We start from the raw sequence: 55,838 nt of genomic DNA, 5'->3' as shown, positions 1-55,838 counted from the left end.
CCTTGGCCAGCAGGGCGCGGGCGTCTTTTTCGGCCTCGGCGCGGTTGCGCCCCAGCACTTTGCGCGGGGCGATCACCAGGTTCTCCAGCACCGACAAATGCGGAAACAGGTTGTACTGCTGGAACACAAACCCCACACGCTTGCGCAATTCGATACGCTGACTTTCCTGGGCTAGGGTGTGAACCTCGGTGGCGCCGACGCGGATGCTCCCGCGCTGGGGCTGCAACAGGCCGGTGATGCAGCGCAGGATCGTCGACTTGCCGGAGCCGGACGGGCCGATGATCGACACGGCCTGGCCGCGATGCACGTCGAGGTCGATGCCCTTGAGCACCGGGTTGCTGCCAAATGACAGGTGCAGGTCGCGCAGGCTGACCAAGGGCTCGGCGACGGTTTCAGTAGAAGGCATAACGTCGCTCCAGGCGTTGGGTGAGTCGGGAAATCGGGTAGCAGTAAGCAAAGAACAGCACCAGCAGGCTCAGGTAAATCACCACGGTGAAGCCAGTGAGGTTCACCGTGTTGCTGGCGATTTGCGCGGTGTCGATCACGTCATGCACGCCCACCAAAGACGCCAGTGCGGTGCCCATGGTGATCACCGCGTAGAGGTTCATCCACGGCGGCAACATGCGCTTGAAGCACTGCGGCAGGATGATCGAGCGGAAAATCTGCCCGCGAGTGAAGGCCAGGGATCGCGCCGCTTCCCACTGGGTACTGGGGATCGAGGCGACGGCGCCACGGAAGATCTCCGCAACATTGGCGCTCGCCGGCAACGCCAGGCCAATCGTGACCTTGACCCAGTCCGGGAACGAGACATAAGTGCTGCCGATGTGGATCTCGAACGGGAACACATAGGTGGTGAAATAGATCAGCACCAGCCACGGCGCGTTGCGAAAAATCTGCACCCAGATCCGCGCCGGCAAGCGCAACAGCCACAACGGCGACAACGTCAGGGCACCGACCAACAACCCCAGCAACGAGCCCAGCCCGATCGCCACCAGACTGATCAGAATGTTCTGGCCAAACCCGACGACCAAGGCCGGCGACCATTGCAGCAAAGCCTTGAGTACGGGGCTGTGCGGCGCGAAATACACCAGCCAGAGCACGGCCCCCACCAACAGCAGCAACTTGCCGCCATGCCGACGCGGCCAGGCCAGCGGCGCGGTGACGGACGATTCAATGGCCATAGCCAGGCATCCTCAGGCGCGCTTCGAGCAGGCGACCCACACAATTGACGGTAAAACTCAGCAGGCCGAAAAACGTCAGGATCAGAATCATCAGCTCCAACACGTTATCGCTCTGGGTCCAGATCATGATCGCCGCGTAGGTGATGTCGCCGACGGCAATGGCCGAGGCGACGGCGGTCATTTTTACCAGGTCGATCAGGTTGTTGATCAGCGACGGCAAGGCGAAGCGCAAGGCCAGTGGCAGTTGCACATTCCACAACAACTGGCGGCTGCTGAACGCCAGCGAACTGGCTGCCTCCATCGTCACCGCCGGCACCGCTTCGATCCCGGCGCGCAAGGCTTCGGCATGAAACGCGCCTTTGTGCAGCGAAATCACGATCACCACCCAGGCGAACGGCGTCAGCGGGTTGGCCGCGCCAACGGCCTGGGTCAGCAGCATGTTCAGCACCAGAAATGCGCAATACAACTGCACCAGCGTCGGCGTGTTGCGGGTGACTTCGACGAACACCCGCGCGGGTTTTGCCAGCCAGGGTTTACCCGAGGTCAACATCGCCGCCAAACCGACGCCTGCCAGCAGGCTGCCGACGATGGTGAACAGGCACAGCAGCACCGTGGTCAGCGCGCCCTGCTCCAGGGTTCCGCGCTGATAAGCGTCCAGCACAAAGCCGTAGTTCAGGCCGAATCCGGCGGCCCAGTGGACGAATAGCTCCAACAAATGACTCATGGTTCGCCCCGCAATTGCCTGCAGGCTTGAGCGATGCGTCGTCCTGCCTCGGCTACGGTTTCAGTTGCAGTAGCGATGGACAAGCGAAACCACGGTGACAAGCCATAAGCGCTGCCCGCCACGCCGGCCACGCCCTCTTCCAGCAAATACGCGACGACGTCGGCATCGCTTTGCAGACGTTGACCGTCCGGGCGATAGCGCCCCAACAACCCGACACAGCGTACAAATACGAAGAAACCACCTTGAGGTTCAAGCACTTCAAGACCATCCACTTCGCGTAAGGCGCTGACCAGTGCATCCCGGCGTTGTTGATAGGCCGCGACTTGCGACCGCAAGAAATCCAGTCCACCTTCGAATGCCGCCAATGCGGCGGCTTGTCCGACCGAGGAAGCGCCCGAGGTGGATTGCGATTGCACCACGGTCATGGCCTGGGTCAGCGCTTGCGGTCCGGCGCCGAAACCGATGCGCCAACCGGTCATGGCGTAGGTCTTGGACACCCCGCCCACCAGCAGGCTGCGCGCCTGCAAATCCGGCGCAACGTTGAGCAGGCTCTGGGCAGGCAAACCGTCGAAACGGATATGTTCGTAGAGCTCATCCAGCAGAATCAGCACGTGGGGATGGCGCCGCAGCACCTCGGCCAGGGCACGCAGCTCGGCCGCGCTGTACACCGCGCCGCTGGGGTTGCCGGGGCCGTTGAGGATCAGCCAGCGAGTCCGTTCGCCAATCCGTTGCTCCAATTGTTCGGCCGTCAGTTTGCAGCCCTGCGCCAGCCCGCATTCGATAAACACCGGCTCGCCGCCATTGAAGCGCACGCTGTCGGGGAACGACGGCCAGTACGGCGTTGGCACCAGCACCTGATCGCCGTCGTCGAGGGTGGCGGCAAAGGCATTGAAGATGATCTGTTTGGCACCGTTGCCAATCACGATCGATTCCAGCGGATAGTCCAGCTGGTTTTCCTGCTGGAGTTTGCGTTGCACCGCGATGCGCAAGGCCTTCACGCCCGGTGTCGGCGTGTACTTGGTGGCACCGGCGGCGATGGCGGCATAAGCGGCCTGCTTGATGTGCTCCGGGGTGTCAAAATCCGGCTCGCCGGTGGTCAGGTCGAGGATGTCGCGACCAGCCTCGCGCAATGCCGTGGCTTGAGATTTCGCGGCGGCATTGGCCGACAGCGAGACGCGCTGTACGCGTTTGGACAGACGAAGCGTCATGACTGACTCCCCTTCAAAACCTTGCCGGGGTTCAGCAGATTGTTCGGGTCCAGCGCTTGCTTGATCCGGCGCATCAGGTCGAGTTCCACCGGGCTTTTGTAGCGCCCTAGCATGTCCCGTTTGCGCTGGCCGACACCGTGCTCGGCGCTAATGGAGCCGCCGTGAGCGTGGGCGCTGTCGTGCACCAGTTGGCTGAGTGCTGCGTAATGGGCCATGTGCGCCTCGACCGTTGAGTTGTGCGGATGGGCGACGTTGTAATGCAGGTTACCGTCGCCCAGATGGCCGAAGGTGTAATGCCGCACACCAGGGAAATGGCGCTGCAACAGCGCATCGGTATGGGCGACAAATGCCACGACCTGGGAAATCGGCACCGAGATGTCGTGCTTCATATTGCGACCGGCACGCTTCTGCGCCTCGCTCATGTTCTCGCGCAACAGCCAAAACGCCTGGCTCTGGGCGAGGCTTTCGGCGATCAGCGCATCGGCCAGCAGGCTCTGCTCGTAGGCCTCGCCCAGTACCTGCTCAAACGCTTCGCGGGCATGGCTTTCGCTGTGGTTATCGGACAATTCCAACAACGCGAACCAAGGCTGACGGGCACCGGAAAAGGGTTGTGGGCCTTCGGGAAATTGCTCGCGCAGCAACGCAAGGCACCCGGCACTGAGCAGTTCGAACGCGGTCAGGCTGGCACCGAAACCGGCGCGGGCATGGGACAGGAACGTCACCGTTTGGGCCAGCGAGTCGAAGGCCAACAGCGCTGTGGCCTGGGCCTTGGGCAACGGGAACAGTCTCAGGGTGGCGGCGGTGATGATGCCGAGGGTGCCTTCGCTGCCGATGAACAGGTCGCGCAAGTCGTAACCGGTGTTGTCCTTGCGCAAACCGCGCAGGCCATTCCAGATGTCGCCCTGGGCGGTGACCACTTCCAGACCAAGGGTCAATTCGCGGGTATTGCCATAGCGCAGCACCGCCGTGCCACCGGCATTGGTGCCCAGATTGCCGCCAATGGTGCAGCTGCCTTCGGCGCCCAGGCTCAGCGGGAACAGGCGCCCGGCATCGCGGGCGACGCCCTGAATGGTGTGCAGAATGCAGCCCGCCTCGACGGTCAGGGTGTCGTTGTCGGTGTCCACTGCCCGAACGCGATTCATCCGGTCGAGCAGCAACAACACCGCGCGGCCACTGGCGTCCGGAGTCGCGCCGCCCATCAGCCCGGTGTTGCCGCCCTGCACCACCACCGGCGTATCGCAGGCCACGCACGCGCGCACCACCGCCGCAACTTCTTCGGTGCTTGCCGGGTGCACGGCGGCAATCACCTGCCCCACGTAACGGCCCTGTTTGTCGGTCAGGTACGGCGCGGCCTCTTCGCTGGTCTGCACATGACGGGCGCCGAGCAGTTGCTGCAAGGCCACGAACAACGGTCGACTCATGACCGCACTGCCAGCGGTGCCGCGTTGCGGTATTGCTCGTGCAGGTCACGCAAGGCTTGCGACGGTGCCATGCCCGTGCGTTCGCCCAATTCGATCAGCCAGCCGCTGCGGTGCCAGTCGCGCACGATGGCATCCAGCTTCGCCTGGGTATCGTGCTCGCCCTTGCGTATCCAGATCACCGAGTTCGACGGGATCAAGTCACCCGGCAGCGGAATTTCATACCCGGCCCACTCGGCATCGCTCAATAAGGTATGCATGGTCGGGCTGACATGCACCGCCGCCACGCAGCCATTGCCGCGCAACGACAACAGCGATTCGGACTGGCTGCGAAACGCCTTGATCTGCGCGCCGTAGGTTTCCTGTAATGGCTTGATGAAGTTGCTGCCCTGGGACACGCACACCGGTTTGTCCTTAAAGTCGCTCCACTGGGTGATACCCGCACCCTTGCGAATCAACGCGGCGCCACCGACTTCTTCATAGGGCGTGGGCACGTAATCGAGAATCTCGGCGCGTTCTTCGGTGAACTGCATATTGGCGATCAGGATGTCGACCTTGCCCTGCTGCAGGAACTGCACCCGGTTGGGTGCCAGCACCGAAACAGTCTGGGCCTCGACACCCAGCGCCTCGGCGATGCCCTTAGCCAGTTCGACGTTGTACCCCAGGTGTTCGCCGGTCTTGGGGTCGAGGGTGCCGAACGGCGGACCACTGAGCATCACCCCGACGCTGATCGCGTGGCGTTGTTCGATCTTGTCCAGCGTGGCATCGGCCTGAGCGAGGCTGGCGCCCAGCACGGCGCATCCTGCCAGGCACAGCATGGCCAGGCTTCTAGCGGAAAAATATCGGTTCATGCACGACTACCTTGAACGACCGCCGAATCCGTCGGCGGTCTATTGAAAACAATGAGGTGAACCGCTCAGGCGCCGTTGGCCTGGAACTGTTTCTGCAACTCCACCAAGGCCGGTGACGCGGGCGTTATGCGGTTGCGGGTCTGGGCGTCGATCAGCCAGCCGCTGCGGTGCAGTTCCTTGACGATGGGGTCGAGCCGGGCCTGGGTATCGCGTTCGCCAGGTCGGGTCCAGATCACCGAAGGGGCCGGGTTGAGCTCCGGACTCAGCGCGCGATAGCCCTGCCATTCGGCGTTGTCGGCGATCAACGGGTTGATCAGCGTGGCGTCATGCACCGCCGCGACACAGTTGTTGCCACGCAGCGCGAGCAAGGATTCCGACGAGCTCTTGAACGCCTTGATCTCCACACCCAGCTCGGTGAGCGGCTTGATGTAGCTGCTGCCCTGGGAGGTGCAGACGGGCTGGCCCTTGAGGTCTTCCCAACGGGTGATCTTGCTGTCCTTGAGCAGCGCCGCGGTACCGCCGACACGGTAGAAAGGCGTTGGCACAAAACCGAGGATCTCACCGCGCTCGGCGGTCCATTCCATGTTGGCGATCAACAAATCCACTTTGCCCTGCTGCAAAAACTGCACGCGGTTGGCGGGCAATACCGGCACCAGTTGCACCTCGGCGCCCAACTGCCGACCCAGTTCCTGAGCGAGGTCGACGTTCAAGCCCCGAGGTTTCTGAGTACCCGGATCGATACTGCCGAAGGGGCCGCCGGACAGTACGACCCCCACCGTCAGCACATGCCGTTGCTGGATCTTGTCCAGCGTGGCATCAGCCTGAGCCCCGGCACTGGTAGCCAATGAGATCAAGGCGCCCAGCATCACAGGCAACCATCGTTTTACAGGTGAGCGCTCAAGCAACATGGATTTCCCCTCATGGATGATCGGCGTTCCCCGACCTGATGAGGCGGCATCCTAGGTACAGTCCTGAAGTAACGGAAATTCAAATATCTAATATCGTTATAACTTGCCGTATTTCTGCTAAGCGAAAATCCTCACAGCGCCCGTAGTTACCGCATTAGCACTAAAATATCGCCAAAAATACATAAACAAATGTAATGTTTATGTTTGCAGCCCTGATATAAAAACAGCCCGGAAATGGCCATGCCGACCTCACCTACCCTCGATCTCGAATTACTGCGCACCTTCATTGCCGTGGTCGATCACCACAGTTTTGCCGAGGCCGGCGCGCAACTGGCCCGCACACAATCCTCGGTCACCCAGCACATGCAACGCCTGGAACAACAAGTGGGGGTGAGTCTGTTCGAGAAGCGCGGACGCCAGAAGCAACTGACCGAAGCCGGTTTGCAGTTGTTGCGTCATGCGCGGCAGATGCTTTCGCTCAACGACGATGCGCTGAACTCCCTGCGCGAAAGCAACTTGAGCGGTGTGCTGCGGATCGGCTCGCCCCATGACATCGCCGACACCATCCTGCCGCCGATCCTCAGCCACATCGCCCGCTCGGCCCCGCGCTTGCGCCTGGAGATCGATGTCGGCCGCAGCCCGTTTCTGATGGATGACCTGCACCGGGGCAAGGTCGACATGGTGATCTCTACCCGCGAAGACCCGACGCTCGAAGGCTTCGCCTTGCGCACTTCGCCGGTGTGGTGGATCTGCTCGGCGCAGTACATTCATACGCCCGAAGAACCCTTGCCGCTGATTCTGGTGGATGAACCGAGTATCTATCGTCGCTACGCCCTGGAGGCGCTGGAGCGCGCCAACATTCCATGGCGCCAGGCGTACCTGGCGTCGAACCTGATCGGCATCAAGGCCGCAACGCGTGCCGGGCTGGGCGTCACGCCCAGAAGCATGGAAATGCTTGGCCCGGACATGCGCGTGCTCGGCGAAAACGATGGCCTGCCACGGCTGCCGGACGTGACCTACCACTTGTGGATTCGGCCCAACACCGTGAACCCGCTGGTGCGTCGGGCCTATGAGTTGATCAGGAGCAGTCGAGGGCTTTGACGCGGCCAATCATAAGAACCAAAGAGCATTAATAAATACAAAATCAGTATTTATCGTTATAAAAATATCCGCGTACTCTCAGCTCATCCCGTCATTCATCACCACAGTGAAGTGCCCCATGAATCCGACTGACAACCTCATCGACTTCGCCAGCTACCGCAAACGCAAACAGGCTCAGCAACGGGCACGGGCCATGTGGGAAATGTACGCACGCAACGCCGGCCTGCAGGCCTTTCAGTGGATCCAGGCCGCCCAATCGACCGAGACCCGTCACGCATGAACGCGCAGCAACCCTCGCGCTTTCTGGTGAGCGCAGGCGAACCCGTGACGGACTTGAGTAACCTCGAACAACTGGAAGAAGACCCGATCTGCGAGCGGGTCGCGCAGAACCTGCAACGGCTGCGAGGCAAGCGTCATTTGTCCCTCGACGCTCTGGCGCGACAATGCGGCGTGAGTCGGGCCATGCTGGCGCAGATCGAATCCGGACGCAGCGTGCCGTCGATCAAAGTGCTGTGCAAAATTGCCAAAGGCCTGAAGGTTTCGGTGGCGGCGTTTCTCGAGCACCGGGCTTTCGAAGGTGTGGCCGTGCTGTCAGCGAACCAGAGCAAACGCCTGGTCAGCGCCAGTGGCGCCTTCGTCAGCCGCGCGCTGTTTCCGTTCGACGTGGCACGCCAATCGGAATTCTACGAACTGCGTTTGAGCCCGTTGGGCGAAGACCACTCCGAGGGCCATGGCCCCGGTGTGCAGGAAAACCTGGTGGTGTCACAGGGCGTATTGGAAATCAGCGTCAACGATGAACGCTACCTGCTGTCCACCGGCGACTCGATCCTGTTCTACGCCGACCAGCCCCACCGCTATCGCAACCCCGCCGACAGTGAGGCTGTGGCTTATCTGGTGGTGACCTACCCAGAACGCCTGGACTGAATTCCATCGCGCCGAACCGAGATCCCTTGTGGGATCTGTGGTGTCGCCAGAATGAAAAAGCCCCCGCAACCATCAGGTCGCGGGGGCTTTTAAATGTCTGCTGCCAAGGATCAGCAGGTGCAGCACATCATTGGCATGCCGTTGCAGCTCATCATCATCGGCATGCTGCAATCGTTCATCATTTTCATCATCAGGGCGCAGCAGCTTTTCATCATGTCCATGTTCATGCCAGCCATCGGCATGATTTTGCACATCATGCCGTCGGCCATCATGGTGCATTCCATCATGCACTTCATCGACGGCATCGGCATGCCCATCATTGGCATCATCATGTTCATCATTGGCATGGCCATGCTCGCCTGAGACATGCACATCATGCTCATGTTGCCGCAATGCATCATCATCGGCATGCCGCAGTTCATCATCATCTGCATCATTTCAGCGCTGTTCTTGAACATCGCCATATCCATGCCAGCAGCCGGCATCATTTTGCACATCATGCCGTCGTCCATCATTTCGCAGCTCATGGTCGCCATCATCATCGGCATGCCCATCATTGGCATCATCGACATGTTGGTGTTCATCATCGGCATTGGCATCTGCATGGCGTTCATCATGGTGTAACTCCCTAAGCGATTCGATAGTTGGACGAAGCTGATGGGGGCGGATTCTAAGGACTGGCGAAGGGACGACAAGATGATGGCCGAGCAGCAGAAATTGATGTTGAAACCGCTTTAGTGCCGTGGCGGGGACGCCGTTGTCTGCTGTAGCGCCCCTATCGATTTCATCGCATACAGAATCAAAGCGAGGACGTGGTTTTATCGGTTATGGATATTCGACCCAGCGCTATATAAAGAACCGAAAGAAATAATCGATCTAAACAGCGCAGAGTTTTTTACCCGTGCCAGGAGCTAGCAAGGCTTGTGCATTCGCAACCAGGCCTGCTGGCGCTGTTGCGGTCAGGAGCATGCAGCAGTACACCGACCTGACCCGCGAGCTGTTCTTTGAGAACAATAACGTCAAACGCTTCAAAACCCTTGTTTCGATGAGCACCGTGAAGCTGGGTTTGAATATCCCGTTGGGCGTTGAATAACCTACGGTGCAGTGGAAGCGTCAACGACCAAGACTATCCGCCAATCCTCTGGCCTGTTGAGTCGCGACCTCACGCGCGCCGAGGTCAACGTCTTCCCCCAGGATAGTTTTCTCTACAGTCACCGAGTGCACATCCGTCACGCCGATAAATTTCAGCCAGGCTTCCACGTAGGGCTTCTGGAAGTCGAAGCGCTCTGCCGGGGTGATCGACTGCGCCGAAAAATCCAGGCCGCGGGCATACATCACCACAGCGGTCTTGTTGTGCAGCATGCCTTCCAGACCGCGCTCCGGATCGAAGCTGAACAGGATGTCTTTCTGCGACACCAGGTCGATGAAGTGCTTGAGTTTGTACGGGATGCTGAAATTCCACAGTGGCACGGACATCACCAGCACATCCGCGCTGTGCAGGTGCGCGGCCAGATCTTTTAAGGTGTTCCAAGCGTCTTGTTGTACCGGGGTCAAGGGCGTGCCATTGAGTCCGGCGTATTTGGCCTCCATGGCCTGATCATTGAACTCCGGCAACGCCATGTTCCAAAGGTCGAGGGTGATGATTTCGGTGTCCGGGGTGTTTTCCTGATAGCGCGCAATGAAGCTGCGGGCGACTTCAAGGGAGGCCGAGCGCTGTTTGCGCGGGGAACATTCGATATGCAGAAGAGTAGTCATGGCACGCCTCGGGTAATGGGAGATGGGGGGGCGGCAAACATTGCAACATAGTTTCATTTGGAATATAAATCGTAAATAAATAGCCAATTAATCACATATCAAACTATGTTCGATGTTCTGCTACTCAAGACATTTGTCACGGTCGTCGATGAAGAAGGCTTCAGCCGTGCAGCCGAGAAACTGCACCTGACCCAGTCCGCGGTCAGTGGGCACGTGCGGCGACTGGAAGAACAGATTGGTAAACCCCTGTTGAGGCGTACCACCCGTTCCCAACAACTGACGCCCGATGGCGAACGCCTGGTGGCTTATGCACGCACCATCCTCGCGCTGAACCGTGATGCCTGGGCAGAACTGACACGCACGCCGTTTCACGGGCGACTACGGATCGGGGTATCCGAAGATTTTGTCGAATCGCGATTAATGCGGACTTTTCAGGATTTCGCGGCGCAGTACCCGGGGATGGAGATCGACGTGCAGGTGGGCATTCCGGGCACGTTGCTGGCCTCGATGAAACAAGGGCATCTGGAACTGGTCATCGGCTCTCTGTGCGAAACCAGCGACACGGGGCTGCTGCTATGGCAAGAACCGCTGGTGTGGGCCTGGTCGGCGCAGCCCGTCACCGAGTTACCGACGCCGTTGCCGCTGGCCCTGTTCCCCGAGCCGTGCCCTTATCGCGAGGTGGCCCTGACACAACTGGCTCGGGCGGGAATCGCCCAACGAACGGCGATGTTGTGCAGCAGCACGGCCGGATTGCGAGCCGCAGCGCTTGCTGGCTTTGCGGTAGCGCCCATGCCAGTCAGCCAGTTGGGGCAAGGACTGGCGGTTCTTGGGGCGGAACAAGGATTGCCGGATTTGCCGGATGCGCAGTTTCGCTTGTTCAGCGCTCCTGAAGCGGATCAGGCGATTGTGGCAGCGGTCACTCAACTCATTGTGAAGTATTGCTCTACGCGCAGGACTTAAGAATCATACCTTGTTGACCCCGTTACTCACTGCTCAGGGAGAGCGCCATGTCTGTAGAAATCCAGCTTTCGGAAAATGCGACTGAAGCAGAGCGACTAGGAATTTTGACCCCATTGCTGGCCCATAACCTGGCCAACGGTGGGGACGACGCCTATGAAACTTTTGCTCTGTTGCTACGAGACGCTGACAGTAACGAAGTTATTGGTGGGCTGTACGGCAAGATCTCTTATCGATGGCTGCTCATCGATCTTGTCAGCGTTCCCGAGTCAATGCGCGGTCAGGGTATCGGAGAACGGCTAATGCGCATGGCTGAAGAAGTCGCGCAGAAAAAACACTGCATTGGTATCTGGCTGGAAACCTTCAGCTTTCAGGCTCCCGGTTTTTATCGAAAACTGGGTTACTCCGAATTCGGACGCCTGGCAGACTATCCACCAGGACATACCCGGCTCTATTACCAGAAGTTGTTGTGCTGACCACGTTTTCGATCCGGGGCCGATAGTTGCGCTTTACAGCGGACGGCTATCGGCCAATTGCGAACCTTAACGATCGTGAATCAGTCCTCACCTTCATGCGCTCATTTGCCAACCCGGTGCCGTGCAGCTACTGTCAGCTTTATGAATCAGCCACGAATTGCCTTGACCACGACTACCACGACCGCCAGAGGCGGGTCGTGAGAGGTGTCGTGAGCCAATAACATACGAACTTCAAAGGCCCGCCAGCGATGGACAGGGCCTTTTCTTTTGCCCTTGTGTCGCTGGTCCAAACGCAAGGAAAAGCACTATGTATGCACTGTTGATTCTCGATATGCAGGTTGGGTTGTTTCATGGTCCGGATAAACCGTGGGCTGGCGAAGCGCTGCTAGACACGTTGAATAACCTGTTGAGTAAAGCCCGGCGTGCAGGTGCGCCAATTTTTCTCGCACGCCATATTGGTCCACCTGGTTCGCCTATCGAGTCTGGAAGTCCGTTGACGCAACTGGTGGAGGAACTGGAGCTACAGGGCGACGAAGTGATCTTCGAGAAAAGCCGACCCAACGCCTTCACCAAGACTGGTCTGGCCGATCAGCTACGAGCTTGTGGCGCTCAGGGCGTGGTCATTACCGGAATGAAGACCCAATACTGTGTCGACAGCACCTGCCGCGCTGCACGGGATTTTGGATTCGATGCAGTGCTGATCGCCGACGGCCACACCTGCAACAGCACCCCTGCGCTGAAGGCTGAAGAGATTGTCGCTCATCACAATGCGACTCTGGCGGGACCATTCTGTCGCGTCGTATATGCTGAGGACTGGTGTTTCTAACCGCCATCGACAGACCGATCCGAGTCAGGGCCGATCTGCCCACTTTGGGTCGACAGCAGCCTTTGCCGAGTGGCAATGGTCGTGGCCCGCCCCTATCGCCCCCTGCTGCGCCCTCTTCACGCTCACACCTGATCCATAGCCTCGACCACTTCCCGATCCTCACCCAGAAACCCGCCGCTTTGATGCTGCCACAGCCGCGCATAAATCCCGTTCTTCCCGAGCAATTCGGTGTGGGTGCCCTGTTCGATGATTCGTCCGTTGTCCATGACGATGAGCCGGTCCATGGCCGCAATGGTGGACAGTCGATGGGCGATGGCGATCACAGTCTTGCCCTGCATCATTTCATCGAGGCTTTCCTGTATGGCGACTTCGACTTCCGAGTCCAGCGCGCTGGTGGCCTCGTCAAGAAGCAGGATCGGGGCATTCTTGAGCATCACCCGGGCGATCGCGACGCGTTGGCGCTGGCCGCCCGACAGCTTGATGCCGCGCTCACCCACAAGGGTGTCGTAACCGGTATGGCCTTGCCGGTCGCTCAGTTGGCTGATGAACTCATCAGCCTGGGCATTGGCCGCGGCGCTGCGGATTTGCGCGTCGGTCGCATCGGGGCGGCCATAGGCGATGTTGTCACGAATGGAACGGTGCAGCAGGGAGGTATCCTGCGTGACCATACCGATGGAGCCGCGCAGGCTGTCTTGCGTCACTTGTGCGATGTTCTGGCCGTCGATGCGAATCTCCCCGCTGTCGACGTCATAAAAGCGCAGCAGCAAGTTGATAAGCGTGGATTTGCCGGCGCCAGAGCGGCCAACCAGACCGATCTTTTCGCCCGGACGGATGTGCAGGCTCAGGCCATCGAGCACCTGACGTTCGCCGTTATAGTTGAAGCTCACCTTATCGAAGGTGACCGCGCCGCCGGAGGTCACCAGGACGCCCGCGTCCGGCGCATCCTGCACCTTTGGGCCGCGGGTCAGGGTTGCCATGCCATCCTGCACGGTGCCTATGCTCTCGAACAGCGAGGTCATTTGCCACATGATCCAGTGCGACATGCCATTAATGCGCAGCGCCATGGCGGTGATTGCCGCCACGGCACCTGCGCCGACCTCACCCTGGTGCCATAGCCACAGGGCATAACCCCCCGCCGCCATGATCAACGCCACCACCAATGCCTGGTTGACGATCTCGAACTGGCTGACCAGGCGCATCTGGCGAAAGCCGGTTTGTTTGAAATCCTCCATCGCTGCACGCGCGAAATGCGCTTCCCGATTGGAGTGGGAGAACAGCTTCACCGTCGTGATGTTCGTGTAGGCGTCTGAGATACGCCCGGTCATCATCGACCGCGCATTGGCCTGTTCCTGCCCGACTTTCCCCAGGCGGGGCACGAAGTACCACATGGCCAGCCCAAACAACACGACCCAGGCAATGAAAGGCAGCATCAGTTTCAGGGCGAAGCCGCCGGCCAGTGCGATGATCGCGATGAAATACACCCCGATCCCGGGCGCGATCTCGATAAGGGTGAATAGCATGTCGCGCACCGCCAGCGCAGTCTGCATCACCTTGGTGGTGACCCGGCCGGAAAACTCATCGGAAAAAAACGAAAGGCTTTGCCGCAGCATCAAGCGATGGAAGTCCCAGCGCAGCCGCAACGGCAAGTTAATCGCCAATATCTGGTGCTGCACCATGGTGCGCAACGCCACCAGCCCGACACTGGTCACCATGATGATGCCCATGCCCCACAACACGCGACTTTCCTGCGCAGCCGCTTCACCGCCTGCCTGCCAGGTCGAGAGCAGGTCCACGACCTGCCCGAGGAAGGAAAATAGCCAGGCTTCGTAAATCGACACACCGGCACTGAGCAGCGCAAACGCAAGAATGTAACCGCGGGCTCCCCGCGTACAGGCCCACAGGAAGCGAGCCAGGCCGTCGGGTGGCGGTGGTACCTCGTCAGGAGGAAAGGGGTCGAGCCTTCGTTCAAACGCACGAAGCATGGTGTTCTCCAAAACGATCAAGTTGAGGAGATTCTGCCATTGAACGGTTGCTTTGAGGGGGTTGCGAAGTTAGAGGTATGGCGCTTAGGCAGGTCGCTCTGAGGATTGGGCTGCCGGGAGCGGCCTCTTATACGCTGCCAGAAACCCTGTCGGCAGCGATAAATGCGCCGGTATCGAAGGGGGCTGGCCAAGAACGGACGTTCATCGAAGGACCGCTTTCGGCCCAGAGTGTGTAAAAACGCTTCGCCAAAATTGAAGTGTGCACGTCTACGTTAAATCTGAAGTTTATCGGCACGTCAGCAGATGTGGATTTCGCGTAGAAGCACGATTTCCAGTCCGGTTTTGAGTACCTGTCGCGCTCAAAAACGTTTTTACACAGCCTCGGCCAATAGCAGACGTTGAAGTGCTGTCTCCCACGCAGATGAATCAGGTCCGGGAAGCAAGCAAATCAATAAATGTACATGTCGATAGCTATCACAATGTCATTTTAGCTGCTCTATCAGTGTCGCTGAAACTTAGCGGTGCCCTTCTATATCACACGATTGAAAACCGTCTCCGATAATCACTCGGCCCCACCCCGAGACGCCGTATGAATGCCCTTCTGAATCCATCGGTATTGGCATAGCCGACGGTATCGGCCAGGCGCTTGAGTGATACATCCGAGTCTTCGATCAGGCGCTTAGCCGCGTCGATGCGGGCAAGCTCGACAAACTCGGCCGGGGTGGAGCCGGCTTCCGCCTTGAAGGTTCGGGCAAAGTTTCGTTCGCTCATGCCAGCACGACCAGCCAATACGGGTACGCTCAGGTCGGCCTTGAGGTGCTGTAATACATACTCCTGCACCTCCCTGATCACACTGCGTTCAACTGTCTGCGCGGCCAATTGCGCACTGAATTGCGATTGCCCGCCAGGACGCTTTAAGAACATCACCATTTCACGGGCGACGCTTAGCGCCAGTTCCCTGCCGTGATCCTCTTCTACCAGCGCCAACGCCAGATCCATTCCTGCCGTGACCCCGGCCGAGGTGTAGATATTGCCGTCCTTGATGAAAATGCTGTCGGGTTCGACGCGGGTTTGCGGATGTTCCCTGGCGAGTTTCGCACTGGAGTTCCAGTGAGTCGTGACACGGCGCCCGTCGAGCAGGCCAGCGGCGGCCAGCACGAAAGCACCGCTGCAGACCGAGCCGATACGCCGCGCGGTTTTGGCCTGCTGGCGCAGCCACTCCTGCAACGCAGGGTTCAGGGCAATTTCGTCGATGTTCGGGCTGCCGGCCACGAGCAATGTGTCAATCCTGCCCTTATAGGTCTCGAAGGTCTTATCGATGCCAAGCTGCAAACCGCTTGAGCCTTTAATCATGCCCTTGTCGGTACCGATGACTTCGACCCGATAGGCCCGTTGATTACCCAGCTGTTTAGCCGCTTCGGCGAAGACGTCGGCTGGGCCGACGATGTCCAGTAGTTGCACGCGGGGGAATGCCAGGAGGGTTATGCGCATGATGTCTGTCCTCGTCGAATCATTGGCTGAATACATCGTAACCTGCCTATTTCAGCCAAAACCCATTGGACCGAAAATAGCCCCAACAGCACATTCAGTCCAGCAGGAGACGACCATGAACACTGCATACATCCCCACCGTCGCTGCAGCTCAGTCGATACCAGCCAGCACGACGTCCATTAAAAACCTGCCCATCAATCTGTTCGGTTCAGTGATGGGGTTGGCCGGCCTGGGACTAGCCTGGCGCTTGAGTGGTCAGTATTTCGGTATCGGCGGCATGTTGGGTGAAGCAATTGGCGCACTGGCCGGTCTGGTATTCGTTCTGCTGACCCTCGGTTACCTGGGCAAATGGCTGAAACACCCGGGTGCGGTGAAGACCGAGTTCAACCATCCAATTGCCAGCAACTTTTTTGGCACCGTCACCATCGCACTGTTACTGCTGTCGGCCGTCGCGGCGCCTCACAGTGAAATGCTCGGTCAGGCGCTCTGGATTCTGGGCAGCGCACTGACCGTGTTGCTTGCAGGCCTGGTGGTTTCCCGTCTGTTGTCGGGCAATCAGGACTCGTTGAATGCCGTACCTGCCTGGCTGATTCCAGGTGTTGCCACCCTCGATATCGCGGTCACCGGCGCGCACATGTCTATGCCATGGGTGACGGAGTTCAACCTGTTTGCCCTCGCGGTGGGTGCGGTGTTGGCGCTGGTTTTCTTCACCCGGATTTTTTCGCGGTTGGTGCACGAGGCCCCCCTGGCCAAAGGTATGGTGCCTTCGTTGATGGTCCTGATTGCACCCTTTGAAGTAGGTTTTCTGGCGTATACCAACGTGTTCGGCGAGATCGACCGGTTTGCCAGCGTTTTGTTCTTCTTCGGCCTGTTTCTGTTCGTAGTGTTGAGCTTCAAAGTGTTCCGTCGCGATGTGCCTTTTGCCCCTTCGTGGTGGGCAATCAGCTTCCCCATCGCAGCCCTGAGCAATGCGGCACTGAAATACGCACATGCTCAGGACAACATCCTGCTGATGATCATCGCTGCCGTGATTCTGCTGTTCCTCACTGTGGCACTGACCGTGCTGTTGGTGAAAACCCTGATCAGCCTGTTCAGCGGAAAACTGCTGGCCAACTGACCTTTTACCTCCCTTTGGCGAGCCTTCACCGGCTCGCTTTTTTTTTGCCCATACAGGTTTTATCGAATGACATACAACACATCGTGGCTACTGCTTATCCTTGCCGGATTCCTGGAGGTTTTCTTTGCAATCGGGTTGAAATCTGCAAATGGCCTTGAACGGCCCTGGCTGCTGGTCGGCACGGTCATCGTGTTGGCCGGCAGTTTGTGCTTGTTGACGATGGCGTTGCGGGTGTTGCCCGTAGGAACTGCCTATGCAGTCTGGACCGGAATCGGCGCCGCCGGCACAGCCATTGTCGGAATATATTGGTTGGGTGATGCGGTATCGTTCTGGAAGCTTGTCTGGATCGGCTTGATACTGTTGAGTGTCGCCGGCCTACGCTGGGCAGCCTAATCAGGGCGAGCCAACCCCCATGTTTTGAACTGTGAGAAATAGGAACATAGACGAAGATTGCTTTGAAATGTCAGCAACGGTTCATACTTTAAAAAGACAGCTTTGTGTCGATTTCTGCCTGTGGTGACCGGTAACTATGAGTCAGAAGTGGTCGGTCGCGAATAGCTGCTTTCGATAGCTGCCCGTCGCGATTGACAAAAATCGGCCAAGTGCGGACTGACGGATTCCGTCCATTAGCGCGAACCGACGAACGGCTCCGTAACAACCGCGGCACCTAACGACTTTCTTAGATAGGTTGCCGCTGCAGGACACAAATGCTTGAACTGGACGGTTTGACTGATAGCGACCGGCGCTTCACCCCTATTGAAAATTTCATACCCGTTGGCTGTAAAAAATCCAGTCGCGCTTTGAGTTAACAAGTGCAACCGATGCCCCCCCTGGAAGGCAGCATATTGTTCCAGCTCTGACAGCACAGCTTTGCCAAGCCCTTTCCCACGATGCGAATCACTAACGACTAGTGAGCGAAGCAGCATGTCTTGACCAGAACCCTCCAGCCCGCCATATGCAATCCATTTTCCGTCCATCTCAAAACGGAAAAACTGCCTACCCGGTTCGCTTAAATCATCAAAGGGCAATGCGGCTTGACTCAGAGCCTCACGGAGCTGATTCAATCCGTTCGCCTCGATTTTAAACATCTGCATTATCAGTGCCTTCTATAGCTCCCAAAGCACTCAACGCTAGCAGACTTAGCCGTTTTGGCCTTGTCGCCGGTCGACACGGTATTGGACCCTTGGGGGTCGATTTCTGCCAGTTATGACAGGCAGAAATCGGCCGATTCTGTTGAAAAAGTAGCTCCCCCGTCTGGCCTGCGGCAAAATTCTCGCATTGGCCAGCAGGGAAGCACGCAGCATGATGGGACAGTTATCGAGTGGGCAGGAACGGCTGCTTTACTCGTTCAACCTTAAAGCTCACATCCCACAGAATCGACCCAGAGCGGACGGTGGCGATAGGCAAAAGTCGGCCAAAAGCGGACGTCTAAAGAGGCTCGATTTTGAGGGTACAGTGTCTTACGAAGCCGGGGCGATTCGCTCCGTATCTCTTCATATCTGAACGAACGTCCTCTGATTTCTCCAGCCCTGAAACCGTTGATATACCGTTGACCATGGGCCGAAGTACTCCGCTATATCTCGGCACGCAGCACCGAAGCAGAGTACCCAGAGCACACCAGCAAGCATCAGGCGGTCGCTCATGACAGTGGGCCTCGTCCGAGAGATCGTAGCTTTGCCACGATGAGTTACACCACTTCCTGGGACACAATCGATAGGTACTGGCTGGCGGGGTACCTCGGTGTGTGGCCGGGCATGAAATGCCTTCTGCTGAGGGGCCTTTTATAATGGATAAGCGATTGATTTAATATGTTTTTGGGGGCGTACCCATAAAAGCGGTTGAAGAATGTGATGAGCGTCAATATTAAAAATATCGGCCGGTATTCAAGCAAGTCAGGTTGTCGATTTCATTCCTGCTAGAGTACCAGACCATTCCCGGTTGTTTTTCTTTTGCATAGTTCACGAAAAAAGCGACGTAATTTGTGTTTTTTTCCTTGAAGATGGTTTTGTATTCAACCTTTACTCTGAGCATTAAGCTGCGCGTTTCGCGTAGCGGGGTGTTTGTCCTGTTGTTTTGGAGTTGCCTGGAGTGTGTGACGCTTGCATCGTAAAGGCAGTAGCCTTCCGGTATGTATTTGGCAGTTATCAAGGTGTTGATATCCCTCACCGATACCAGAGGTAGTGCAATTGACTGACCTTTGCTGATCTTGATGCCATTGCCTCCGGCGGCAACGTAAAAGCGACTTTTTTCGGTTTTAATGACTTTGGAATCTGCTATGGGGCTACCTGGAATTTCGATGGCCAAGCTTATTTTTGTATTCAGTGCCGGTAGCTCTGAGACATTTTTTATTGTGGCAGCAAGAAATTCACGATTGCCGTCATAAATGGTGCTCGAAAAGTCCATGGATTCGAGCGTTAGCGTAGTCGGGTGGGTGGCGATCAGATAGGCATCTTGTATAGTTGTGGGTGGAGGCAGTTGGCAGTAAATATTGATCGGAGAGTCGGTTATATCCTGGAGGTTGTTGGCGCAGTTGGAGCTTCTTATTTCCTGTTTTTCGGCGCTTAGCGCAGGCAGGGAAATGATAAGTAATATCGAGGCGGTCAACGTTTTCAATTCAGTTCGTCCTGATGTTGATAGGGCTATTGCTGACATTGTTGAAGTTGTTGGCATTCTTGGAGTTGGTAATGGTTTGTGAATGTGCCGCTTCTTCTTTATCTTGCATGCTTGAGAGGTGTGCCGTGATGGTTTTTAATACCTCGAGCTTGCAGGTCTGCGTGCTCTTGATTGCGTCTAGAACTTGGTTTTTCAAGACACCTTGGTGTGCTTCCTTTGTATGGTCGGCTGAAAGGGAGACTCCCAGTCTTGCTAATTTTTTTGCGAGTCCTGAGAGTTGGGCGTCTATATTGCCTTGGACCGTGGTTTTAGTGGTTTCGCCAGCCAGTGGTGCTTGCCCACATATCGCATTGGATGTCTCTATGGATAATTTCATCGCGCGATCCAGTTGTGGATTCAGATCAGCGACAGCCATTGAGTTCGTGCATTGAATTAGAGCAATTAGTGCGATGCCACACTTGATTTTCATTTATGAATACCTGTACACATTTCAATGTTTGAAGTGTTGTCTAGATTGAGCAGGAAACTCCCCTTTGTGCGCAGCATAACGTCGATGCGCATGCTAGGACTTGTACGCAGTTTATACATCAAATAATGGCTATTAGCCATTAATGATGGCCGAGGCACTCGGCCAACCTCCATATGATAGGCATGGCCTTTCGGCATTCAGCCGTCATTGTGGCGATGGTCGACCACCGCACGACTCGACCAGTGCGGTATTCACTGATCGACTTCAACGGATCAGCATCCCCGCTAACACCAGTTCGGATGTGCCCTCGATCACCGAGCGAGGGTTGGGATGTCCCCAATGCCTCGCTGATGCTCGATCTCACAGCAGTACGCAAAAGCAACACGATATTTCAGGCATACACCGCGAAGCATTTCTATTCCCGTCAATCGCAAGCGACTGCGCTAAGTTTCCCCCCACCGGCATTCTTGCCGCCCACAATTCCTTTATGTTTCGTTGCGAGTAGCCTGTTGAGGAAGTTTGCGTATGTGAGTGCTGCTGAGCATGAATACAAGGACCTGCCGCCGGACGTTCAGGATGAGTTCGGCAAAGACCTGCGACGCATCCAGTATTGCCAGGACCCAGAGCGGCCAATCAAGTCGTTGATGGAATCGGTAGGAGTGGGCGCCATTGAGCTCATCATCTGGGGCCCTATCGATTGCTGCTATGCGATAGGACGTCTGCTGCTGAAGACAGGGAGGGGCACAAAATGTCTCAAAGTAGCCTATTATAGACGACCGCTATCGACCCAAAGTGGTCTCTCGCGATTGACTGCAACCGACCAGAAGGAGGCGCTCGAAAGCGTCTACGGGATCGGGCCTATTCAATGTGTTGATTGCTTGTATATTACCATTCCGTAAATGAATATCGTGGGAAGGGCTTCAAGTGACAAACGATTCAATACCCAAGGCTCGTACCTTCTGGGAAGAGAAAGATTATCTGAGCTCGGTGAGGGTAGGTCTAACGACAGAGCTCCCATCCAAATATAAGAATTCAGGGCATTTTGCCGAAGTATTACTCAATCTCGCTTATGCGCTATACAGCGCATCCGAAGCTAATCTCTACAATGAATTCACGCGCATTTTTCCTAAGTATATGGCGCTTGTCGCACCCAACATTCATTCCGAACCCCCAATTGGATATCACAACCACGCGTGCTTGATGCAGCACAATCTGAAAGCCGTGATATTTCAATATTATGAGAATACATGCTCGATTGATGAAGTGAGGGCGGCCGAAGAGCTTCTAGTAAGATGTACTACTTTTACACCCAACCCTTCGGCGTTAGACGAACAAAATACAAAACTCTTGGGGTTGGTCGGTCTCATCCAAGCGGGGAAAGACCCTTACTTCACTGTAGCTTTCAAGCTTCCGTTTGCTCTGCCTTTACCCGATGGTAAGTACGAAGTAACGCATCCGGGCGGAAAAATGACTATTTCCGTCGAGGGCTTCGTCGCTGACGACGTGTCTTCTCGTGTGGACGACCGGCACTTCTCACGAGTGGAAGTCACAGCAAAAGGGTTCACTTGCACCGACAACTACTGGAGCGGCCCCAATATCGAAAGCGACCAAACGGAACCATGGAATAGACGTCTTGCGCTCTCGGTCGTGAACCGGGTTGTGCTGGAATCGAAATTGGTAGACGAGTCGCTTCGAATTGTCATGGCTTCATCGCGCGACATCGGAAATATAGCTACTACACAGTACGACGGGGATGGTGCCACATTCCATCTATCGATTGCGTTGACCTTTGGGGGATTCTCTCTGGTAGATACCCTGTCTCGGCAGCAGGTTACTCCAGAAAAATGTCAGCTCTTGACCGAACGACTGTCGGTCGGAGAGATGGCGATGCATGAAAATCTGTATGCCCAGGCGCTGATCCAACGAGGTACCGAAAACTTGGTTGGGGCCTACTATCTTTTGAACTCCGCTGCAGAGGCAATGATTGACTGCTTCTTAGTCTCTTTATGTGAGAAGTTCGAGGTATCCGACAAACTTAGTCGTTTTTTGTTGGGCGAATCGATTTGCGTTTCCTGCGAGCTGTTCAAGGCGGCGCCGGTTGCGATCGATACACCTCGCTCAGCCAATCCACCGTCGGCGTTTCAGCGATTTAAATTTTTGAAGGAAGTAGGAGTCGCAAAATCCGCTGATGTGCGTAGCCTCATTAAATCGCTTGTGACCGTTCGGAGCGACAGTCTGCGCAACGACTTGAGTCACGGAAGGAAAGACTGCATCCCTTCAGTTGCGGTCGACAAGGCAATAGTAGCGTTCCGTGAACTCCGATCCACTTTTCAAGCACTAAGTATCCGCGATGAATAAGTGATGACAGTAAATGAATCTTGAGCCCCACGACAGTAACCGTGTCGATGGCAAGAACGCTTTGCATTGGGTGCATACAGAAGCCGTCAATAGCATGTTGACGGTTGCCAAATGACCAGTATTTTTTTCGAAAAATGAATGGCAGTTGCGAGTGTATCGGACATTTTAGCGAGCAAGTGCCGGCCTAGGTGAACGACCGCTCATGGCCGATCTCTGCCTGTCACCAAGGGCTGTATCCGTACCCATAGCTGCCCTTCGCGGGGGCAGCTCATGACCAGAAAGCGAGTCGTCAGCCTAAGACGATTGCGCTGCTTCATGCCGAAAATCACGGAATCTCGCCGCGTTTGGTTCAAGGGCAAGGGTCAGGCTATTGGCGATATACGATACCGTTCGATAGAAGCCCGCCAGCATCAGCAGTTCAAGGATTTGATCATCATCGAGGTATCGTCGAGTGGCCTGAAATTCCGCTTCAGTCAAGGTAGCGCGGTTGTGCAGGGCATCAATAGTAGCCAGCAGCACCGCCTCTTCCTCCGTCCAGTGCTCCGCCCGGAGCGGATAATCCAAGGTGTGGCCGATATCGTCTCTCGTCAATCCGGCCCGCTCTGCGAAAGCCATAACGTGCACACCCCACTCATATTCGCATCCGGTAAGTGCGCAGACCCTATTGATGATTAGCTCCCGCTGACGAAGCGTCAGCAGGTTTCCATCCAGCAGTGAACCAGCCGTGAACTTCCGCCATGCCCTTTCGCTAGTGGCGATGGTGGTGAACAACAACAGTGGTGGGACGCCCTCTCCCATTATTTTGTCAAACGTCGCCTGGAGGCCTTCCGTGTAGGGTTTTTCGAGTGTTTTGATTCGAGTCATGATGTACCCTTCGCTATCAAATGTGTAGCGCTAGTATTTGCTACATTATCTGTAGCGAGCAAGGGCCATATGCATGAATGATGATCACAGCTTGGGTTTGCAAATGATGAGTGGGCGTCGCCCAATCATGGCACTTTTGGATGTGCTCGGACAGAAATGGGCGTTGAGGATCCTTTGGGAGCTTCAGCACGGTTCACTCAGTTCCCGTGCACTGCGAAGTGTGTGTGGCGATATCTCGCCCACTGTCTTGCAAAGTAGGGTCAACGAACTTCGTGGGGCAGGTTTCATTGAGTCAAACGAGGGCGGTTACGGGCTCACTCCACTGGGTATGGAGCTTTCGGAGTCGTTCTTCCCTCTGTATAGATTCGCCAATACATGGGCTGATTCATTGGGCAAAAATAAGGTTTGATTCCTGGTGGGATGTCCCCCTTTCGGGGTGTAAGGAGCCAACGGCGAACGTCTGCATTTGGCTGTGGATTCAACCGGTCGATGCAACAGATTGGCTAAATCGTTCAGCAGTCGCATTCGACAGGCGAACTTCTGAGCGCCTCGCTTAGATATGCAGCCAAGCCAGCGAGCCCAACATGACGCCAACACCCGCGGCCCCAAACGAGATCCGCTTGAGCCATTCCTTACGCGTCAGCAAGGTAATGGCCGCCAGTGAAATTGCTATTTGAATCGCTGTCATTGCCTGGGCCCAGCGGTGATGCTGATGCAACGCCTGCTCTGACTTCTCGTCCCACTCCCTTGCCCGTTGTTCGAATGCTTCAGCCTTCTTGCGCGCCTCCTCCTTCTGTTCCCCGTACCGCCGCGCCTCAGCAACATAATGGGCGGAATCCAGCCCTGGGAGATGGCTTGCCAGATCCGACAGGTTCTGCCGGCTGGACTTGGCCTGGTAGTAACTCCACTCGTTGGCTGCTTCGGTTTTCTGGATGGCGGCGTTGTTTTTGTCCATGGCCGCCTCATTCTCCGTTGAGCCGGCCTGATAGCTCATCAGGGCGCCGACGGTCGCCATGATGGCTGTCATCACCGCAATCTTGCTGGCAAAGCTGTCGCCTTGTGCATGCGCATGATGGGTGGTGTGCTCAATGTGTTGCTCGTGTGGGCTGGGGACTTCGAACTCTTCAGGCATGGGTGTCGATCTTGGAGGCGTTAGTGGAGATGGACAGCATTATGAATTGTCCCTGATTCTTTGGACACAATTGACTGGCAGCCAGTAATCGGTTGCAGACTATTCTTGATCTGGGTAACCAACCGGTCGCACCGAAGGAGGTCACTCGTTTATGCACTGTGCCCTTTTTGAAATCCGCCGCGGTTCGATCTGATGCATGAAGGCAAATCGATCTGCGCCGTCATCGAGTTCCGATGAACTACCGGCCTGGGGCACGGCCCCAGGCACTTTTGTCTGACACCCTGAAACGGAGACGCCAGCATGAGCACCTTGCAACTTCACCCTGCACTGGACAATGGCATCCAACCCGCCGCCGCGAATTTCACAGGTGGCACCCTGCAATGCCTGTGTGCGACCGACAAGGTCGAGGTCAAGATCGACGCACAAACTTTGTATAACCACGCGTGCGGCTGCAGCAAATGCTGGAAACCCAAAAACGCGACATTCGCCGTTATCGCCGTGGTGCCTCGAGATAAGGTCAGCGTCATTGCCCACGGCGAAAAACTGGAGATTGTCGACGAATCCGCCACCATCCAACGCCACGCCTGCAAGCAGTGTCACGCCCATCTCTTTGGGCGCATCGAGAACAAGGACCATGCGTTTTATGGCCTGGACTTCGTCCACACCGAGCTTTCGCCACAGCGCGGATGGGCTGCGCCGGGATTTGCGGCGTTCGTGTCCTCCATCATCGAAACCGGCACGCCGCCAGCGCAAATGAAGGCTATCCGCGAGCGCTTGCGATCGATCGGCCTGGAACCCTATGACTGCCTGTCCCCGGAGTTGATGGACGCAATGGCGACCCATGTCGCCAGACAGAAAGGCCTGCTCCCCGCCGCCTGATTGATCGGTCGCCGCGGTTTCTTTTCCGGACCGCGGTCCGATTCACCAGTTCTGTGGGAGCGGGCTTGCCGGATCGCCGGACCGCGGCAATGGCTTCACCGCAAGCACACCGGTCTTTCCCCAAGCAACTACCGGCGCCAGCATCAGGGCTCTGCTGGCCGCAGATAGGGCTCGATAAAGCCGCAGCCAAGGATCTCGTTCAGGCGTTGCGCATCGTTCATTCGGCGAAACAGTCCAATAGTCTTCCATGGCGCGTGACCATCGACATTGGGCGCTCCCAATCCGGCCAACAGGTCGGCGATCAGTATTGATCGGGTCTCGAAAGAGATGCGTGTCAGCCCGGTACTGTTGCCGACGCCGGCATGGGCATGAGCCCCGGAAAAGGCGATCAGGCTCCCCGGAGCGATATCGACGGCAATCCCCTCCCGCGGGTCGATCGCTTCCAACAGATGTGGAATGGCTTCGTCGGCATCCACGGCATTGCGGCCGTCTCGATGGGATCGCTGCAAAATGGCGCGCATATCGAAATTTGCGCTCGAGTTACCCAGCGGTCGCTGCCAGAGGCCTGGATACAAGGCGACGGTACGCCCTGCCGCGATGGGATAGATGGGCGCCCACCAGTTGGTTTGTGCATAGATATTCGACCCCCAGGTATCGCGGTGAAACGCGATGGTGGCCGTCGTGCGGGCACGCGGTGTCGACTGCTCTGGCTCGCAATGTGGCTGAAAACGCAAATGCAGGCGATCGCACGCCAGGGTATCGGGGGCGATGCCAAGGCTTTGCACGACGTCCTGCCAGCGCTGCTGGACCTCAGCCGAGCCTGCGAAGTCGTTCTGAATTTTCGCAAAGCGCTCAGTCTGCTCAGGGTGGCTCAAATGGCGATGGATCTGTTGCGGCGACCACGGATGCAGCGCGTCTTCGAGGAACGCACGCGTATATTCCACCAGGGCCTTCATGGGCTGCAGGTCAGTGAAGCGAATGATCTCGCCAGCATAGATCCGGTCATGCAATTGGCGAGCGGTGCTCGGTATGACAAGCGAGCTGTACATGACTGGAAGTCCCCTGAGGATGCGCCCCCTGACTTTAGATCCACGCCGAGTGTGGCGAAAGTGGCAGGTGAGGCGAAAAAGCGCGGATCAGGCCCTGGGGACGTGAGCAACAGGCGACCTTCAAGCCATGAATGGGACGCTTATGACAGTTCTTGGCAGGCAGTTAACAGCCAGAAGCCGACACTAGATAGCAAACCTCAAAGAGACCAAACAATGAGGTCGTCGGCTATTTAAGCCGCGGTGTCCTAGAACTTTTCTCTTTTTATCGGTCTATGTGGACAGGCACATCCTCGGTAAGCGCGACCTCGCAGGCTTCCCGCAGTCAGATAGCCACACGTCCATTGTCAATCAGAGGTTGTCTTCGCTCATGAAATTCCATGACCCACGGATGGTGCTCTTCGGCCTGTTCGCGTTCGCGGCAGTGGGCTCCGCATCAGCAACACAAATGAAGACCTCAACCCCTGTTTTCGCAACTGAAGTGGCAGCCGTTCAGGCTCCGGTCGAGGCCGCCGGCAACCCTTGGCCAACCTTGGCCAGTATGGCTGGCAAACAGCCTGGCCCCTTGCTGGCCCATGACGACCGATACTGGCATGACGGCCGTTGGCACGATCGTAGAGACGATTGGCGCCGAGACGAATGGCGTAGAGAACAGTGGCGCAGAGAGCAAGCCCGTCGAGAAGCTGAACGCCATCGTTATTGGGAGCGCCACGATGATCGGCCCATGCGGCACCGCTACGAGGACGATCACCGCTACTATCGTCGCTAGCCTGGGAATAGAGGTCGATGACGCCTTGGGAATGGCGGAACAGACGGAAGTCTGACAATTGATGTGACGCGACGGTCGAAGCTGGACCGCCGCCGACCCGCCAGAAGACACTCAGAAACTCATCCGTGTACCAGATAGGCTCCCAACGGAACCCGATGCCGTAGCTTCTTGCATTTACCGGGTGGGGGCTGATGCCCGGGCGGGCGATCAGGAAACCAGATTCGGCATTTACCCGGAGGCGGCCAATGGCCGCGGGGAATCTCAACTTCATCGTACGTGGGCGCTGGCTCGACGGAAGCCGATTGCAATTCTCCTTCGGGCATTTTGCGAGCGAAGTTGCCAGCATCGCGCCCAGTATTCGGAGCGGCTTGTTCAGCAGCGGCCATTTCTGCTTCGCGGAGCCTTTGAGCCTCCTCCTCGAGCCCCTTCTGTACTGCAACCTGGTCCTCTTTGGCGTTGGGTGAGGTGCTCGATGCGTTGGCCTGCTGCGCCGCCTGGATCAATTGGAAGTTGCGGTTGCGTAACGCTACGTTGCTGCCAACCCTCATGTTCGAGCGCACCGCCAACGTTTCAGCCTGCTGATACTGCCCCTGCTGAAGACGCAACACACCGAGATAATGCAGTGTCGCTGGATTGTTCGGCTGGATATGCAGGGCACGCTCCAGCGTGGCAGCGGCTTGGTCCAACTGGCCATTTCCATACTGCCGCGAGGCGGTTTCGATCAGGGTGGTTGATGCGCTGTTACTTTGCGAAGTCGCCCTTCGCTCGGCAGCAACCGAACAAAGCGACGCGACGGCGCAGAACGCCAGGATGAGACCCGGTAGAAAATTTTTAGTTGGCATCAGGGGTGGACTCGGCTGATCTCGGACGGCACTGTCATAAAACAGGCCACCAGCGCTGCTCGGTATCTGCGATACAGGGCCCCCATTGACCTGGCCTGTACCCTGAAGTTCCCGCAGCTACAGCCACTGCGGACGGCGTGGAATCCGCAGGTCACCGCAACCGGTATCATTTTTTCCTGAAATTTTAAGCTGGTATCATTCAAGCACTGACAAACCGAGCAAAAAATATGAATCGCCGTAAAAAAATAAATCAGCTGTTAAAGGCTAACGCCAAAAAGGCCAGTGCCAAACTGGCTCCGAAAAGCAAGACTAAATACATTAGTAAAGCTGACCGATTGAAGCTGGCGGCTGAAGCCAGTCAGGACTCAATCATTTCCGCTGAGAGCTGATTTACGTAACCCTCGCGACTGATAGCTTCCAACCCAGAGCGCTCATCCCTGCCCAACCGATCTGACAGATTGCGCGGGCGCCAAAACTGCTACAGCGGTTTTTTTGTTGAGCTGCAGCAGTTCCCTTAGCACGAGTTTACAAACTTTCTTCTTTGTAGGATGACTGAAGAAACTCTGCTATCAGCGATGTGATCTGCTGCTGAATCACCCCACGTGAGCGACCGCCGTCGCCATCCAGGCAAATGATGCCATCGCCTGGTACATCGTCTTCGAGCAGTTTCTGCGCGCCAGGTTTGCACATCGACAAGAAGCTGAAATGGCTTGCGTCGCTGATTTCGACGTAACGGCTTGTCGCCGCAGGCAAGCGTTTGGCCAGGTTGGCAGACTCCAACTCAGCAGGAAGCTCGCGCGACGGTACGCCGGCAGCGATCACCAGGGCTGGTACCGGCAGCGCGGCCAGGCTTTCATCGGTCAGGCCCCGTGAAAGGCCAATGTCCAATGTAACCACAGCAGTGACGCGTTTATCGCGCAAATCGGCGGCCAACGCGGCCTTTGATTTTGAGGTGCTTGCAGGGTTTATCGTTTCGTAGACGGTGCAACTCGCTAACTGCGGGTGGGCTTTGCAGTCAAGGGCGAAGCGGTCTGGATCGAAACGAGCACCGGCGATCTCCAGGGCGGTCCAGCCGCCGAGTGAATGGCCCACTACTGCAATTCGGTCATTGGCGACCAAGCCGAATTTTTCTGGTTGAGTCGTAACCCTATCAATGACTCGGCGCAAATCAACGGGCCGCTGCCATAACTGCGCCGCTGCTTGAGGGCTACGGTCATGAGTGGTGGTGCCAGGGTGATTGATTGCGGCGACGATGTAACCCCTATGGGCCAGGGCACTGGCAAGCCAGATCTGGTTGCTCCAGTTCCCCCTGTATCCGTGGGAGAGCACCAACAAGGGATGCTTGCCAGCAGCGGGCGGCGCGTTACGAACGGCAGAAGCACCGACAAACACCACATCATCGCCGATCAATTGCGTGGCGGCGGTAGTTGCACTGGGGTACCAAACGGCCATCTCCAGTGAGCGGTCACTGTTCGAGTCCGTCAGTGTGGAAGATTGGAAGCCGACAGGGTTCTCGTCAGCGAGTGCGAGAGTAGTCAGACAGGTCAACAACAGGACGCCGAAAGCTATTTTCAATGTCGTTTCTTCCTTGATTAGACAAATGCATGGCAACCTGAACCCGCCGCCAGGCGAATCCACCTTCGTACGGAGTCGAAGCTAACGTGGCTGCATAGTGAGCACGGACATTAAAGCCCACGATCGAACCGCCGGGCATAACTTACATCGTTAACTCTGTTCGCGGTCTTTTAGAGAGAAGGCTGAGCGTCCGCTTTCCCGCGTGTCTTGCCCAGTGAAAGGCAGTCACCACCCGCTAAGCATCCTGCAATTTCTCACGCAGAAACTCGATAAACCGTTGGGTTTTCGCCGGTAACAGTCGCGTCTCGGTGAGGGCATAAACCGAGACGGGCGAAGCCTGCCATAGCGGCAAGACTCTGCGCAGCGTGCCATCGGCGAGGTCTTGCAAAACGATGCCTTCGGCCAGTAACGCGACACCCTGATCCAGCGTCGCCAGACGTCGAATCATCCCCACGCTGTTGAGCTCGAATCGACCGCCCACCTCAACCTCCTCCTGCCCTTCACTGCTGGAAAGTACCCAGCGCTCAGCACGGGTTCCGCGCAGACGCAGACATTCGTGGTGAGTCAGGTCCGAGGGCTGGACGGGATCGCCGTACTGTTCGAGATAACGGGGTGAGGCGTAAAGACCGCGGCGCAAACTGGCGAGCTTGCGGGCGATCAGGTTCGAGTTCGCGAGTTCCCCCATGCGGATGACCACGTCAATCGGCTCACTCACCAGATCAACCTGACGCGGGGTCAGATCGAGCTCGAAGCTGATGCCGGGATACAGCCGGGCAAACTCCGCTATCAGCGGCGCCAGGTAGATATTGGCGAAATCCACCGGCAAAGAGGCCCGCAGTACACCGCTGGGGCGGGCCAGCATTTCGCCGAGCTGCTCGTGCGCAAGCCGGGCTTCTTCGACGATGCGTTTGCAGCGATCGAAGTACAACTGCCCCGCTTCGGTCAGCTCGATCTTGCGCGTGGTGCGATGCAAAAGCCTGAGCCCGATTTCTTTCTCCAGGCCACTTATCCGTCGCGACAGCGTCGAGTTCGGCATGCCCATCGCCTCGGCCGCACGGCGGAAACTGCGCGCCTTCACAACCTCGACGAACAGCGCCATGTCGTTGAGAAACTCCAAAGCTATTGCTCCATAAGTGGATCAGTCATTTCGATTTTACCCGGTTTATCCCGGATTCGGATTGATCAATGATAGCCCCATGCCGCAACCCTACCGCCAGGAGCATCATCATGACGTATGAAAAATTCAGTGCCGACAATGCCGCCCTGCTGTTGATCGATCACCAGGTGGGAACGATGGGTTGGGTGAAATCCATCCCGTTCGAAGAACTTAAACGCAACGCGCTGATGCTCGCCAAAGCGGCCAGCATTCTGAAATTGCCGGTGGTGCTGACTTCCAGCATGGAAGGAGTGTAATGGCCGATGACATCGCCCTGCGGCGGATGGATAAAGGCGGCGTGACGCTGACCACCACCAACCAGCTGATCGCAGAACTCGCCGGAAGCTGGGCTACGCCGCAAGGTGGGCAGTTGGTGCAAGTGCTGATGGAAGCACTTCAAGGCTAAAGATTGGGTGCAATCCCTGTGGGAGCAGCGCACCGCCGCTCCCACAGGAATGAGTCGCTACATCTCAACCTGCGTACCCAGCTCGATCACACGATTGAGCGGCAAATTGAAGTATTTGAGATTGCTGTTGGCGTTCTTCAGCAAGAACGCGAACAGGGTCTCGCGCCAACGGGCCATGCCGATACGCTTGGTCGGGACGACCGTCTCGCGGCTGAGGAAATAGGTGGTGCGCATCGGGCTGAAATCCAGCTCTTTCAAATGACACAGACTCAACGCCAGCGGCACATCGGGCTCCTCTATAAAGCCGAAGTGCAGACTGACCCGGAAGAACCCTTCGCCAAAAGACTCGATCTCGAACCGCTGATCCGCAGGCACACGCGGGCGGTCTTCAGACACCACGGTGAGCAACACCACCTGCTCGTGCAGCACCTGGTTGTGCAACAGGTTGTGCAACAGCGCATGGGGAACTGCATCGGATCTGGCCGTCAGAAATACCGCGGTACCTTGCACTCGATGGGGTGGTTGCGCGCCGATGCTGCTGATGAACAACGGCAGCGGCAGAGCGGTTTCGTCCAGTCGCTCGACAATGATCTTGCGGCCGCGCTTCCAGGTGGTCATCAAAATGAACAGGGCAATACCGGCGATTACCGGGAACGCACCGCCCTGGAAGATCTTCGATATGTTGGCGGCGAAGTACAGGCTGTCGACCACGAGAAAACCCAACAGCATCGGAATCGCCAGCCAGCGCGGTGTTTTCCACAGCAGCAGGACCACGGCCGAGGACAGGATGGTCGTGATCAACATGGTCCCCGTCACCGCCACGCCATACGCCGCCGCCAGCGCACTGGACGACTCGAAGCCGATGACCAGCAACACGACGCCGACCATCAGCGCCCAGTTCACGAGGCCGATGTAAATCTGCCCCTGCTCCTGACTGGAGGTGTGCTGGATAAACATACGCGGCACGTAACCCAGCTGAATGGCCTGGCGAGTCAGTGAGAACGCCCCGGAAATCACCGCCTGGGAGGCGATGATGGTGGCCAGCGTCGACAACGCGACCATCGGCAGCAGCGCCCAGTCGGGTGCCAATAGATAGAATGGGTTGCGTACCGCTTCCGGGTTTCCGAGGATCAACGCACCCTGGCCAAAGTAATTGAGCACCAGGCCAGGCAGCACCAGCATGAACCAGGCGCGGGCAATCGGTTTGCGACCGAAATGGCCCATGTCGGCATACAGCGCTTCAGCACCGGTCAATGCCAATACCACGGCGCCCAGAATGGCGATGCCAATCCCCGGATGAACCACGAAGAATCGCACCGCCCAAGCAGGATTGAGCGCTTGCAGCACTTCCGGGCGTTGCAGAATGCCGTATGTACCGAGAATGCCCAACACCACGAACCACAGCACCATGACCGGGCCGAACAGGATGCCGATACGCGCCGTGCCATGTTTCTGGATCAGGAAAAGTGCTACCAGAACGATAACGGACAGCGGAACGACCCAATGCCCGATGCCCTCGAACGCAAGTTGTAGACCTTCAACCGCGGAGAGCACCGAAATGGCCGGGGTGATCATGCTGTCCCCGTAAAACAGTGCCGCGCCAAACAGCCCGAGCAACACCAGGTTCCGGCTCATTTTCGGATACGGCGCCGAGGCCCGGCGTGCCAGTGCCGTCAAGGCCATGATGCCGCCCTCGCCCTGGTTGTTGGCACGCAGGATAAACAGCACGTACTTGATCGAGACGACCCAGATCAGCGACCAGAAAATCAACGACAGAATGCCCAGTACACCGTCCTGATTGGCCTGGACGCCATAGTGGCCGGCGAACACTTCCTTGAGGGTGTAAAGCGGGCTGGTACCAATGTCCCCATAAACCACGCCGACCGCGGCGACAAGCAAGCCCACTCCTGATGTTTTGGCGTGGGAGTTTTCATGGGCGGGGATCGCTGTTTCGCTCACGGGTAGCTTCTCTGAGATTGAAGGAAATAAATGGCATGCCACCTTCGAGCAAGAGGGTTTGCGGGGCTACCGGGTAAACATTGGAACTCAGCCATGAAACCCCACGGCTTGATAATGAGATTAGTCCATGGGTGTCATGCCGTTCGTTCAGGCGACCTGGAGAGTTTTGCAGGCCTGTCGACGATCAAAAAAACGCGGCAAGTATCCTCGCAGGGGAAAACACCTACCGTAAAGAAAGCGTAAAAATGTACGGACAGCAGCGAGCGAATTTCGATCAAGTTTCTTGTGCGCGACCAAAAATTGTCCTTAATTAGAGGCAAGGTTCTGTCCGGGACCTGGCCACATCGCTATATCCTGTATTTCAACCCGAATCACCTGAATCGAGTGCCAAGGCACCACCAGCATGGAGTTTGCGAATGAGCCAAGGGCCTGTCCATGACGACGACACCGCTATTGGAGCTACCTGTACACCCTCAGAAGGTAGCGAGCAAACCTCCCCGTCCCTTCACGACCTGGGGTTGAGCGATGTCCTTGAGGCACTGCCCGAGGCCATCTACACCACTGATGCCAAGGGTCTGATCACCTTTTACAACCGTGCAGCGGTGGCGCTGTGGGGAGTGACCCCGGCGCTTGGGGAGAGCACCTTTTGCGGCTCCTGGAAGCTCTATTGGCCTGACGGCACGCCGCTGCCCCACAATGAATGCCCCATGTCCATGGCATTGAAGGAACAGCGTCCTGTCAGAGGGCTTGAAGCCATCGCCGAACGTCCGGATGGCACACGCGTTCGTTTTCTGGCGTGCCCCTCGCCGATATTCGATGCAGAAGGCGGCCTGATAGGCGCCGTTAACATGCTGATCGATCTGACCGACCAGACCGTTGCCGATGAGGCCGCGCTGATCCATGACGCGCTGGTCGAATCGTCCGCCGACGCGATCATCGCCAAAGACCTGAACGGCACGATTACCAACTGGAACGCTGGCGCCCAGCGACTCTTCGGTTACACGGCCGAGGAAGCGGTCGGCCAACCCATTGACATGCTCATCCCCCTGGATCGGCGGGATGAGGAACCCGGCATTTTGGCGCGCATCCGTCGAGGCGAGCGCATCGAACACTACGAGACCCTCCGGCGGCGCAAAGACGGCAGCCTGGTCGAGATCTCTCTCGCCGTCTCCCCCATCAGAAATCGGCAAGGCCGTATTGTCGGAGCGGCCAAAATCGCTCGCGATATCACCGAGCGACGACAGGCGGAAGAACAAAAGAGCCTGCTCATCAGAGAGATGGATCACCGGGTGAAAAACCTGTTTACCCTGGCGAACAGCGTGGTCTCACTGAGCGCCCGTTCGGCAACGACCCCCGGTGAACTCGCCTCCGCCGTTTGCGCACGGCTGAACGCATTGGCGCGAGCCCATACCCTGACCATACCGCACGGTTTGAGTAACGAGCAGCCAACGACATTGCATGCCCTCATACAAACCATTCTCGCGCCTTATGCCGATGGCGGGGATAACAGCCAGCCACGCGCCTTCGTGACCGGCCCTGACATAACGATTGACGGTGCATCAGTCACCAGCTTCGCTCTGCTGTTGCATGAGTTTGCAACCAACGCCGCGAAATATGGGGCGCTCTCTTTGCCTGAAGGGCTTTTGGATATTGCCTGTAGCGAGAGTGAGGAGGTGTTCACCGTGGTCTGGAGCGAAAGGAATGGCCCGCTCATTGACCGGGAACCCGACAGCACCGGTTTCGGCACCCTTCTCGCCAAAGCGACCGTGCATGGCCAGCTTCACGGCGAAATCCGCCGTGACTGGAAGCGCGAGGGGCTGACCATCACCGTAGCGTTTCCCACCCGTAACATAAGCGGCCAGTAGAGGGTTGGCTCCAGGTGGTGCGAAGCGATTCGCACCTACTTTGCCGTCCCGCCGCCAGGTTTATAGAACAGAAACTTCCGGGTCTCGCCCGTCTTGATGTACTCCTTCGCCCAGTCGGGTTTCACCGTTCTGTCGTGGAAATACAAGGCACCGTGGGTGCGGTCCGTAAGTTGCTTGTTGAGTGCCTTGCGCGCGATCTCCTTGGCGATGGCATATTCGTCGTCTTCCTTTACCTGATCCGCACGCCCGTCGCACCACCAGGAAAACTGGCAGGCATGCTTTTCGGAACCTTGCTTGACCACGGCGCACACCGTATCCGGAAAACCTTCGTGCCCGAGTCGGTTCATGACCACGCTGGCGACGCCTTCCATGTCGGCAGCAGTCACCCCTTTGGCTTCCCAGTAGATACTGCGTGCAAGACACGTAATGGCATCCTCCAGCGGCGCGACTCCCGCCGGATCGACCGCCTGCGCTTCGGAGGGGGTGATGACCTCGGATTTGGGCACCGGAACTTCGCTGCCCTTCTCTGCTGCTTTCTGCTCCAGAACCTGCGCCTTTTCTTCGGCCACTTCCTTTTTTTGCTCCTGGTCGGTCGCCCACACCTGGCTGCACAGAAGGATGCTTGCGAAGCAGGTGGCTACCGCTTTGAATCGCATGTTCCGACCCTTCTGATTGAAACCTTCGTGAGCAACGAAACGATCGCAGACCTGGGTTGATTGTAGTAGCCGCAATTCATACCGACAGGCAGGCAATAAACTGCATTTGGATGCGAAAAGGCATTGCATCCGGAGGGGTGTATTCGCGCATCATGGGAGGGGGGCGTTCTCAATTAGTTTCCCCGCCGCGCCGGGTCTGCTGTTGTGCAGGGCAAGGCGCGAGAAGCGTGGTTTGGTCATTCCAAATAAGCTTCGAGCAACGCAGCCCTGCACAACAGCAGGCCCGGCCCTTCGGGTTGTGCCTTAAAGCGGGCCAGGCTGCGTTGCAGGCCTTGGAAAGGGAACAACCATTCCCAGCGGCCTGCGCCTTGCCTGGCCCGCTTTAAGGCGACAACGCGGCGGGGAAACTAATTGAGAACGCCCCCCTAGTCCGTTCAAGGGAGATTTTCATGCGCAGCCTGTCATCCGTTTTGCATCTTGGCGTGTTGTCATTCGGGTTGGTGTTCAGCGTCATCGCATCGGCGGCCGATGAACAACAGCTGGTAGAGTCGATCAACGTTTACCGCAGCCAGGTACAGCGCTGTGCCGGACAGGCGTCTTCGGAGTTACCACCGCTGGCCAGCGATCCGCGCTTGGTGCTGTCCGCCAACAGCATCGGTGACCTGCAGCAGGCACTGGCCCGCGCGGCGTATCCGATGGTTAATGTGCAGGCGATCAGCTTGTCCGGCCCGCGTGATGCGCCCGCCGCGATGAAGGCGATTCAGGAGAGCTTCTGCCGGGTGGTGCTGGACCCGCAATTTGTCGATATCGGTGTCAGCCGGGAGGGCCGCGAGTGGCGCATCGTGCTGGCGCGCCCGCTGTTGACGGGGCGCTTGGGCGATTGGCAGGCGGAGGGACAGAAACTCCTTGAAGCGATGAACAGCGCCCGCACGCAAGCGCGCCAGTGCGGTGCCCAATCCTTCGCCGCCACCACGCCGCTGGCCTGGAACGCCACGCTCGGGTCAGCCGCCGAAACCCACAGCCGGGCCATGGCCAACCAAAACTTTTTCGATCACAAGGACCGCGACGGCCGCACGCCGGGTGATCGGGCTGAACTGGCGGGTTACGCCGGCCAGCAGGTCGGTGAGAACATCGCTGCCGGGCAGGACACGGTGCGCAAGGTAGTCGATGGCTGGCTGGCCAGCCCGGGGCATTGCGCCAACCTGATGAACCCACAATTTCGCGAATTGGGTGCAGCCTATGCGGTGGACCCGAAGAGTGACGCAGGTATTTACTGGACGGCGATGTTTGGCACGCCGTAAAGGCCTGAATAATCCGTTGAAAAAGGAATCGTCATTTGAATAAGGCCCCCTCTTCGACCGTCGGGCAGGCGCTGTCGAAGCCTGAGGCGATCAGCCTGCGGGAAGCGTTTCTGTTCTGGCTGAAGCTCGGCTTCATCAGCTTCGGCGGGCCGGCCGGACAGATCTCGATCATGCATCAGGAGTTGGTGGAGCGCCGACGCTGGATCTCGGAACGGCGCTTTCTGCACGCCCTCAATTACTGCATGTTGCTGCCCGGGCCGGAGGCTCAGCAACTGGCGACCTACATCGGTTGGCTGATGCACCGCACGTGGGGCGGCCTGATTGCCGGCGGGCTCTTTGTGTTGCCGTCGCTGTTCATCCTGATCGGGCTGTCGTGGGTGTACATCGCCTTTGGCGAAGTGCCGGCGGTGGCCGGACTTTTTTATGGGATCAAGCCGGCCGTGACCGCGATTGTGGTGCAGGCGGCCCACCGGATCGGCTCACGGGCATTGAAGAACAACTGGCTGTGGGGCATCGCCGCGGCGTCGTTCACCGCCATCTTCGTGTTCAATGTACCGTTCCCGTTGATTGTGCTGGGCGCCGCGATCATCGGTTACTTCGGCGGCCGCCTGGCACCTGAACGATTCAGGACCGGAGGTCACAGCGCAGCGAAAAAGTCCTTCGGCCCGGCGTTGATCGATGACGACACCCCGACGCCCGAACACGCGCGTTTCAGCAGTTTCAAATTGCTGCGCCTGTCGTTGGTGGGTGCGGTCTTGTGGGGGCTGCCGATGGGGGGTCTCACCGCCCTGTTCGGCTGGGACGGCACCCTGACCCAGATGGGCTGGTTCTTTACCAAAGCGGCGTTGCTGACATTCGGTGGCGCGTATGCCGTGCTGCCATATGTGTATCAGGGCGCTGTCGGCCACTATGGCTGGCTGACACCCACGCAAATGATCGATGGCCTGGCGCTCGGCGAAACCACCCCCGGGCCGCTGATCATGGTGGTGGCCTTCGTCGGTTTTGTCGGCGCCTATGTTCATCAGGTGTTCGGCCCGGATCAACTGTTCCTGGCCGGCGCCCTCGCCGCCACATTGGTCACCTGGTTCACCTTCTTGCCGTCGTTCCTGTTCATCCTCGCCGGCGGCCCGTTGGTGGAGTCGACGCACAACGAACTCAGGCTTACCGCCCCCCTGACCGCGATCACCGCGGCGGTGGTTGGCGTGATCCTCAACCTGGCATGCTTCTTCGGCTATCACGTGCTCTGGCCCAAGGGCTTCAGTGGCCAACTCGACTGGCCTTCGGCGCTGATCGCCATTGCAGCGGCCATCGCCTTGTTCCGCTTCAAGCGGGGGGTGATCGAGGTACTGATGGGCTGCGGGTTGATCGGGTTGGCGGTGCATCTGCTGCGCTAACGCGCCGACAAGACCATCAATGAAGTTTCCGTTGCCGCTGTAGCTCGGTCTTCAACCAGAGGTTGGCCGGTTGTATGCCTGCCGGACAGCGCACTTCATAGGCGCGGCCACTCATGCTGCTTTGGGTGGCCGCCAGCTCAATGAAGTCTTCGGCGCTGTTCACCCTGTCCTGTTCTTCAAGGTACTCCAGCTTCTTCTCCAGATGCGCCCGGGCTTGAGGGCCGCCGTATTCGCTGCCGTTGCGCACAAACCGGCATTCACTGTGCTCGACAAAGTCCAGCAAGCTGTTTATTTCCTGAGTGGCTTGAGGTGGGATTTGTGCCTGTGCATTGAACACCACGACGGTCAGGCCGATACCGGCCGCCATCAGCCATTGAGTGAGGGGTGCAACAATATGCCCAGTCATTCGCATGGTTACTCCTCAGGAGATCAGAGCGGTGATGGCCGCTCTGGAGCTGGGCGCAGACAGGTCAATCGTCGTCTCGGTCGTCATGATCGCGGTGCCGACGGCGATCATCACGACGATCGTAATCCCGGTCATACCCACGATCATCACGGTAATAATAGCCACGGTCATGGTCGCGACGGTATTCACGGTGATCCCGATCGTACCTGTCTCCCTCTTCCCAGTAAGGAAAGCAACCTCCCAGCAGGAGAGTACTTGCAATGGCCAGGGTCATTATCGCGGTGCGCTTCATTTTAACGTCCTAAAAGGTCAGAACTACGGGGATGAGGTGACGCTAGCGGCGAATCGATCGCAGTGCGTTCAAACCCATAATTACGACCCTCAAGCCGATCAATGATTCCGTTATCGCCGGGCCTTAAAGCGTTCTCTGGCTGTTACCGATGGTTTTGGCTTTTTCGATGGCCCACTCCATCGCCGCTTCCATGTCCAGCAGATGCGGCGAGGGATGCTTGTCCTCGACAATGGCCGAGCCGTCCGGCCAATAGACCCCCATGAACATCTTCAGCGAACCGTCTCTCAGTATCTCGGCTTTGACCTCAATCGTGCATCCGTTCGACAGCGTTTCCGAGTGGGTTATATGACGCTCAGTCATGACTGCATTCCTCCCGTCGTTGCTATCAGCGTAACCCATGCGGCGCCGAGCGCGATGACGCTCAGACGCTTACCTGCACCACCTCGATCCCCAGTTTTTGATAATCCTCAAGATTGCCCGAGGCCACGTGACGCTCGGTAATCAGCGTATGCACACGGGCACAAGGCGCAACCACAAAGGGCTCAACCGCCCCCAGTTTGTCCGCGGTGGTTACGGCAATCACGTGGGAGGCGCTGGCGAGCATCGCCTGTTTCACTGGCACCTCGTCGAAATGCAGCGAGCTGAGGCCGACTTCCGGATGAATGGCACAGACCCCGGTGAACACCAGATCGGCCTTGATGCCCTCGATCAGCCGCAAGGTTTCATGGCCGCTGGAGGACATAGTCGCGGGATTGAGCTGACCACCGGCGACGATCACCGTGATGCCTTTGTATTCGGCCAAGGTGATCGCAATCATCGGCGACGCGGTGACGGCCGTGATGACAATGTCAGTGGGCAGCGAGCGTGCGATCTGCAGCGTGGTGCTCCCGGAATCGAACATCACGATCTGGCCGTCCTTGACCCGGCGCGCGGCGAGCTGCGCCAACCGGGTTTTCACCTCGTCGGTTTCGCTGACCCGAGTGAAGTAATCCTTGCCCGTGTCCTTGGGACGCGGCAACGCCCCGCCGTGCACCCGCTGCACCAGCCCGGCACTGGCCAGCTCCGACAGGTCCCGGCGAATGGTGTCCTCGGACACGGCGAAATGCTGACTCAGCTCGGAAGCCATGACCTTGCCGTCACGTTCGAGGATCAGCAGGATTTTTTGGCGGCGCAGTTGGGGGAGTTCGGCGGAGGAATGCTCAGCGTGCATGGTTATGCCTGTTTTTGCGTGTTTGTGCGAGATTAGCCAAACACCTCAATGAACACAAGGCGCTCCCACAAGGGATTGTGTTTGATTGATACCCATCACAAGGCACTCACGATGAACTCACGCAACCATTGATGCCCAGGGTCGCGGTGACAGCGCTCGGGCCAGAGCATCGACATCTCGTATCCCGGAACTTCAAGGGGAGGCTCGATCATCGCCAAGGCATGCGTATCGCGAACCAGGCGCGCTGGCAACATTGCCACCATATCGGTGCTCTCCACCACCGACGGGACAAACAGAAAATGGGGGAGCGAAAGCACCACCCGGCGCGCCATGCCCAGCAGGGAAAGCGCCTGGTCGGTGACACCCTGAAAGCCCCCGCCATCCCGGGATACGATGACGTGGTCGAGTTCACAGAACTGCGCGAGTGTCGGTCGCTTTCTCAACAGCGGATGGCCAGTACGCCCCACCAACACATAGCGTTCGGTGAACAATGCACGACGTCGCAAGCCTGGGGGAGCATCCTCGGTGGTATGAAACGCCAAGTCGATTGCCCCCTGCTCCGCTTGCCTGGCCAGTTGTGACGGCATCAGGTCAAACACCGCCAGACGCGTACCGGGTGCGGCCGAACGCAGCCCGGCCAACGCCGGCAGGACGATGGTCGACTCGCCGTAGTCCGACGCCATGACATTCCACGTCTGCCGTGCCTCGGCCGGGTTGAAAGGACTGGCGGGCGACACCGCGCGCTCCAGGGCTTCCAGTGCCTGGCGCAACGGCTCGCGCAACTCATCGGCCCGGGCCGTGGGCCGCATGCCCCGAGGCCCTGGCAGTAACAACGGATCGCTGAATATGTCCCTCAATTTGGCGAGATGAACACTCACCGAAGGTTGAGATAAATTCAGACGTTGCGCCGCACGGGTCACGTTGTGTTCCGAGAGCAGGACATCAAGCGTCAGCAGCAGGTTGATGTCCAGACGTCGCAGATTATTCATGACAATACCTGGCATATTGGTTATTCATTTCCAATATACCGGGTAAGACCTGATTCTGCTGGCTTCTGACAACGGAGACTCAGCCATGAATGTTCTGCTCGTTTACGCCCACCCCGAACCCAAATCATTAAACGGTTCGCTCAAGGACTTTACCGTCAAACGCCTGGAAGCTGCCGGCCACCAGGTGCAGGTCTCGGATTTATACGCGATGGACTGGAAAGCCTCGCTGGACGCCGATGACAGTTTCGGCCGGCCTGCCGACGCACGGTTCGATCCGTCGCAAGACTCCAAGCGTGCCTTCAAAGAAGGCCGGCAACGGCAGGACATCGTCCTCGAACAGGAAAAACTGCTCTGGGCCGATACCGTCATTCTGCAGTTTCCGCTGTGGTGGTTCTCGATGCCGGCGATCCTCAAAGGCTGGGTGGAACGCGTCTATGCCTATGGTTTTGCCTATGGCGTAGGGGAGCATTCCGACGCGCGCTGGGGCGACCGTTACGGGGAAGGCACGCTGGCGGGCAAACGGGCGATGTTGATCGTCACCACCGGTGGCTGGGAATCTCATTACAGCCCACGGGGCATCAACGGGCCGATCGACGATGTGTTATTCCCGATCCAGCACGGCGTACTGTTCTACCCCGGCTTCGACGTGCTGCCACCGTTCGTGATCTATCGGACCAGCCGAATGGATGAGGCGAGATTTTCAGCAACTTGTGAGGCGCTCGGCCAACGGCTGGATGACCTCTGGGAAACCGCGCCGATTGCTTTCCGGGCGCAAAATTCAGGGGCGTATGACATTCCGCAACTCACGTTGCGTGATGAGATTGCTGCGGGTCAGATGGGCTTTGCGGCTCACGTCAGTCAGGCTGCACATTCGTTGTAGCAGATCGCGAACACGAAAAAGCCCGCACAACGCGGGCTTTGGAATTCGATGTAGGTGGCCAGTGCTGGTCTCTGGCTTACGAGATTTATCGGGCCTCTCACAGAACAGGATTTTTAGCTTTGGGCTGTTCTGCCTCACACGGCATAAGGGCTGGATCTCAGCGCGGAGATCTTTCTAACCGTGTACCCTTGGGAGCGCGCCCCACGCCTCCTCGCTATCCCTTTGCGCATCAGTCTGCGTCTTCACCTACAACCTCAGAATAGCAAACCATGCGAAGCCTGGGTCGGGGTTTTTAGACTGATTATTTTCAAGGGGAATGATGGGTAAATGGAAAAATACTAACGCCGCGAGACGGGCTTCCGTGCTACCTCCAACACGCCCGCGATCTTTGCAGGCGCTACATCGGTAATTTGTATTCAAATGCCAGTTTTATAATATTTTACCGTTCCAGGGGTGATCCCTAGTCTTGACCCAAGAAATGGCAGGCCACAACCGACCTGATTCCAACTTCGATGGGTATAGAGATGACCACTGAAAAAACAAAAATAGATACGCTGATTGTGGGCGCCGGTCAGGCTGGCGTGGCCATGAGTGAACACCTGAGCAAACTCGGCGTGCCTCACCTCGTACTGGAACGGAGCCGCATCGCCGAACGCTGGCGCAGCGGTCGTTGGGATTCGCTGGTGGCCAACGGCCCGGCCTGGCACGATCGGTTTCCGGGCCTTGAGTTCGACGATCTCAGCCCCGACGGCTTTGCCCCGAAAGAACGGGTGGCGGATTATTTCGAAGCCTACGCGAAGAAGTTCAACGCCCCCATCCGCACCGGCGTGGAGGTGAAGAAAGTCGAGCGCAATGTCGGCCGTCCAGGCTTCACCATTGAAACCTCCGAAGGCGTGATCGAGGCCAACCGCGTAGTGGCCGCCACCGGACCTTTCCAGCGTCCGGTTATTCCGCCGATCGCACCGAAAGATCAGCCATTCACCCAGATCCACTCCGCCGAATACCGCAACCCGCAGCAACTGCCAGAGGGCGCCGTGCTGGTGGTGGGCGCCGGCTCGTCCGGGGTGCAGATCGCCGATGAATTACAGAGTGCCGGCAAGCAGGTTTACCTCTCGGTGGGTGCGCACGATCGCCCTCCTCGCGCCTATCGCAACCGTGATTTCTGCTGGTGGCTGGGCGTGCTCGGCGAGTGGGATCAGGCCGCCATGAAACCCGGCCGGGAACACGTGACCATCGCGGTGAGCGGCGCGCATGGTGGCCGTACGGTGGACTTCCGTGGGCTAGCCCATCGCGGAATGACGCTGGTGGGTCTGACCCAATCGTTCAATGGCAGCGTGGCGACGTTCCAGCCCAACCTTGCCGACAACCTGGCACGCGGCGATGAGAACTATCTGGCGCTGCTCAATGCCGCCGACGCCTACGTCGAGCGCAATGGCCTGGAGCTGCCGGAAGAACCTGAGGCGCGGCATACCTTCCCGGATCCGGATTGCGTCACCAACCCGATTCTTGAACTCGACCTGGCCAAGGCTGGCGTGACGTCGATCATCTGGGCCACCGGGTTTGCCACGGATTACAGCTGGCTGAAGGTCAACGCGTTCGACGACAACGGCAAGCCGCAGCATCAGCGCGGAGTGTCGAGCGAGCCTGGGGTGTATTTCCTCGGCCTGCCGTGGCAGTCCCGTCGCGGCTCTTCGTTCATTTGGGGTGTTTGGCACGACGCCAAGTACGTGGCTGATCAGATCGCCATTCAGCGCTCATACCACGACTACCGCGATGCCCTGCAACGCGAAGCTGAAACCGCCCCCGTCGCGCATAAAACCACCGTCAGCGCTTAACGAATAGTTCTTCAGGAGCCTCAGATGTCCACGCCAACCCATACCCGTATTCGCATGTTCAACACCAAGGAAACCTACCCGAACCAGAGCCTGGACAATGACCTGTGCCAGGCCGTGCGGGCCGGCAACACCGTTTATGTTCGCGGCCAGGTCGGCACCGATTTCGAAGGCAACCTGGTGGGCCTCGGCGACCCGCGTGCGCAAACCGAGCAAGCCATGCGCAACGTCAAACAGTTGCTGGAAGAAGCTGGCAGCGACCTCAGCCACATCGTCAAAACCACCACTTACCTGATCGACCCGCGTTACCGCGAGCCGGTTTATCGGGAAGTGGGCAAGTGGCTCAAAGGGGTGTTTCCGATTTCCACCGGATTGGTGGTGTCGGCACTGGGGCAGCCGCAGTGGCTGATGGAGATTGATGTGATTGCGGTGATTCCTGAGTAAGCAGGTAGACCGAGTCGCGGCTTTCGCGAGCAAGCTTCGCTCCTACAGTAGATCGCTGTTTCATGAACGACCCTGATCATCTGTAGGAGCGAAGCTTGCTCGCGAAGACGCCCGCACAGACAACAACTTCGCCAAGGCCAACCAAGGAGCAAAACCATGACCTTCTCCATCGCCGCCCGTTGCCCCGAAACCGGTCAGTTCGGCATTGCAATCAGTTCCTCAAGCATCGCCGTCGGCGCCCGCTGTCCCTGGCTATTGCCCGGTGTCGGCGCGGTCTCCACACAAAATATCACCCTGCCATCCCTCGGCCCGGAAACCCTCGCCCTCATGGAACAAGGGCTCGCACCTGCCGAGGCGCTGGACAAGGCATTGACCCGCAACGGCTACAGCCAATACCGACAAATCACAGCGATTGACCACCTCGGCCGCACCGCGCATTTCAGCGGCTCAGAAACCCTGGGCAACCACAACGCCGTGTCGGGCGAGCAATGCGTGGCCGCCGGCAACATGCTCGCGGACCGAGCCGTGATCGAGGCCATGGTCGAGGCGTACGAACATGGCGAGGGCCAACTGACCGATCGCTTGCTCACCGCGATGAAAGCGGCGGTGGTCGCAGGCGGTGAAGCCGGGCCGGTGCATTCGGCTGCCGTTGTAGTGGTTGGCGAACTGACCTGGCCGATCATCAACCTGCGGGTCGATTGGGCTGATGAAGATCCGATAGGCAAATTGCAGCAGTTGTGGGACGCCTATCGCCCACAGGTCAAGGACTACATCGACCGCGCCCTCGCCCCCGACAAATCCCCTGGCTACGGTGTCGCCGGAGACGACCGATGAGTAGCAGCCGCGATTTGCTTGAAGCCTTGGTGGCGTTCGACACCACCAGCCGCGAATCAAATCTGCAGCTGATCGAGTTCGTCCGCGACTACCTCGCCCGATTCGAGGTGCCTTGCGAACTGATCTACAACGACGAGCGCAGCAAGGCTAATCTGTTCGCCACCATTGGCCCGGCGGATCAGCCGGGCATCGTGTTGTCAGGCCACACCGATGTGGTGCCCGTCGACGGCCAGCCATGGACGGTTGCGCCCTTCAAGCTCACCGAGCGTGACGGCAAACTGTACGGTCGCGGCAGCGCGGACATGAAAGGCTACATTGCCTGCGTACTCGCCCTGGTGCCGTCACTGGTGAAGGCCTCGCTGCGACTGCCGGTGCACATCGCGCTGTCCTACGATGAGGAAGTCGGCTGTCTCGGCGTTCGTTCGCTTTTGAAAGCCCTCGAACAGCGCCCGGTCAAACCGATGCTCTGCATCATTGGCGAACCCACCGAACTCAAACCGGTGCTCGGCCACAAGGGCAAGCTGGCGATGCGCTGCGACATTCATGGCGAAGCCTGCCATTCAGCGTACGCGCCACTCGGGGTCAATGCGATTGAATACGCTGCCGAACTGATCGGCGAACTGGGGCGGATTGGCCACAGGCTCAAGGCACCGGAGCATCACGACACCCGTTTCGATCCGCCGTTCAGCACCGTGCAAACCGGCGTCATCTCCGGCGGCAAGGCCTTGAACATCGTCCCCGCCGATTGCCGCTTCGACTTTGAAATCCGCGCCCTGCCCTCACAAGACCCTGGCCTCGTTGCGCAGGAATTGCAGACCTACGCCGAGCAGCAAGTATTGCCGCGCATGCGCGCCGTGAGTGATCAGAGTGAAATCCGCTTCAGTGAATTGTCGGCCTACCCCGGTTTGGCGACCGATGCGCACAGCGAAGCCGCTGAGCTGATCGCGGCATTTTCCGGTTCTGGGGAGTTCGGTACGGTGGCATTTGGCACCGAGGGCGGTCTGTTTGACGCTGCGGGAATTGCGACAGTGGTGTGCGGTCCGGGCAGCATGGATCAGGGTCATAAGCCGGACGAATTTGTCAGCCTCGAACAATTGAACGGCTGCGATGAAATGCTGCAACGAATGCTGTTATCAATCAGCCGCTGATGATTGGCCCGACGCTCAGGTATACAGTCGGGCCAGTTCTTCCTGGCAGTAATCCACGAACAGCTGCACCGGTTTGGTCAGCTGCGACCTTCTCAACCATGCCGCCGACAGACCCGAACCGGTCACGGTTTCGGCCAGCGGTATGCACACGACTTTCTGCCCGTCATAGGTGTATTCGGAAAACGGTTTGGTGACCAGAATCGAAAAGCCAAAACCGCGCCCGACCATCCCTCGCACCATCTCGATCGAAGGTGAGCTGAACACGATGTGTGGCGTCAGTCCGCGCTCTTCAAAGATGCTCACGAAGTAGGTCCGGCTCGGCACCACGTCCAGCAATATCATCGGCTCCAGCACCAGGTCATTCAGCGACACTTTCGCCTGTTGCGCGAAGCGGTGATCCGCCGGCAACAAGGCGTAGGGCTGTTGCGGCGGCATCAGCGGCACTGTCTCAATGGTGCTGTCCAGATCGTGTTCGAACAGCATCGCCAGGTCGATGCTGCCGGCGGTCAGCGCCTGCACCAATTCCTGCTGCTCGCCATCGCGAATACGGATCTCCACACCCGGCCAGCGCTCTTTGAAACCGGCGATCAAACGCGGCAGGTACAGCGGCGCCACCGTTTCAAAACAGCCAATATCGATCTGCCCCGCGACCACGTCGTTGTCCGCCAGCGCGTTCTGCTCAAACTCATGCGCGACCCGCAGCAGCTCCAGCGCCTTGCGATAAAACCGCGACCCGCTCGGCGTCAGCGACACACCCTGGGCGTGATGCCGGATAAACAGCTGCACGCCAAAACTTTCTTCAAGGTGCTTGATCGCCGTCGACACCGACGGCTGCGCGATATAAAGCTTGCGCGAAGCCTCCGCCACGCTGCCGCAATCGGCGGTGGTGACGAAATATCGAAGCTGTCGCAGGTTGTAAGCGGCCATGGGGACCTCCAGACACAACACATCAAAATCAAAAAACTTCCGCGGAACACAATCACTGTAAGAGCTGGCGAAGCCTGCGGGATCAGTCGACGCACAACTCTGTGGCGAGGGGGCTTGCCCCCGTTGGGTCGCGAAGCGGCCCCAAAACCTGCAACCATGGTGTATCAGGTACACCGCATGCAGCGGTTTTACGACTGCTTCGCAGCCGAGCGGGGGCAAGCCCCCTCGCCACAGGTAACAAAACCAGGCATTACGGAGTATCCAAGGACGCTCAGGATCAAGGCTGAACATACCCGACACACCAAAACCCCGGGCATATATTTTTTAAGGTTTGAAGCAACAAACTTACTAATTTATCTATCCCGACGCATTGCACATCATCGCTCCAACAAGAAAAGCGTCGCTCGCGCGGCGCTCACCGAAGTACGACCACGTACTCATCCTTGCCTTGGAGTTCACCATGTCCACCGCAGCAACACCCTCCGCTCCGCTCATCGAAAAACACACGATTGGATACGTCCCCCCGGAAGATCGCCACGGAAAGGTAAGAGACCTGTTCACCCTCTGGTTCGGCGGCAACATCGCGCCGCTGCCCATCGTCACCGGCGCCCTCGGCGTGCAATTGTTCCAGCTGAACCTGGTGTGGGGCATCGTCGCCATTCTGGTCGGCCACCTGGTCGGCGGCGTGCTGATGGCCCTGCACTCGGCGCAAGGCCCGCAAATGGGCATTCCACAAATGATCCAGAGCCGCGCCCAGTTCGGCTCCCTCGGCGCCCTGCTGGTGGTGCTGATCGCCGGCATCATGTACATCGGCTTCTTCGCCTCCAATATCGTCCTCGCCGGCAAGTCCCTGCACGGCGTGGTCGACAGCGTGCCGGTGCCAGTGGGCATCGTCATCGGCGCGCTCGGGTCGGGCATCATCGGCATCATCGGCTACCGCTTCATCCACGTGCTCAACCGCATCGGCACCTGGGTGCTGGGCATCGGCATCGTGCTGGGCTTCGGCTACATCCTCACCCACGTACAGACCGCCGACTTCCTCACCCGCGGCAGCTTCAACATCTCCGGTTGGCTGGCCACCGTATCGTTGGCCGCGCTCTGGCAAATCGCCTTCGCCCCCTACGTGTCCGATTACTCACGCTACCTGCCAGAAGACGTGCCCGTCGCCGCCACGTTCTGGACCACTTACCTGGGCTCGGCACTCGGCTCCAGCCTGTCGTTCATCTTCGGCGCCGTCGCAGTCCTCGCCACGCCCGTCGGCATGGACACCATGGACGCGGTCAAACTCGCCACCGGCTCCATCGGCCCATTGATGCTCGTGCTGTTCCTGCTCAGCGTCATCAGCCACAACGCCCTCAACCTCTACGGCGCCGTGCTGTCACTGATCACCCTGGTACAAACCTTCGCCTACCGCTGGATCCCCACCGCCAAGAGCCGCGCCGTCCTCTCGGTCATCGTCCTCGCCGCCTGCTGCTTCGCCGCCGTCGGCGCCTCGGCCGACTTCATCGGCCACTTCGTCGACATGGTGCTGGTGTTACTCGTGGTGCTGGTGCCGTGGACCGCGATCAATCTGATCGACTTCTATGCCATTCATAAAGGTCAGTACGACATTGATTCGATCTTCCAGGTCGATGGCGGGATCTATGGCCGATACAACCCGCAGGCGTTGTTGGCGTATGCGATCGGGATTGCGGTGCAGATTCCGTTCATGAACACGCCGCTGTACGTCGGGCCGATCTCGGCGCACATCAATGGGGCGGATTTGTCGTGGGTGGTGGGGTTGCTGATTACCTCTCCGCTGTATTACTGGCTGGCGAATCGTGACACGGCTTACAGACGTCGGCTGTCTACCGGAAAACTGGCCAGCAGTCTGTAACCCTGTGGGATGAGGTTTGCCCGCGATGAGGCCTTCAAAAGCACCATCGCCGGCAAGCCGTTCTTGCTGTGGAACATCCGCAACGCGTTGCCAACACCCGCTACGAACGCAACACCCCCATCGCCCGCCGATACTTCTCAACGCGCTCCAGATCCTCCCAGGACGGCTGCGCAATCCGCGACAAGTCGCTGTTCTCTTCCAGATCCGCCAGCTTCACCACCCGCCCGATCGGGTTCTGTGCCGCGCGCTCGACGAACGCCTCGTAGGACTCACCCGGCACCTTGGTTACCGACGCAATTGCCGTCAGCACCGTTTCGCTGAAGCCTTCCTTGCGCAGATCGTCGAGGCTGACGCCGCAGTCCTCGACCACGTCATGCAGTACCGCGACGATGCGCTCTTCCAGCGTGTTCACCCGCAGCATCACTTTCAGCGGATGCAGGATGTAAGGCGCCCCGCCCTTGTCCACCTGCCCTTCATGCGCCGTAGCGGCGATGGCAATGGCGCGTTCCAGTGACTGACTCATGGGGTTCTCCTTGGGTTAAATGCCGTGACGTCGCGGTCAGGATTTTGAAGTCTGTAAAATATGTAGGAATTTGCCCTTTGTGGCGAGGGAGCTTGCTCCCGCTGGGCTGCGAAGCGGCCCCAAACCCTGCTAGTCCGTTTCCTCAGACACACCGCGACGCCCGGTTTTACTGCGTTTGTGCCACAGAACAGGGAAGACCACCTCGCCAAAATGACCATCCGGGCGTCCTACAGCCCGGTTGCGGCTATGAAAATCGCTGCCTAGAGTGGGTCTGTCGCTGACATCAGTTGGCGATAGGGTTTCGCAGCCCTTAAGATTGACACCTTGTTCCGTCAGGCACGGCCGACTCCCGGCTGCGTATCGTTTTATGGCGGTTGTGCGTGGGAGACCTTCGGGTCTGCCGGGTCCTGGTGTTAATCCTCCGGTCTGCGAACCCGCGCATAGCTGCCACCCATTTTGTTTCGCAGCAGAACGGTGGCAATTCTACTTTTATTAGGATTAACACCATGACGACGCAAAACCCGCTCCGCTACTACACCCCAATGTCCCACTTCGCCACCGACCACCCCGTCCTCCTCATCGACGCCGACGCCCCGATACGCGAACTCCACAGTTGCCTCAGCGAACGCCTAAACGCCGTCCTCAAATACCTCAACCTCATGGCCTGCACCAGCCTCCCCGACTACGCCGAACACGACATCAACACCGTCACCAACATCGCCCGGATCATGGTTCAGGATGTGAGTGATGTGTTTCGGGTGATTGAGCAGCGTGGGTTCGATACGCCCAAGGGGCAGTGATTAAATTTCAGTCGTAGAAAAACCGCATTACTGCGGTTTTTCTGCTTCCTGCAACGACTCTGACAACAACAATCAGTAAACCTGCACCCGCCACAACTCCCGCGACGAAGAACCCGCCGACATCGGCAGTCGCCCATGCAACGTCCGATAGTTGTCGATCAGCACCAGATCACCCTCACTCCATTGATGAGCAATCAGACACTCCGGGTCATAAACCAGCGCATTGACCTGTTCCAGCAACGCCTGCTGAGCCTGCTCGTCATGGTCCTGCACCGACTGGCTCAAGGTCTGCAATGTCGAGTCGGTGCCCTCTTGGTAGCGCAGGATGAGCTCGCCGCTGCGGGGGTGGTGGTCCACCAGGCTGTACATGCGCGGCGAGCCGCCGAAGTAGGTCATTTTGGTGTAGTAGGTGATGTTCACGCCCTGCCATTGTCGGGCGACTTGCTGCCCGACTTTGCGCAGTACGTTACGGCTGTCGACGATGGTGGTCTGACCCTCGCCCGGCTGCGGCGCGGTCTTGCAGTACAGCATGAATTTGCTGGCGCAGAATTTCGGGTTGCGTTGAACTTGTGCGTCGCTGTCGGGCAGCATGTTCAGGTCCCAGTGCAACGGTGTTTTCTCCAGCGAGTGCACCACACCTTGGGGTTTATCCGCAGGCTTGACCACGTGGACGGCACCGAAGGCCCATTCGTAGAGCGTGCCGAAGCGTTCGCAGCTGCGAGCAAAGCTATCCTGGTCGTCGAAACGGCAGCCTTTGAGGCAGACGAAACCGAAGGTTTCCACCAGAGCTTCCAGCAGGCCGGTGGACAGTCGTTCGAAACCCAGCCCCAACGTGTCTCGCACCACCAGGCCAAACAGCGGAAGTTTTTGCAGTTCGTACTCGAAGCCTTGGGCCTGCGGGTTTTCTGTTTGATGGTAGAGCCATGGCCGCCCCTCATAGGTGACCAGCACATGGTGGTCCAGGTCGACCTGAGCACGGGTGCGAAGGGTTTGGCTGCCGTCGAGGTTGCACACCGGCACGGCGTGCCAGGGGCTGTACACACGCTTGAGTCCTTCGGCCAGGCCGAAAGTGAATTTGGGGCCGGCATTGCTGTATTGATGGACCGACAAGCGAATGTCATCGCCGAAGAAACGGTCCACTGCCGCGTTCAATGCCTGCCCGCGATACATCATTTGGTAGGCTTTGAAGTTGATTTGTTGCAGGTACTCGTCCTCGCTCTGCCCGTCTTCGCGGCACAGACGCAGGTCGTTGTAGAGGTGACTGCAGAGGTCGTCATGCGCCCGGCTGAGGGATTCATCGTCGCGGCTCTGCTCGATCAGTTCGCCAAGGTTTTTCCACGGTAGACGGGCCTGCTTGATCAGGCTGGCGCGAACCGACTCGGCACTTTGGGCCTGGGGAAACAGGTCTTCCATGCTGACCCACTCAATCGTGTGGGTGGTGCACAGTTCACGCAACGCCCGGTTGTAGGCGGCGCGAACGTCGTCGGCCACGCCGACGATGTCATTGAAGGTCGTGCCGTCGCTGAGGATCGACACCACGCAGCCCGGTGCGTGCAACGCGGCGATGGCTTGGCCGAGTTGGTCGAGGCGCTCGATGGCCATGACCTCGCCGTAGTCCGGCAGCACGCCGAAGGTCTGGTCGCTGGCGTTTGGCGACTTGCAGGGAAAGCCTGGCAAAACCAGACGCACTGGCAGGCCCTGATCGAAGCAGTGCCCCAATCGAAGCGCCAGATGCGCCCGGCCTTGTGTGTCGAAACAATCATCCGTGCCTTTGAGCAGATAACCGGCCAGCAAATCGCTGACGGCAGCGATCCAGGCGTCTCTATGTTCCATAGAACAACTTCCTTGAGGGTGTGTGTATCAATAGGATTTGACGGTGTCGCCATGCTCGGTGAACGCATGCGCAGCCCCGCAGGCTCGCTGCAAAATGCGCAGCAATTCGGCCGGGTGTTCACAGCACAAGTCCGGGGCCTGGGCCTGCAAGTCTGGTGTCAGGCCATAGCCCCAAGTGACTGCCGCCGAATACATGCCTGCAGCACGGGCCGTTTGCAGATCGATCTCCGTGTCACCGACGAACAAGCAGCGTTGCGGATCAACCGACAACCGCCGGGCGGCTTCCCATGCCACCTCCGGTTGCGGTTTGAGCGACCTGCCTGCGCGATGCCCCAGAATTGGCCCGAAAGCATTCTGCGGCAGCAACGTTGTGGAAACCTGCAACGCCATTTCCTCGGCCTTGTTGGTCACGATAGCCAGCGGTAGCTGTAACTGTCGGCAGCCTTCGAGCAATTCCAAGACACCGCTGAATGGACGGGAAAATTGAACCAGGTTGTGCTGATAGAGCGCCACATAGCGCTGATGCAAGGCGACCGCATCGACTATGCCAAACTGCGCGGCGACCCGCTCGCTCATCGCCGTGGTGCCGCCGCCGATGTATCCGCGCACTGTTTCCGAGGTCAGCGCCGGGCAACCGTGTTCGAGCAGCACTTGGTTCAAGCACCAGGTGATATCGGGCAAGGTATCGACCAGAGTCCCGTCCAAATCGAAGAGTACGGCTTCGACCCGTAACCGAGACGTCATCATTGAGCACTGGCGTAGTGACAAGGACGCCCCTTGCGGAACACCAGGCGGTGATAGCGCTCATCGACATTGCTGCGTTTTTCGAGCGTGACCACACCCCGTCGCTTGATGGCCACCGAATGCCAGGGCGTACGCCACAGGTCACTGGTTGGCACCAACCGGATACCGATCTTCGTCGAGACCGCCAATTGCGGGTGAATCGACAGACGCAGGCAATGCGGGTAACGCGCCTGTAACAGCGCACCCCAGGCTTCACTGCGCTGGATCACCCGCTGCGAGGCCGGTTTGGCGACCTTCTTCACTGCGTTGAGGCTCATGCCAGCGAATACTTTCAGTCCCGAGTAATCCTCGGAAAGAAAGCGATGGATGCCGCAGTACATCAACATCATGTGCGGATCATCCTTGAAGCGCTGCTGCAACAAGATCAATGACTGACCGTGCTCGATCATCATCTCTTCACGCATGGCGTCCAGACAATCCAGCTGAGGGTAGGCATCCCGGAGATCGAAATGGGCAAACGTACCGCGATAGTGCTGCTCGGCGTAGTGCTGGATAGCGTCGGTGTAGGCCTTGACGTCGGAATCGGGAACATGCACCAAGTCAGAGAACACATAGCCATCGGAACAAATATGAATCAGCGCGCCCGGTGCGTAGATCTCCTGGATCTCTGTGCACAGGCGGTTTAACTCATCGATAGCATGATGTTCAGCAAGATCGGGCAGATGACTCAGGGTTTTCTTGCGGCTGGGCGATTTGCCGGGAAAGGCTGGCAAGACCATTTCAATCTTGCGACCGCTCTCGACCGCCTGCATGACCTTGGTCAGATGGGGTTCCAGCACCTGCGACGACAGTTCGTGATCCTGCCCCGGGGCGAGGCTACGACGGCGAAACAGGCATTCGAGGATTTGCTCGGCAATGTTCATGTGTGGGGTGTTCTGATGCTCGTGCACCAGCTGACCGCACACCTGTTGAGCAACGGTGTTTGAACCTTGCATAGACAATCCCTTGTGTGGTGAACAACGGCCATCTTTTGGCCATCAGCAGATATCCCTTACCTGCGGGCGGCTAAATTCCTACAAGTCGTGAGGGCTGTCAATCGTGGCAATCCGGAATATTACGGCACCAAAATCACCGAAAACCCTCACACAGGCTCATGCAACGTCCAGGCTGGCAAGGCCATACTGCGGCCACACAAGAAGGAAACGGGGACAGAACACGATTAAATTGAAGGAGCATTATCCAGCCCTCGATAAATCTGGTCTGTCCCCGTTTTCACCCCGAGTTAGAAATCCCTCCTCCTGAGACGAAGGGATCTGTCCTTTCCTTATCTCGAGTCATCTCCCCTAGCTTACTTTTAAATACCAAAGAATCTAAGCCAACTCCGTGCCTTTGTTTCTTGCGAATGCAAATGTGTGCTCGGGCCGTTGGGACGCAGTAAATCGCCTGGATAATGCGGATGTCCCAAGCATTGGCTGTCATCCAATCCAAAAACCTCAACAGCAGCTACAGCTTCAATGCACCAACGTCCAAAATAGCTGCCCTTTTCTAGCGGGTGCTTTTCAGGATCACCGTACTGGTACCACCACGGCTGCTGCTTGCCGCGTCGGTTGAGTTCTGGATACCAATCATTGACAAACTCTCGCAGCAATATCGCCTGTTGCTCCTTGGGTGCATCGATGGCCTTGAGCAACCGGGCATAAGGTTTGTCATGCAGCAGAACATCTCCAACAACGCGTGAAGGCTGGCGACTAACGATTACCCGATCCAGCAAAATGTCTTTACCTTCTTCACCAACGAGAGCCAATAGTCGGCCCCACTGACCGTCGGGAATTTGCAATACGAGAGCCAGTCCAACCAGCCAAAAACACCAGATATAGTGGTTGAGATCGGATAGATCGAAGACCCAGTCGCGACAGGTTTTCAGATTATGTTCTGCACAAATCCCATCCGCTAAAGAGTTCGACAACTCCCAAGTATCAAGCAGTTTTGGAAACAACTGCTTTATCTCGGGAACAGGATCGCCTTGGGAATACCGCCGAAGCATAAGGCGCAAAATATCCCTAGACGTATCCCAAACAAACTGAGGCCGATAGACCGGATTACCTGGTGGGGTTTTAATTTGCTCAAGATTCTTAGTGATATTTTCTTCACTGTGTTTTGTCCATTTGTCCCAATATTCCTCCCCTCCCAATGAATCCCGGATCATGGCTGTGCTCCTGAAAGATTTGTTTTTGAGGTTAATATTTTGGACGTATCAATGAGCTTTGGCTTACCTAAAGAATCGAGCACCTGGATCTCAGTGGACCCATCCCCCCCCGTCCGCACAACCCATGTTTCAGTGCGACCAGCATCAATGGCACGCATGACATCAGATGCATGTTGCTCTCCCACTGCCTTTTCCAACCGCCCGGCCCCCAGCGTCCAGCTTTCACTCCCCTGTTTACCATCGTTCGTGTTTATCAGGCTCGTGTTGCCACCTTTTTTGGGGTCCCCGACAAACTTGTATTCGATAACCACATAATCTACATCCGGACGATTGACCCGAAACAAGTCGTCAATGCCCGTCTCGCCCGCCCCCTGCATTCTCGCCAGTTTTTCGCCTTCAGGCACTATTTGCCGTATAAACGGGGACAGACCACGTTTTCCATCTAAAAAATCTAGTGCTTTTTCGGTCTGCCCGGGCATCTCCGCCGAGCTCGTCGCCCAATCATAGCTTCAATTTCGGCTGCAAATCGCGAACCACCAAGTACATAGTTGCCATTGGTGGCAGCCCGAATCTGGTCAACCAATCCTATCTCCAACTCGCTTCTAAAAAGCTCGCGATAGACTTCAGCAGTCGATACATCTGTGTCCCCAAGCGATAGGTACTGAGCATGCGGGGTAATGAGATGCGAAAA

57 protein-coding genes and 3 pseudogenes (1 of these 60 running past the window's edge) are annotated in these 55,838 nt (G+C 57.8%); 25 read left to right on the top strand and 35 right to left on the bottom strand.

Annotated elements, in window-relative coordinates:
- From AF70_RS25925 to AF70_RS25895, 7 genes are all read right to left on the bottom strand, one after another.
- A protein-coding gene (locus AF70_RS25925) for an amino acid ABC transporter ATP-binding protein (RefSeq protein WP_019579456.1) crosses the window boundary here: on the bottom strand, window positions 1–406 show its beginning. It extends 431 nt beyond the left edge of the window; only the first 406 of its 837 coding nucleotides appear in the window; its start codon is at window positions 404–406; its stop codon lies beyond the left edge, outside the window.
- Entirely contained in the window at window positions 393–1,181 is a 789-nt protein-coding gene (locus AF70_RS25920) for an amino acid ABC transporter permease (protein ID WP_028940221.1), read from the bottom strand. Before AF70_RS25920 ends, AF70_RS25925 begins: the two co-directional genes overlap by 14 nt.
- Window positions 1,171–1,905 carry an amino acid ABC transporter permease gene (locus AF70_RS25915; RefSeq protein WP_028940220.1) on the bottom strand — a complete coding sequence of 245 codons (735 nt, stop codon included), beginning with the start codon at window positions 1,903–1,905 and terminating at the stop codon, window positions 1,171–1,173. Before AF70_RS25915 ends, AF70_RS25920 begins: the two co-directional genes overlap by 11 nt.
- A complete protein-coding gene (locus tag AF70_RS25910) occupies window positions 1,902–3,113 on the bottom strand; it encodes an aminotransferase class I/II-fold pyridoxal phosphate-dependent enzyme (protein WP_028940219.1) in 1,212 nt (403 codons plus the stop codon). The genes AF70_RS25915 and AF70_RS25910 overlap by 4 nt, the downstream gene beginning before the upstream one ends.
- Window positions 3,110–4,534, bottom strand: a complete 1,425-nt coding sequence (locus AF70_RS25905) for an FAD-binding oxidoreductase (protein WP_028940218.1) — start codon at window positions 4,532–4,534, stop codon at window positions 3,110–3,112. The genes AF70_RS25910 and AF70_RS25905 overlap by 4 nt, the downstream gene beginning before the upstream one ends.
- Window positions 4,531–5,382: a transporter substrate-binding domain-containing protein gene (locus AF70_RS25900; protein WP_028940217.1), complete on the bottom strand. Its 852-nt coding sequence runs from the start codon at window positions 5,380–5,382 to the stop codon at window positions 4,531–4,533. Before AF70_RS25900 ends, AF70_RS25905 begins: the two co-directional genes overlap by 4 nt.
- Window positions 5,383–5,447: 65 nt before the next feature.
- Complete coding sequence (locus AF70_RS25895; protein ID WP_026286691.1) at window positions 5,448–6,290, bottom strand: transporter substrate-binding domain-containing protein; 843 nt, start codon at window positions 6,288–6,290, stop codon at window positions 5,448–5,450.
- 240 nt (window positions 6,291–6,530) lie between these two features.
- Here AF70_RS25895 and AF70_RS25890 point away from each other — a divergent pair, with 240 nt between their 5' ends.
- The 3 genes from AF70_RS25890 (at window position 6,531) to AF70_RS25880 (ending at window position 8,315) form a co-directional block, all read left to right on the top strand.
- The gene (locus tag AF70_RS25890; protein ID WP_018929776.1) at window positions 6,531–7,391 is read left to right on the top strand and encodes a LysR substrate-binding domain-containing protein; all 861 of its coding nucleotides are present in this window, start codon (window positions 6,531–6,533) and stop codon (window positions 7,389–7,391) included.
- Between the two features lie 118 nt (window positions 7,392–7,509).
- On the top strand, window positions 7,510–7,671 hold the full coding sequence (locus AF70_RS25885) for a hypothetical protein (RefSeq protein ID WP_019648689.1): 162 nt from the start codon (window positions 7,510–7,512) through the stop codon (window positions 7,669–7,671).
- On the top strand, window positions 7,668–8,315 hold the full coding sequence (locus tag AF70_RS25880) for a helix-turn-helix domain-containing protein (protein WP_018929778.1): 648 nt from the start codon (window positions 7,668–7,670) through the stop codon (window positions 8,313–8,315). Before AF70_RS25885 ends, AF70_RS25880 begins: the two co-directional genes overlap by 4 nt.
- Window positions 8,316–8,425: 110 nt before the next feature.
- On the opposite strand, the gene AF70_RS29925 is transcribed toward AF70_RS25880, so the two are convergent.
- Complete coding sequence (locus AF70_RS29925; protein WP_081791062.1) at window positions 8,426–8,932, bottom strand: hypothetical protein; 507 nt, start codon at window positions 8,930–8,932, stop codon at window positions 8,426–8,428.
- A 335-nt stretch (window positions 8,933–9,267) separates the two neighbouring features.
- Between AF70_RS29925 and AF70_RS25870 the strand changes: the two are divergent.
- A pseudogene (locus AF70_RS25870) lies at window positions 9,268–9,408 on the top strand (AsnC family transcriptional regulator); the annotation flags it as partial.
- 20 nt (window positions 9,409–9,428) lie between these two features.
- Here AF70_RS25870 and AF70_RS25865 read toward each other — a convergent pair.
- Complete coding sequence (locus AF70_RS25865; protein WP_028940215.1) at window positions 9,429–10,070, bottom strand: FMN-dependent NADH-azoreductase; 642 nt, start codon at window positions 10,068–10,070, stop codon at window positions 9,429–9,431.
- Window positions 10,071–10,175: 105 nt separating this feature from the next.
- Here AF70_RS25865 and AF70_RS25860 point away from each other — a divergent pair, with 105 nt between their 5' ends.
- The 3 genes from AF70_RS25860 to AF70_RS25850 all read left to right on the top strand — a co-directional run bounded on the left by AF70_RS25860 (window position 10,176) and on the right by AF70_RS25850 (window position 12,329).
- Complete coding sequence (locus tag AF70_RS25860; protein WP_028940214.1) at window positions 10,176–11,030, top strand: LysR substrate-binding domain-containing protein; 855 nt, start codon at window positions 10,176–10,178, stop codon at window positions 11,028–11,030.
- A 47-nt stretch (window positions 11,031–11,077) separates the two neighbouring features.
- Complete coding sequence (locus tag AF70_RS25855) at window positions 11,078–11,503, top strand: N-acetyltransferase (protein ID WP_018929784.1); 426 nt, start codon at window positions 11,078–11,080, stop codon at window positions 11,501–11,503.
- A gap of 307 nt (window positions 11,504–11,810) precedes the next feature.
- On the top strand, window positions 11,811–12,329 hold the full coding sequence (locus AF70_RS25850) for a cysteine hydrolase family protein (protein ID WP_019579474.1): 519 nt from the start codon (window positions 11,811–11,813) through the stop codon (window positions 12,327–12,329).
- Window positions 12,330–12,451: 122 nt separating this feature from the next.
- Here AF70_RS25850 and AF70_RS25845 read toward each other — a convergent pair whose 3' ends face one another.
- Together AF70_RS25845 and AF70_RS25840 are read right to left on the bottom strand one after the other, a co-directional pair.
- Window positions 12,452–14,311 carry an ABC transporter ATP-binding protein gene (locus AF70_RS25845; protein ID WP_019579475.1) on the bottom strand — a complete coding sequence of 620 codons (1,860 nt, stop codon included), beginning with the start codon at window positions 14,309–14,311 and terminating at the stop codon, window positions 12,452–12,454.
- A gap of 534 nt (window positions 14,312–14,845) precedes the next feature.
- Window positions 14,846–15,802, bottom strand: coding sequence for a GlxA family transcriptional regulator (locus AF70_RS25840; protein ID WP_028940213.1), 957 nt, complete (start codon window positions 15,800–15,802; stop codon window positions 14,846–14,848).
- 115 nt (window positions 15,803–15,917) lie between these two features.
- Between AF70_RS25840 and AF70_RS25835 the strand changes: the two genes are divergently transcribed.
- Complete coding sequence (locus AF70_RS25835) at window positions 15,918–16,919, top strand: SLAC1 anion channel family protein (protein ID WP_028940212.1); 1,002 nt, start codon at window positions 15,918–15,920, stop codon at window positions 16,917–16,919.
- Between the two features lie 66 nt (window positions 16,920–16,985).
- Window positions 16,986–17,312 (top strand): multidrug efflux SMR transporter, encoded by a 327-nt coding sequence (locus AF70_RS25830; protein ID WP_028940211.1) that lies wholly within the window; start codon window positions 16,986–16,988, stop codon window positions 17,310–17,312.
- Window positions 17,313–17,545: 233 nt separating this feature from the next.
- Here the strand turns inward: AF70_RS25830 and arsN2 are convergent, their stop codons facing one another.
- The 4 genes and pseudogenes from arsN2 to AF70_RS25810 all read right to left on the bottom strand — a co-directional run bounded on the left by arsN2 (window position 17,546) and on the right by AF70_RS25810 (window position 20,001).
- Window positions 17,546–18,013: an arsenic resistance N-acetyltransferase ArsN2 gene (arsN2, locus tag AF70_RS25825; RefSeq protein ID WP_028940210.1), complete on the bottom strand. Its 468-nt coding sequence runs from the start codon at window positions 18,011–18,013 to the stop codon at window positions 17,546–17,548.
- A 402-nt stretch (window positions 18,014–18,415) separates the two neighbouring features.
- Window positions 18,416–18,574, bottom strand: a pseudogene (locus tag AF70_RS25820) (transposase); the annotation flags it as partial.
- Between the two features lie 208 nt (window positions 18,575–18,782).
- Complete coding sequence (locus AF70_RS25815) at window positions 18,783–19,532, bottom strand: hypothetical protein (protein ID WP_028940209.1); 750 nt, start codon at window positions 19,530–19,532, stop codon at window positions 18,783–18,785.
- Window position 19,533: 1 nt separating this feature from the next.
- Window positions 19,534–20,001, bottom strand: a complete 468-nt coding sequence (locus tag AF70_RS25810) for a hypothetical protein (protein WP_028940208.1) — start codon at window positions 19,999–20,001, stop codon at window positions 19,534–19,536.
- A 924-nt stretch (window positions 20,002–20,925) separates the two neighbouring features.
- Between AF70_RS25810 and AF70_RS25805 the strand changes: the two genes are divergently transcribed.
- Window positions 20,926–22,359, top strand: coding sequence for a hypothetical protein (locus AF70_RS25805; RefSeq protein ID WP_028940207.1), 1,434 nt, complete (start codon window positions 20,926–20,928; stop codon window positions 22,357–22,359).
- A gap of 294 nt (window positions 22,360–22,653) precedes the next feature.
- Here AF70_RS25805 and AF70_RS25800 read toward each other — a convergent pair whose 3' ends face one another.
- Window positions 22,654–23,223 carry a carboxymuconolactone decarboxylase family protein gene (locus AF70_RS25800; RefSeq protein ID WP_028940206.1) on the bottom strand — a complete coding sequence of 190 codons (570 nt, stop codon included), beginning with the start codon at window positions 23,221–23,223 and terminating at the stop codon, window positions 22,654–22,656.
- A 73-nt stretch (window positions 23,224–23,296) separates the two neighbouring features.
- Here AF70_RS25800 and AF70_RS25795 point away from each other — a divergent pair, with 73 nt between their 5' ends.
- Window positions 23,297–23,632, top strand: a complete 336-nt coding sequence (locus AF70_RS25795; RefSeq protein ID WP_032831071.1) for a helix-turn-helix domain-containing protein — start codon at window positions 23,297–23,299, stop codon at window positions 23,630–23,632.
- A 144-nt stretch (window positions 23,633–23,776) separates the two neighbouring features.
- On the opposite strand, the gene AF70_RS25790 is transcribed toward AF70_RS25795, so the two are convergent.
- Window positions 23,777–24,355: a DUF4337 domain-containing protein gene (locus AF70_RS25790; RefSeq protein ID WP_019579485.1), complete on the bottom strand. Its 579-nt coding sequence runs from the start codon at window positions 24,353–24,355 to the stop codon at window positions 23,777–23,779.
- A 300-nt stretch (window positions 24,356–24,655) separates the two neighbouring features.
- Here AF70_RS25790 and gfa point away from each other — a divergent pair, with 300 nt between their 5' ends.
- On the top strand, window positions 24,656–25,234 hold the full coding sequence (gfa, locus tag AF70_RS25785) for an S-(hydroxymethyl)glutathione synthase (RefSeq protein ID WP_019579486.1): 579 nt from the start codon (window positions 24,656–24,658) through the stop codon (window positions 25,232–25,234).
- A 143-nt stretch (window positions 25,235–25,377) separates the two neighbouring features.
- Here gfa and AF70_RS25780 read toward each other — a convergent pair whose 3' ends face one another.
- Complete coding sequence (locus AF70_RS25780; protein WP_028940204.1) at window positions 25,378–26,283, bottom strand: hypothetical protein; 906 nt, start codon at window positions 26,281–26,283, stop codon at window positions 25,378–25,380.
- Between the two features lie 367 nt (window positions 26,284–26,650).
- Here AF70_RS25780 and AF70_RS29920 point away from each other — a divergent pair, with 367 nt between their 5' ends.
- The gene (locus AF70_RS29920) at window positions 26,651–27,049 is read left to right on the top strand and encodes a hypothetical protein (protein ID WP_231380587.1); all 399 of its coding nucleotides are present in this window, start codon (window positions 26,651–26,653) and stop codon (window positions 27,047–27,049) included.
- Between the two features lie 119 nt (window positions 27,050–27,168).
- Here the strand turns inward: AF70_RS29920 and AF70_RS25770 are convergent, their stop codons facing one another.
- Window positions 27,169–27,891 carry a tetratricopeptide repeat protein gene (locus AF70_RS25770; protein WP_028940202.1) on the bottom strand — a complete coding sequence of 241 codons (723 nt, stop codon included), beginning with the start codon at window positions 27,889–27,891 and terminating at the stop codon, window positions 27,169–27,171.
- A 227-nt stretch (window positions 27,892–28,118) separates the two neighbouring features.
- Between AF70_RS25770 and AF70_RS25765 the strand changes: the two genes are divergently transcribed.
- Complete coding sequence (locus AF70_RS25765; RefSeq protein ID WP_007942091.1) at window positions 28,119–28,280, top strand: DUF2986 domain-containing protein; 162 nt, start codon at window positions 28,119–28,121, stop codon at window positions 28,278–28,280.
- Window positions 28,281–28,416: 136 nt separating this feature from the next.
- Here AF70_RS25765 and AF70_RS25760 read toward each other — a convergent pair whose 3' ends face one another.
- Window positions 28,417–29,466, bottom strand: a complete 1,050-nt coding sequence (locus AF70_RS25760; RefSeq protein ID WP_028940201.1) for an alpha/beta fold hydrolase — start codon at window positions 29,464–29,466, stop codon at window positions 28,417–28,419.
- 235 nt (window positions 29,467–29,701) lie between these two features.
- On the bottom strand, window positions 29,702–30,583 hold the full coding sequence (locus AF70_RS25755) for a LysR family transcriptional regulator (protein WP_019579491.1): 882 nt from the start codon (window positions 30,581–30,583) through the stop codon (window positions 29,702–29,704).
- Between the two features lie 110 nt (window positions 30,584–30,693).
- Between AF70_RS25755 and AF70_RS25750 the strand changes: the two are divergent.
- Window positions 30,694–31,028 (top strand): annotated as a pseudogene (locus tag AF70_RS25750) (hypothetical protein).
- Window positions 31,029–31,085: 57 nt separating this feature from the next.
- Here AF70_RS25750 and AF70_RS25745 read toward each other — a convergent pair.
- Complete coding sequence (locus AF70_RS25745) at window positions 31,086–32,987, bottom strand: potassium transporter Kup (protein WP_050438308.1); 1,902 nt, start codon at window positions 32,985–32,987, stop codon at window positions 31,086–31,088.
- A 518-nt stretch (window positions 32,988–33,505) separates the two neighbouring features.
- Here AF70_RS25745 and AF70_RS25740 point away from each other — a divergent pair.
- Window positions 33,506–34,852, top strand: coding sequence for a PAS domain S-box protein (locus tag AF70_RS25740; RefSeq protein ID WP_028940199.1), 1,347 nt, complete (start codon window positions 33,506–33,508; stop codon window positions 34,850–34,852).
- A gap of 35 nt (window positions 34,853–34,887) precedes the next feature.
- Here the strand turns inward: AF70_RS25740 and AF70_RS25735 are convergent, their stop codons facing one another.
- The gene (locus AF70_RS25735) at window positions 34,888–35,508 is read right to left on the bottom strand and encodes a cell wall hydrolase (RefSeq protein ID WP_028940198.1); all 621 of its coding nucleotides are present in this window, start codon (window positions 35,506–35,508) and stop codon (window positions 34,888–34,890) included.
- 449 nt (window positions 35,509–35,957) lie between these two features.
- On the opposite strand from AF70_RS25735, the gene AF70_RS25730 reads away from it, so the two are divergent.
- Window positions 35,958–36,809: a CAP domain-containing protein gene (locus AF70_RS25730; protein WP_028940197.1), complete on the top strand. Its 852-nt coding sequence runs from the start codon at window positions 35,958–35,960 to the stop codon at window positions 36,807–36,809.
- A 35-nt stretch (window positions 36,810–36,844) separates the two neighbouring features.
- On the top strand, window positions 36,845–38,203 hold the full coding sequence (gene chrA / locus AF70_RS25725) for a chromate efflux transporter (RefSeq protein ID WP_028940196.1): 1,359 nt from the start codon (window positions 36,845–36,847) through the stop codon (window positions 38,201–38,203).
- 16 nt (window positions 38,204–38,219) lie between these two features.
- Here chrA and AF70_RS25720 read toward each other — a convergent pair whose 3' ends face one another.
- The 5 genes from AF70_RS25720 to AF70_RS25700 all read right to left on the bottom strand — a co-directional run bounded on the left by AF70_RS25720 (window position 38,220) and on the right by AF70_RS25700 (window position 41,100).
- Entirely contained in the window at window positions 38,220–38,615 is a 396-nt protein-coding gene (locus tag AF70_RS25720) for a DUF5329 domain-containing protein (protein WP_050438307.1), read from the bottom strand.
- 58 nt (window positions 38,616–38,673) lie between these two features.
- Window positions 38,674–38,901: a hypothetical protein gene (locus AF70_RS30130; protein WP_007942076.1), complete on the bottom strand. Its 228-nt coding sequence runs from the start codon at window positions 38,899–38,901 to the stop codon at window positions 38,674–38,676.
- 123 nt (window positions 38,902–39,024) lie between these two features.
- Window positions 39,025–39,261, bottom strand: a complete 237-nt coding sequence (locus tag AF70_RS25710) for a hypothetical protein (protein ID WP_007942075.1) — start codon at window positions 39,259–39,261, stop codon at window positions 39,025–39,027.
- A 61-nt stretch (window positions 39,262–39,322) separates the two neighbouring features.
- Entirely contained in the window at window positions 39,323–40,111 is a 789-nt protein-coding gene (locus AF70_RS25705; RefSeq protein WP_018930239.1) for a DeoR/GlpR family DNA-binding transcription regulator, read from the bottom strand.
- Between the two features lie 95 nt (window positions 40,112–40,206).
- Window positions 40,207–41,100, bottom strand: coding sequence for a LysR family transcriptional regulator (locus tag AF70_RS25700; protein ID WP_028940193.1), 894 nt, complete (start codon window positions 41,098–41,100; stop codon window positions 40,207–40,209).
- 85 nt (window positions 41,101–41,185) lie between these two features.
- Here AF70_RS25700 and AF70_RS25695 point away from each other — a divergent pair, with 85 nt between their 5' ends.
- From AF70_RS25695 to argE, 5 genes are all read left to right on the top strand, one after another.
- Entirely contained in the window at window positions 41,186–41,980 is a 795-nt protein-coding gene (locus AF70_RS25695; RefSeq protein ID WP_028940192.1) for an NAD(P)H-dependent oxidoreductase, read from the top strand.
- Between the two features lie 524 nt (window positions 41,981–42,504).
- Window positions 42,505–43,815 carry an NAD(P)/FAD-dependent oxidoreductase gene (locus AF70_RS25690; RefSeq protein WP_028940191.1) on the top strand — a complete coding sequence of 437 codons (1,311 nt, stop codon included), beginning with the start codon at window positions 42,505–42,507 and terminating at the stop codon, window positions 43,813–43,815.
- A gap of 24 nt (window positions 43,816–43,839) precedes the next feature.
- Entirely contained in the window at window positions 43,840–44,256 is a 417-nt protein-coding gene (locus AF70_RS25685) for a RidA family protein (RefSeq protein ID WP_018930235.1), read from the top strand.
- A gap of 156 nt (window positions 44,257–44,412) precedes the next feature.
- The gene (locus AF70_RS25680; protein ID WP_019579502.1) at window positions 44,413–45,090 is read left to right on the top strand and encodes a DUF1028 domain-containing protein; all 678 of its coding nucleotides are present in this window, start codon (window positions 44,413–44,415) and stop codon (window positions 45,088–45,090) included.
- On the top strand, window positions 45,087–46,238 hold the full coding sequence (argE, locus tag AF70_RS25675; protein WP_019579503.1) for an acetylornithine deacetylase: 1,152 nt from the start codon (window positions 45,087–45,089) through the stop codon (window positions 46,236–46,238). Before AF70_RS25680 ends, argE begins: the two co-directional genes overlap by 4 nt.
- A gap of 15 nt (window positions 46,239–46,253) precedes the next feature.
- On the opposite strand, the gene AF70_RS25670 is transcribed toward argE, so the two are convergent.
- Window positions 46,254–47,165 (bottom strand): LysR family transcriptional regulator, encoded by a 912-nt coding sequence (locus AF70_RS25670; protein ID WP_018930232.1) that lies wholly within the window; start codon window positions 47,163–47,165, stop codon window positions 46,254–46,256.
- A 460-nt stretch (window positions 47,166–47,625) separates the two neighbouring features.
- On the opposite strand from AF70_RS25670, the gene AF70_RS25665 reads away from it, so the two are divergent.
- Complete coding sequence (locus AF70_RS25665; protein WP_028940190.1) at window positions 47,626–49,041, top strand: cytosine permease; 1,416 nt, start codon at window positions 47,626–47,628, stop codon at window positions 49,039–49,041.
- Window positions 49,042–49,141: 100 nt separating this feature from the next.
- On the opposite strand, the gene AF70_RS25660 is transcribed toward AF70_RS25665, so the two are convergent.
- Window positions 49,142–49,564, bottom strand: coding sequence for an HD domain-containing protein (locus AF70_RS25660; RefSeq protein ID WP_028940189.1), 423 nt, complete (start codon window positions 49,562–49,564; stop codon window positions 49,142–49,144).
- A gap of 506 nt (window positions 49,565–50,070) precedes the next feature.
- On the opposite strand from AF70_RS25660, the gene AF70_RS25655 reads away from it, so the two are divergent.
- The gene (locus AF70_RS25655; RefSeq protein WP_028940188.1) at window positions 50,071–50,364 is read left to right on the top strand and encodes a fructose-bisphosphate aldolase; all 294 of its coding nucleotides are present in this window, start codon (window positions 50,071–50,073) and stop codon (window positions 50,362–50,364) included.
- A 72-nt stretch (window positions 50,365–50,436) separates the two neighbouring features.
- Here the strand turns inward: AF70_RS25655 and AF70_RS25650 are convergent, their stop codons facing one another.
- From AF70_RS25650 to AF70_RS25630, 5 genes are all read right to left on the bottom strand, one after another.
- The gene (locus AF70_RS25650) at window positions 50,437–52,197 is read right to left on the bottom strand and encodes an L-tyrosine/L-tryptophan isonitrile synthase family protein (RefSeq protein ID WP_028940187.1); all 1,761 of its coding nucleotides are present in this window, start codon (window positions 52,195–52,197) and stop codon (window positions 50,437–50,439) included.
- Window positions 52,198–52,224: 27 nt separating this feature from the next.
- A complete protein-coding gene (locus tag AF70_RS25645) occupies window positions 52,225–52,941 on the bottom strand; it encodes an HAD family hydrolase (RefSeq protein WP_028940186.1) in 717 nt (238 codons plus the stop codon).
- On the bottom strand, window positions 52,941–53,936 hold the full coding sequence (locus AF70_RS25640) for an isocyanide synthase family protein (protein WP_019648646.1): 996 nt from the start codon (window positions 53,934–53,936) through the stop codon (window positions 52,941–52,943). Before AF70_RS25640 ends, AF70_RS25645 begins: the two co-directional genes overlap by 1 nt.
- A 359-nt stretch (window positions 53,937–54,295) precedes the next feature.
- Window positions 54,296–55,147: a PoNe immunity protein domain-containing protein gene (locus AF70_RS25635; RefSeq protein ID WP_028940185.1), complete on the bottom strand. Its 852-nt coding sequence runs from the start codon at window positions 55,145–55,147 to the stop codon at window positions 54,296–54,298.
- Window positions 55,144–55,626, bottom strand: coding sequence for a hypothetical protein (locus tag AF70_RS25630; protein ID WP_028940184.1), 483 nt, complete (start codon window positions 55,624–55,626; stop codon window positions 55,144–55,146). Before AF70_RS25630 ends, AF70_RS25635 begins: the two co-directional genes overlap by 4 nt.
- Window positions 55,627–55,838 lie beyond the last annotated feature (212 nt).

It is taken from the genome of Pseudomonas sp. KD5 (genome assembly GCF_012932895.1).
Classification (GTDB): Bacteria; Pseudomonadota; Gammaproteobacteria; order Pseudomonadales; family Pseudomonadaceae; genus Aquipseudomonas.
Note: the sequence above shows the minus strand (reverse complement) of the source record. Positions and strands in the feature narration are given on the sequence as shown.

Excerpts from the sequence above, each read along its gene's own strand:
- AF70_RS25920 (WP_028940221.1), bottom strand. The coding sequence starts at position 1,181 with ATGGCCATTGAATCGTCCGTCACCGCGCCGCTGGCCTGGCCGCGTCGG.
- AF70_RS25915 (WP_028940220.1), bottom strand. The coding sequence starts at position 1,905 with ATGAGTCATTTGTTGGAGCTATTCGTCCACTGGGCCGCCGGATTCGGC.
- AF70_RS25910 (WP_028940219.1), bottom strand. The coding sequence starts at position 3,113 with ATGACGCTTCGTCTGTCCAAACGCGTACAGCGCGTCTCGCTGTCGGCC.
- AF70_RS25905 (WP_028940218.1), bottom strand. The coding sequence starts at position 4,534 with ATGAGTCGACCGTTGTTCGTGGCCTTGCAGCAACTGCTCGGCGCCCGT.
- AF70_RS25900 (WP_028940217.1), bottom strand. The coding sequence starts at position 5,382 with ATGAACCGATATTTTTCCGCTAGAAGCCTGGCCATGCTGTGCCTGGCA.
- AF70_RS25895 (WP_026286691.1), bottom strand. The coding sequence starts at position 6,290 with ATGTTGCTTGAGCGCTCACCTGTAAAACGATGGTTGCCTGTGATGCTG.
- AF70_RS25890 (WP_018929776.1), top strand. The coding sequence starts at position 6,531 with ATGCCGACCTCACCTACCCTCGATCTCGAATTACTGCGCACCTTCATT.
- AF70_RS25885 (WP_019648689.1), top strand. The coding sequence starts at position 7,510 with ATGAATCCGACTGACAACCTCATCGACTTCGCCAGCTACCGCAAACGC.
- AF70_RS25880 (WP_018929778.1), top strand. The coding sequence starts at position 7,668 with ATGAACGCGCAGCAACCCTCGCGCTTTCTGGTGAGCGCAGGCGAACCC.
- AF70_RS29925 (WP_081791062.1), bottom strand. The coding sequence starts at position 8,932 with ATGATGAACGCCATGCAGATGCCAATGCCGATGATGAACACCAACATG.
- AF70_RS25865 (WP_028940215.1), bottom strand. The coding sequence starts at position 10,070 with ATGACTACTCTTCTGCATATCGAATGTTCCCCGCGCAAACAGCGCTCG.
- AF70_RS25860 (WP_028940214.1), top strand. The coding sequence starts at position 10,176 with ATGTTCGATGTTCTGCTACTCAAGACATTTGTCACGGTCGTCGATGAA.
- AF70_RS25855 (WP_018929784.1), top strand. The coding sequence starts at position 11,078 with ATGTCTGTAGAAATCCAGCTTTCGGAAAATGCGACTGAAGCAGAGCGA.
- AF70_RS25850 (WP_019579474.1), top strand. The coding sequence starts at position 11,811 with ATGTATGCACTGTTGATTCTCGATATGCAGGTTGGGTTGTTTCATGGT.
- AF70_RS25845 (WP_019579475.1), bottom strand. The coding sequence starts at position 14,311 with ATGCTTCGTGCGTTTGAACGAAGGCTCGACCCCTTTCCTCCTGACGAG.
- AF70_RS25840 (WP_028940213.1), bottom strand. The coding sequence starts at position 15,802 with ATGCGCATAACCCTCCTGGCATTCCCCCGCGTGCAACTACTGGACATC.
- AF70_RS25835 (WP_028940212.1), top strand. The coding sequence starts at position 15,918 with ATGAACACTGCATACATCCCCACCGTCGCTGCAGCTCAGTCGATACCA.
- AF70_RS25830 (WP_028940211.1), top strand. The coding sequence starts at position 16,986 with ATGACATACAACACATCGTGGCTACTGCTTATCCTTGCCGGATTCCTG.
- arsN2 (WP_028940210.1), bottom strand. The coding sequence starts at position 18,013 with ATGCAGATGTTTAAAATCGAGGCGAACGGATTGAATCAGCTCCGTGAG.
- AF70_RS25810 (WP_028940208.1), bottom strand. The coding sequence starts at position 20,001 with ATGAAAATCAAGTGTGGCATCGCACTAATTGCTCTAATTCAATGCACG.
- AF70_RS25800 (WP_028940206.1), bottom strand. The coding sequence starts at position 23,223 with ATGACTCGAATCAAAACACTCGAAAAACCCTACACGGAAGGCCTCCAG.
- AF70_RS25795 (WP_032831071.1), top strand. The coding sequence starts at position 23,297 with ATGAATGATGATCACAGCTTGGGTTTGCAAATGATGAGTGGGCGTCGC.
- AF70_RS25790 (WP_019579485.1), bottom strand. The coding sequence starts at position 24,355 with ATGCCTGAAGAGTTCGAAGTCCCCAGCCCACACGAGCAACACATTGAG.
- gfa (WP_019579486.1), top strand. The coding sequence starts at position 24,656 with ATGAGCACCTTGCAACTTCACCCTGCACTGGACAATGGCATCCAACCC.
- AF70_RS25780 (WP_028940204.1), bottom strand. The coding sequence starts at position 26,283 with ATGTACAGCTCGCTTGTCATACCGAGCACCGCTCGCCAATTGCATGAC.
- AF70_RS29920 (WP_231380587.1), top strand. The coding sequence starts at position 26,651 with ATGAAATTCCATGACCCACGGATGGTGCTCTTCGGCCTGTTCGCGTTC.
- AF70_RS25770 (WP_028940202.1), bottom strand. The coding sequence starts at position 27,891 with ATGCCAACTAAAAATTTTCTACCGGGTCTCATCCTGGCGTTCTGCGCC.
- AF70_RS25765 (WP_007942091.1), top strand. The coding sequence starts at position 28,119 with ATGAATCGCCGTAAAAAAATAAATCAGCTGTTAAAGGCTAACGCCAAA.
- AF70_RS25735 (WP_028940198.1), bottom strand. The coding sequence starts at position 35,508 with ATGCGATTCAAAGCGGTAGCCACCTGCTTCGCAAGCATCCTTCTGTGC.
- AF70_RS25730 (WP_028940197.1), top strand. The coding sequence starts at position 35,958 with ATGCGCAGCCTGTCATCCGTTTTGCATCTTGGCGTGTTGTCATTCGGG.
- AF70_RS25720 (WP_050438307.1), bottom strand. The coding sequence starts at position 38,615 with ATGCGAATGACTGGGCATATTGTTGCACCCCTCACTCAATGGCTGATG.
- AF70_RS30130 (WP_007942076.1), bottom strand. The coding sequence starts at position 38,901 with ATGAAGCGCACCGCGATAATGACCCTGGCCATTGCAAGTACTCTCCTG.
- AF70_RS25710 (WP_007942075.1), bottom strand. The coding sequence starts at position 39,261 with ATGACTGAGCGTCATATAACCCACTCGGAAACGCTGTCGAACGGATGC.
- AF70_RS25705 (WP_018930239.1), bottom strand. The coding sequence starts at position 40,111 with ATGCACGCTGAGCATTCCTCCGCCGAACTCCCCCAACTGCGCCGCCAA.
- AF70_RS25700 (WP_028940193.1), bottom strand. The coding sequence starts at position 41,100 with ATGAATAATCTGCGACGTCTGGACATCAACCTGCTGCTGACGCTTGAT.
- AF70_RS25695 (WP_028940192.1), top strand. The coding sequence starts at position 41,186 with ATGAATGTTCTGCTCGTTTACGCCCACCCCGAACCCAAATCATTAAAC.
- AF70_RS25690 (WP_028940191.1), top strand. The coding sequence starts at position 42,505 with ATGACCACTGAAAAAACAAAAATAGATACGCTGATTGTGGGCGCCGGT.
- AF70_RS25685 (WP_018930235.1), top strand. The coding sequence starts at position 43,840 with ATGTCCACGCCAACCCATACCCGTATTCGCATGTTCAACACCAAGGAA.
- AF70_RS25680 (WP_019579502.1), top strand. The coding sequence starts at position 44,413 with ATGACCTTCTCCATCGCCGCCCGTTGCCCCGAAACCGGTCAGTTCGGC.
- argE (WP_019579503.1), top strand. The coding sequence starts at position 45,087 with ATGAGTAGCAGCCGCGATTTGCTTGAAGCCTTGGTGGCGTTCGACACC.
- AF70_RS25670 (WP_018930232.1), bottom strand. The coding sequence starts at position 47,165 with ATGGCCGCTTACAACCTGCGACAGCTTCGATATTTCGTCACCACCGCC.
- AF70_RS25665 (WP_028940190.1), top strand. The coding sequence starts at position 47,626 with ATGTCCACCGCAGCAACACCCTCCGCTCCGCTCATCGAAAAACACACG.
- AF70_RS25660 (WP_028940189.1), bottom strand. The coding sequence starts at position 49,564 with ATGAGTCAGTCACTGGAACGCGCCATTGCCATCGCCGCTACGGCGCAT.
- AF70_RS25655 (WP_028940188.1), top strand. The coding sequence starts at position 50,071 with ATGACGACGCAAAACCCGCTCCGCTACTACACCCCAATGTCCCACTTC.
- AF70_RS25650 (WP_028940187.1), bottom strand. The coding sequence starts at position 52,197 with ATGGAACATAGAGACGCCTGGATCGCTGCCGTCAGCGATTTGCTGGCC.
- AF70_RS25645 (WP_028940186.1), bottom strand. The coding sequence starts at position 52,941 with ATGACGTCTCGGTTACGGGTCGAAGCCGTACTCTTCGATTTGGACGGG.
- AF70_RS25640 (WP_019648646.1), bottom strand. The coding sequence starts at position 53,936 with ATGCAAGGTTCAAACACCGTTGCTCAACAGGTGTGCGGTCAGCTGGTG.
- AF70_RS25635 (WP_028940185.1), bottom strand. The coding sequence starts at position 55,147 with ATGATCCGGGATTCATTGGGAGGGGAGGAATATTGGGACAAATGGACA.
- AF70_RS25630 (WP_028940184.1), bottom strand. The coding sequence starts at position 55,626 with ATGCCCGGGCAGACCGAAAAAGCACTAGATTTTTTAGATGGAAAACGT.